General features: G+C 70.3%; 59 protein-coding genes (2 of these 59 cut by a window edge). 36 read left to right on the top strand and 23 right to left on the bottom strand.

Annotated features, from left to right (window positions below):
- The 4 genes in view from ACTMTF_RS40980 to ACTMTF_RS40965 are tightly spaced (at most 28 nt apart) and all read left to right on the top strand, a layout consistent with a single transcriptional unit that may run on beyond the window.
- A protein-coding gene (locus ACTMTF_RS40980) for a hypothetical protein (RefSeq protein WP_441115506.1) crosses the window boundary here: on the top strand, positions 1-193 show its 3' portion. The gene continues 1,898 nt to the left of window position 1, outside the view; 193 of the gene's 2,091 nt are visible here — the last part of the coding sequence; the start codon falls outside the window, past its left edge; it ends in the stop codon at positions 191-193.
- Between the two features lie 28 nt (positions 194-221).
- A complete protein-coding gene (locus tag ACTMTF_RS40975; protein WP_441115505.1) occupies positions 222-1,193 on the top strand; it encodes a hypothetical protein in 972 nt (323 codons plus the stop codon).
- Positions 1,186-2,544 (top strand): DUF4407 domain-containing protein, encoded by a 1,359-nt coding sequence (locus ACTMTF_RS40970; protein WP_441115504.1) that lies wholly within the window; start codon positions 1,186-1,188, stop codon positions 2,542-2,544. The genes ACTMTF_RS40975 and ACTMTF_RS40970 overlap by 8 nt, the downstream gene beginning before the upstream one ends.
- A gap of 22 nt (positions 2,545-2,566) precedes the next feature.
- On the top strand, positions 2,567-3,175 hold the full coding sequence (locus ACTMTF_RS40965) for a maleylpyruvate isomerase N-terminal domain-containing protein (RefSeq protein WP_441115503.1): 609 nt from the start codon (positions 2,567-2,569) through the stop codon (positions 3,173-3,175).
- Here the strand turns inward: ACTMTF_RS40965 and ACTMTF_RS40960 are convergent.
- Together ACTMTF_RS40960 and ACTMTF_RS40955 are read right to left on the bottom strand one after the other, a co-directional pair.
- Positions 3,153-3,728 (bottom strand): DinB family protein, encoded by a 576-nt coding sequence (locus ACTMTF_RS40960; RefSeq protein WP_397013679.1) that lies wholly within the window; start codon positions 3,726-3,728, stop codon positions 3,153-3,155. The two genes, ACTMTF_RS40965 and ACTMTF_RS40960, sit on opposite strands and share 23 nt — an antisense overlap.
- 69 nt (positions 3,729-3,797) lie before the next feature.
- Positions 3,798-4,154, bottom strand: a complete 357-nt coding sequence (locus ACTMTF_RS40955) for a winged helix-turn-helix transcriptional regulator (protein ID WP_441115502.1) — start codon at positions 4,152-4,154, stop codon at positions 3,798-3,800.
- Positions 4,155-4,281: 127 nt separating this feature from the next.
- On the opposite strand from ACTMTF_RS40955, the gene ACTMTF_RS40950 reads away from it, so the two are divergent.
- Both ACTMTF_RS40950 and ACTMTF_RS40945 read left to right on the top strand, forming a co-directional pair.
- The gene (locus ACTMTF_RS40950) at positions 4,282-4,932 is read left to right on the top strand and encodes an NAD(P)-dependent oxidoreductase (protein ID WP_441115501.1); all 651 of its coding nucleotides are present in this window, start codon (positions 4,282-4,284) and stop codon (positions 4,930-4,932) included.
- A gap of 71 nt (positions 4,933-5,003) precedes the next feature.
- Positions 5,004-5,426: a hypothetical protein gene (locus tag ACTMTF_RS40945; protein WP_441115500.1), complete on the top strand. Its 423-nt coding sequence runs from the start codon at positions 5,004-5,006 to the stop codon at positions 5,424-5,426.
- A gap of 67 nt (positions 5,427-5,493) precedes the next feature.
- Here the strand turns inward: ACTMTF_RS40945 and ACTMTF_RS40940 are convergent, their stop codons facing one another.
- Positions 5,494-6,222 carry a helix-turn-helix domain-containing protein gene (locus tag ACTMTF_RS40940; RefSeq protein ID WP_441115499.1) on the bottom strand — a complete coding sequence of 243 codons (729 nt, stop codon included), beginning with the start codon at positions 6,220-6,222 and terminating at the stop codon, positions 5,494-5,496.
- Positions 6,223-6,310: 88 nt separating this feature from the next.
- Here ACTMTF_RS40940 and ACTMTF_RS40935 point away from each other — a divergent pair, with 88 nt between their 5' ends.
- Positions 6,311-7,498 carry an MFS transporter gene (locus ACTMTF_RS40935; RefSeq protein WP_441115498.1) on the top strand — a complete coding sequence of 396 codons (1,188 nt, stop codon included), beginning with the start codon at positions 6,311-6,313 and terminating at the stop codon, positions 7,496-7,498.
- On the opposite strand, the gene ACTMTF_RS40930 is transcribed toward ACTMTF_RS40935, so the two are convergent.
- Together ACTMTF_RS40930 and ACTMTF_RS40925 are read right to left on the bottom strand one after the other, a co-directional pair.
- Positions 7,495-8,679, bottom strand: a complete 1,185-nt coding sequence (locus tag ACTMTF_RS40930; protein ID WP_441115497.1) for a TerC family protein — start codon at positions 8,677-8,679, stop codon at positions 7,495-7,497. The two genes, ACTMTF_RS40935 and ACTMTF_RS40930, sit on opposite strands and share 4 nt — an antisense overlap.
- A gap of 79 nt (positions 8,680-8,758) precedes the next feature.
- Positions 8,759-9,190 (bottom strand): VOC family protein, encoded by a 432-nt coding sequence (locus ACTMTF_RS40925; RefSeq protein WP_441115496.1) that lies wholly within the window; start codon positions 9,188-9,190, stop codon positions 8,759-8,761.
- A 28-nt stretch (positions 9,191-9,218) separates the two neighbouring features.
- On the opposite strand from ACTMTF_RS40925, the gene ACTMTF_RS40920 reads away from it, so the two are divergent.
- From ACTMTF_RS40920 to ACTMTF_RS40905, 4 genes are all read left to right on the top strand, one after another.
- The gene (locus ACTMTF_RS40920) at positions 9,219-10,040 is read left to right on the top strand and encodes an MBL fold metallo-hydrolase (protein ID WP_441115495.1); all 822 of its coding nucleotides are present in this window, start codon (positions 9,219-9,221) and stop codon (positions 10,038-10,040) included.
- Between the two features lie 73 nt (positions 10,041-10,113).
- Positions 10,114-10,713 carry a PadR family transcriptional regulator gene (locus ACTMTF_RS40915; RefSeq protein WP_441115494.1) on the top strand — a complete coding sequence of 200 codons (600 nt, stop codon included), beginning with the start codon at positions 10,114-10,116 and terminating at the stop codon, positions 10,711-10,713.
- A 127-nt stretch (positions 10,714-10,840) separates the two neighbouring features.
- The gene (locus ACTMTF_RS40910) at positions 10,841-11,215 is read left to right on the top strand and encodes an SgcJ/EcaC family oxidoreductase (RefSeq protein ID WP_441115493.1); all 375 of its coding nucleotides are present in this window, start codon (positions 10,841-10,843) and stop codon (positions 11,213-11,215) included.
- Positions 11,212-11,607, top strand: a complete 396-nt coding sequence (locus ACTMTF_RS40905) for a hypothetical protein (RefSeq protein WP_441115492.1) — start codon at positions 11,212-11,214, stop codon at positions 11,605-11,607. Before ACTMTF_RS40910 ends, ACTMTF_RS40905 begins: the two co-directional genes overlap by 4 nt.
- A gap of 64 nt (positions 11,608-11,671) precedes the next feature.
- On the opposite strand, the gene ACTMTF_RS40900 is transcribed toward ACTMTF_RS40905, so the two are convergent.
- Positions 11,672-12,955 carry a sensor histidine kinase gene (locus tag ACTMTF_RS40900; RefSeq protein ID WP_441115491.1) on the bottom strand — a complete coding sequence of 428 codons (1,284 nt, stop codon included), beginning with the start codon at positions 12,953-12,955 and terminating at the stop codon, positions 11,672-11,674.
- Positions 12,952-13,623: a response regulator transcription factor gene (locus ACTMTF_RS40895; protein ID WP_441115490.1), complete on the bottom strand. Its 672-nt coding sequence runs from the start codon at positions 13,621-13,623 to the stop codon at positions 12,952-12,954. The genes ACTMTF_RS40900 and ACTMTF_RS40895 overlap by 4 nt, the downstream gene beginning before the upstream one ends.
- A gap of 124 nt (positions 13,624-13,747) precedes the next feature.
- Between ACTMTF_RS40895 and ACTMTF_RS40890 the strand changes: the two genes are divergently transcribed.
- Entirely contained in the window at positions 13,748-14,260 is a 513-nt protein-coding gene (locus ACTMTF_RS40890) for a hypothetical protein (protein WP_441115489.1), read from the top strand.
- A gap of 622 nt (positions 14,261-14,882) precedes the next feature.
- On the opposite strand, the gene ACTMTF_RS40885 is transcribed toward ACTMTF_RS40890, so the two are convergent.
- The gene (locus ACTMTF_RS40885) at positions 14,883-15,506 is read right to left on the bottom strand and encodes a TetR/AcrR family transcriptional regulator C-terminal domain-containing protein (RefSeq protein WP_441115488.1); all 624 of its coding nucleotides are present in this window, start codon (positions 15,504-15,506) and stop codon (positions 14,883-14,885) included.
- A gap of 71 nt (positions 15,507-15,577) precedes the next feature.
- Between ACTMTF_RS40885 and ACTMTF_RS40880 the strand changes: the two genes are divergently transcribed.
- On the top strand, positions 15,578-16,537 hold the full coding sequence (locus ACTMTF_RS40880) for a hypothetical protein (RefSeq protein WP_441115487.1): 960 nt from the start codon (positions 15,578-15,580) through the stop codon (positions 16,535-16,537).
- Positions 16,538-16,661: 124 nt separating this feature from the next.
- On the top strand, positions 16,662-17,672 hold the full coding sequence (locus tag ACTMTF_RS40875; RefSeq protein WP_441115486.1) for a lipocalin family protein: 1,011 nt from the start codon (positions 16,662-16,664) through the stop codon (positions 17,670-17,672).
- Between the two features lie 387 nt (positions 17,673-18,059).
- Here the strand turns inward: ACTMTF_RS40875 and ACTMTF_RS40870 are convergent, their stop codons facing one another.
- The 5 genes from ACTMTF_RS40870 to wrbA all read right to left on the bottom strand — a co-directional run bounded on the left by ACTMTF_RS40870 (position 18,060) and on the right by wrbA (position 22,070).
- On the bottom strand, positions 18,060-19,463 hold the full coding sequence (locus tag ACTMTF_RS40870) for an LCP family protein (protein ID WP_441115485.1): 1,404 nt from the start codon (positions 19,461-19,463) through the stop codon (positions 18,060-18,062).
- Positions 19,464-19,591: 128 nt separating this feature from the next.
- Complete coding sequence (locus ACTMTF_RS40865; protein ID WP_397013715.1) at positions 19,592-19,858, bottom strand: DUF6510 family protein; 267 nt, start codon at positions 19,856-19,858, stop codon at positions 19,592-19,594.
- 2 nt (positions 19,859-19,860) lie between these two features.
- Positions 19,861-20,586 (bottom strand): ferredoxin reductase, encoded by a 726-nt coding sequence (locus tag ACTMTF_RS40860; protein ID WP_441115484.1) that lies wholly within the window; start codon positions 20,584-20,586, stop codon positions 19,861-19,863.
- A complete protein-coding gene (locus ACTMTF_RS40855) occupies positions 20,587-21,186 on the bottom strand; it encodes a sulfite oxidase-like oxidoreductase (protein ID WP_397013719.1) in 600 nt (199 codons plus the stop codon).
- Between the two features lie 275 nt (positions 21,187-21,461).
- Positions 21,462-22,070 (bottom strand): NAD(P)H:quinone oxidoreductase, encoded by a 609-nt coding sequence (gene wrbA / locus ACTMTF_RS40850; protein ID WP_441115483.1) that lies wholly within the window; start codon positions 22,068-22,070, stop codon positions 21,462-21,464.
- A 201-nt stretch (positions 22,071-22,271) separates the two neighbouring features.
- On the opposite strand from wrbA, the gene sigJ reads away from it, so the two are divergent.
- A complete protein-coding gene (gene sigJ, locus ACTMTF_RS40845) occupies positions 22,272-23,177 on the top strand; it encodes an RNA polymerase sigma factor SigJ (protein WP_441115482.1) in 906 nt (301 codons plus the stop codon).
- Between the two features lie 179 nt (positions 23,178-23,356).
- Here sigJ and ACTMTF_RS40840 read toward each other — a convergent pair whose 3' ends face one another.
- Together ACTMTF_RS40840 and ACTMTF_RS40835 are read right to left on the bottom strand one after the other, a co-directional pair.
- Positions 23,357-24,019 (bottom strand): response regulator, encoded by a 663-nt coding sequence (locus ACTMTF_RS40840; protein WP_441115481.1) that lies wholly within the window; start codon positions 24,017-24,019, stop codon positions 23,357-23,359.
- Positions 24,016-25,155, bottom strand: a complete 1,140-nt coding sequence (locus ACTMTF_RS40835) for a sensor histidine kinase (protein WP_441115480.1) — start codon at positions 25,153-25,155, stop codon at positions 24,016-24,018. Before ACTMTF_RS40835 ends, ACTMTF_RS40840 begins: the two co-directional genes overlap by 4 nt.
- A gap of 199 nt (positions 25,156-25,354) precedes the next feature.
- Here ACTMTF_RS40835 and ACTMTF_RS40830 point away from each other — a divergent pair, with 199 nt between their 5' ends.
- Together ACTMTF_RS40830 and ACTMTF_RS40825 are read left to right on the top strand one after the other, a co-directional pair.
- Positions 25,355-25,723 carry a hypothetical protein gene (locus tag ACTMTF_RS40830; protein WP_441115479.1) on the top strand — a complete coding sequence of 123 codons (369 nt, stop codon included), beginning with the start codon at positions 25,355-25,357 and terminating at the stop codon, positions 25,721-25,723.
- Positions 25,720-27,180 (top strand): multicopper oxidase family protein, encoded by a 1,461-nt coding sequence (locus ACTMTF_RS40825; protein ID WP_441115478.1) that lies wholly within the window; start codon positions 25,720-25,722, stop codon positions 27,178-27,180. The genes ACTMTF_RS40830 and ACTMTF_RS40825 overlap by 4 nt, the downstream gene beginning before the upstream one ends.
- A gap of 29 nt (positions 27,181-27,209) precedes the next feature.
- Here ACTMTF_RS40825 and ACTMTF_RS40820 read toward each other — a convergent pair whose 3' ends face one another.
- From ACTMTF_RS40820 to ACTMTF_RS40805, 4 genes are all read right to left on the bottom strand, one after another.
- Positions 27,210-27,698 (bottom strand): MSMEG_6728 family protein, encoded by a 489-nt coding sequence (locus tag ACTMTF_RS40820; protein WP_441115477.1) that lies wholly within the window; start codon positions 27,696-27,698, stop codon positions 27,210-27,212.
- Positions 27,699-27,727: 29 nt separating this feature from the next.
- The gene (locus ACTMTF_RS40815) at positions 27,728-28,600 is read right to left on the bottom strand and encodes an alpha/beta fold hydrolase (protein WP_441115476.1); all 873 of its coding nucleotides are present in this window, start codon (positions 28,598-28,600) and stop codon (positions 27,728-27,730) included.
- Positions 28,601-28,669: 69 nt separating this feature from the next.
- Positions 28,670-29,428 (bottom strand): phosphatase PAP2 family protein, encoded by a 759-nt coding sequence (locus ACTMTF_RS40810; RefSeq protein WP_441115475.1) that lies wholly within the window; start codon positions 29,426-29,428, stop codon positions 28,670-28,672.
- Positions 29,429-29,495: 67 nt separating this feature from the next.
- On the bottom strand, positions 29,496-29,732 hold the full coding sequence (locus ACTMTF_RS40805) for a hypothetical protein (protein ID WP_441115474.1): 237 nt from the start codon (positions 29,730-29,732) through the stop codon (positions 29,496-29,498).
- 110 nt (positions 29,733-29,842) lie between these two features.
- On the opposite strand from ACTMTF_RS40805, the gene ACTMTF_RS40800 reads away from it, so the two are divergent.
- Both ACTMTF_RS40800 and ACTMTF_RS40795 read left to right on the top strand, forming a co-directional pair.
- Positions 29,843-31,075, top strand: a complete 1,233-nt coding sequence (locus tag ACTMTF_RS40800; RefSeq protein WP_441115473.1) for a sensor histidine kinase — start codon at positions 29,843-29,845, stop codon at positions 31,073-31,075.
- Positions 31,063-31,704, top strand: a complete 642-nt coding sequence (locus tag ACTMTF_RS40795; RefSeq protein WP_397013743.1) for a response regulator — start codon at positions 31,063-31,065, stop codon at positions 31,702-31,704. The genes ACTMTF_RS40800 and ACTMTF_RS40795 overlap by 13 nt, the downstream gene beginning before the upstream one ends.
- Before the next feature lie 5 nt (positions 31,705-31,709).
- Here the strand turns inward: ACTMTF_RS40795 and ACTMTF_RS40790 are convergent, their stop codons facing one another.
- Positions 31,710-32,351 (bottom strand): hypothetical protein, encoded by a 642-nt coding sequence (locus tag ACTMTF_RS40790; protein ID WP_441115472.1) that lies wholly within the window; start codon positions 32,349-32,351, stop codon positions 31,710-31,712.
- A 102-nt stretch (positions 32,352-32,453) separates the two neighbouring features.
- On the opposite strand from ACTMTF_RS40790, the gene ACTMTF_RS40785 reads away from it, so the two are divergent.
- Genes ACTMTF_RS40785 through ACTMTF_RS40765 form a run of 5 tightly spaced genes read left to right on the top strand, consistent with a single transcriptional unit; the run spans position 32,454 to position 38,526 of the window.
- A complete protein-coding gene (locus tag ACTMTF_RS40785) occupies positions 32,454-34,619 on the top strand; it encodes a polysaccharide lyase 8 family protein (RefSeq protein ID WP_441115471.1) in 2,166 nt (721 codons plus the stop codon).
- A 39-nt stretch (positions 34,620-34,658) separates the two neighbouring features.
- Entirely contained in the window at positions 34,659-35,969 is a 1,311-nt protein-coding gene (locus ACTMTF_RS40780; RefSeq protein ID WP_441115470.1) for a glycosyltransferase 87 family protein, read from the top strand.
- Positions 35,966-37,111: a molybdopterin-dependent oxidoreductase gene (locus ACTMTF_RS40775; protein ID WP_441115469.1), complete on the top strand. Its 1,146-nt coding sequence runs from the start codon at positions 35,966-35,968 to the stop codon at positions 37,109-37,111. The genes ACTMTF_RS40780 and ACTMTF_RS40775 overlap by 4 nt, the downstream gene beginning before the upstream one ends.
- Positions 37,108-37,524, top strand: a complete 417-nt coding sequence (locus ACTMTF_RS40770; RefSeq protein WP_441115468.1) for a hypothetical protein — start codon at positions 37,108-37,110, stop codon at positions 37,522-37,524. Before ACTMTF_RS40775 ends, ACTMTF_RS40770 begins: the two co-directional genes overlap by 4 nt.
- A gap of 42 nt (positions 37,525-37,566) precedes the next feature.
- Positions 37,567-38,526: a GNAT family N-acetyltransferase gene (locus ACTMTF_RS40765; protein ID WP_441115467.1), complete on the top strand. Its 960-nt coding sequence runs from the start codon at positions 37,567-37,569 to the stop codon at positions 38,524-38,526.
- Here ACTMTF_RS40765 and ACTMTF_RS40760 read toward each other — a convergent pair.
- Entirely contained in the window at positions 38,512-39,762 is a 1,251-nt protein-coding gene (locus ACTMTF_RS40760; protein WP_441115466.1) for a cytochrome P450, read from the bottom strand. The genes ACTMTF_RS40765 and ACTMTF_RS40760 overlap by 15 nt on opposite strands.
- 126 nt (positions 39,763-39,888) lie before the next feature.
- Here ACTMTF_RS40760 and ACTMTF_RS40755 point away from each other — a divergent pair, with 126 nt between their 5' ends.
- The 4 genes from ACTMTF_RS40755 to ACTMTF_RS40740 all read left to right on the top strand — a co-directional run bounded on the left by ACTMTF_RS40755 (position 39,889) and on the right by ACTMTF_RS40740 (position 44,440).
- Positions 39,889-40,698, top strand: coding sequence for an SAM-dependent methyltransferase (locus ACTMTF_RS40755; RefSeq protein ID WP_441115465.1), 810 nt, complete (start codon positions 39,889-39,891; stop codon positions 40,696-40,698).
- Between the two features lie 72 nt (positions 40,699-40,770).
- Positions 40,771-41,214: a CBS domain-containing protein gene (locus ACTMTF_RS40750; protein WP_441115464.1), complete on the top strand. Its 444-nt coding sequence runs from the start codon at positions 40,771-40,773 to the stop codon at positions 41,212-41,214.
- Positions 41,211-42,503 carry an ArsB/NhaD family transporter gene (locus tag ACTMTF_RS40745; RefSeq protein ID WP_441115463.1) on the top strand — a complete coding sequence of 431 codons (1,293 nt, stop codon included), beginning with the start codon at positions 41,211-41,213 and terminating at the stop codon, positions 42,501-42,503. The genes ACTMTF_RS40750 and ACTMTF_RS40745 overlap by 4 nt, the downstream gene beginning before the upstream one ends.
- Before the next feature lie 113 nt (positions 42,504-42,616).
- Positions 42,617-44,440, top strand: coding sequence for a glycoside hydrolase family 15 protein (locus tag ACTMTF_RS40740; protein ID WP_441115462.1), 1,824 nt, complete (start codon positions 42,617-42,619; stop codon positions 44,438-44,440).
- A gap of 18 nt (positions 44,441-44,458) precedes the next feature.
- On the opposite strand, the gene ACTMTF_RS40735 is transcribed toward ACTMTF_RS40740, so the two are convergent.
- Positions 44,459-45,349, bottom strand: a complete 891-nt coding sequence (locus tag ACTMTF_RS40735; RefSeq protein ID WP_441115461.1) for a hypothetical protein — start codon at positions 45,347-45,349, stop codon at positions 44,459-44,461.
- A 244-nt stretch (positions 45,350-45,593) separates the two neighbouring features.
- Between ACTMTF_RS40735 and ACTMTF_RS40730 the strand changes: the two genes are divergently transcribed.
- From ACTMTF_RS40730 to ACTMTF_RS40700, 7 genes are all read left to right on the top strand, one after another.
- Positions 45,594-46,064 (top strand): nuclear transport factor 2 family protein, encoded by a 471-nt coding sequence (locus tag ACTMTF_RS40730; protein ID WP_441115460.1) that lies wholly within the window; start codon positions 45,594-45,596, stop codon positions 46,062-46,064.
- Between the two features lie 85 nt (positions 46,065-46,149).
- On the top strand, positions 46,150-46,695 hold the full coding sequence (locus ACTMTF_RS40725) for a TetR/AcrR family transcriptional regulator (RefSeq protein ID WP_441115459.1): 546 nt from the start codon (positions 46,150-46,152) through the stop codon (positions 46,693-46,695).
- Between the two features lie 434 nt (positions 46,696-47,129).
- A complete protein-coding gene (locus tag ACTMTF_RS40720; RefSeq protein WP_441115458.1) occupies positions 47,130-47,813 on the top strand; it encodes a class I SAM-dependent methyltransferase in 684 nt (227 codons plus the stop codon).
- A complete protein-coding gene (locus ACTMTF_RS40715; protein WP_441115457.1) occupies positions 47,810-50,062 on the top strand; it encodes an alpha/beta fold hydrolase in 2,253 nt (750 codons plus the stop codon). The genes ACTMTF_RS40720 and ACTMTF_RS40715 overlap by 4 nt, the downstream gene beginning before the upstream one ends.
- A gap of 7 nt (positions 50,063-50,069) precedes the next feature.
- Entirely contained in the window at positions 50,070-51,059 is a 990-nt protein-coding gene (locus tag ACTMTF_RS40710) for an ATP-grasp domain-containing protein (RefSeq protein WP_441115456.1), read from the top strand.
- Between the two features lie 26 nt (positions 51,060-51,085).
- Positions 51,086-52,201 carry an AMP-binding protein gene (locus tag ACTMTF_RS40705; protein ID WP_441115455.1) on the top strand — a complete coding sequence of 372 codons (1,116 nt, stop codon included), beginning with the start codon at positions 51,086-51,088 and terminating at the stop codon, positions 52,199-52,201.
- Positions 52,198-53,613, top strand: coding sequence for an MFS transporter (locus ACTMTF_RS40700; RefSeq protein ID WP_441115454.1), 1,416 nt, complete (start codon positions 52,198-52,200; stop codon positions 53,611-53,613). The genes ACTMTF_RS40705 and ACTMTF_RS40700 overlap by 4 nt, the downstream gene beginning before the upstream one ends.
- Here ACTMTF_RS40700 and ACTMTF_RS40695 read toward each other — a convergent pair.
- Entirely contained in the window at positions 53,556-54,029 is a 474-nt protein-coding gene (locus tag ACTMTF_RS40695) for a MarR family winged helix-turn-helix transcriptional regulator (protein WP_441115453.1), read from the bottom strand. The genes ACTMTF_RS40700 and ACTMTF_RS40695 overlap by 58 nt on opposite strands.
- Before the next feature lie 102 nt (positions 54,030-54,131).
- Here ACTMTF_RS40695 and ACTMTF_RS40690 point away from each other — a divergent pair, with 102 nt between their 5' ends.
- Positions 54,132-54,677, top strand: the 5' portion of a protein-coding gene (locus ACTMTF_RS40690; RefSeq protein ID WP_441115452.1) for a YceI family protein. 21 nt of this gene lie beyond the right edge of the window; the window shows 546 of its 567 coding nt (coding positions 1-546); it begins with the start codon at positions 54,132-54,134; the stop codon falls past the right edge of the window.

Here is a 54,677-nt window from a genome sequence, read left to right as displayed (position 1 = left end):
GCGGGCGGAGACGATCGCGGCCGTCGCCGCGCTCGGCGCGGCCGTGTGGCGGACGCTGCCGCCCGAATGGCACCCCATCGTGGAGCGCGACCTGAGACGCGCGCTCTCCGGACCTGATGACGGCACCGCGGCGCTGCCTGCCCGCGACCTCGTCAACGCCCTTCTCGCCGCCGGAGTCCGGCGATCCGCATAGGAGAACACCCCTCATGGGAGAACATCGCATGCAGACCGCGAGTCCATATCCCGTCATCGCCGAACGCAGCCTGCGTCCGGTCCCCAGGAAGCTGCTGAGAGGCGCTCGCCGTGACCCAGCTGAGCTGCCGGAACAGCCCCCTGGAACGGTCCTGGTCTTTCACACGAAAGGTGGTTATCAGGCGTTCGCCGAGCGCCGGCATCTGACGGGCTCGGAGGAGGCGGTGGTCCAGGCCGTCGCCGTGAGCGTGGTGGACGTGCGGGGCCGGTACGTCCTGGTCGGCGTCCCCATCCCGTCGTCGGACCTAGCGCACGACTTCCCCGTCCAGGTGACCTTCCGCTGCACCGTCAAGGACGCCGCCAGGGTGGTGGAGGAGGGACCGCGAGACCTGCACATGCTGCTCGGCGCCTACCTCAGGGAGGACCTCGAACTGCAGAAGATGGGCCTGGACTGGGGCATCGAGGGGATCCACCGGCTCCGCCCGCTGGTCGTCGCGCGGGTCAAGGCGTTCTTCGAGGTGGTGCCTCCCCAGGTCGAAGGCGTCGAGGTGGCGCTGTCCAGCGTGGACGTGCTGCTGCCCGCCGACGTCAAGGACCATGCCAGGGGCATGAAGGGGATGCGCTGGGAGGAGGAGGCGAACGACCTGCGCGCGGCGATCGAGTCCAAGGACGTGGCCCGCATCGAGGCGTTCCTGCACCGGGGGAACGTCGGCAGGCTCGCGCTGGGCATCAGCCGGAACGCCGTGCCGATCGCGGACGCGGTCACCATGCTCGGCGCGGTGGAGGAGCAGCAAGCCGCCCGGATCTTCGAGGTGATCAGGGCGCTGCCGGAGGGCGCGCTGGACTTCCTGCCCATCGACACCCGCGCGCTCTTCCAGGAGGCCATGCGGGTGGCGGGCGTGAACTCCTCCGCAACGTCCGAAGCGCCGCCCCTTGAGCAGCGTGGGGCCGGCAAGCACAGCGAGCCGCGCCCGCTGGGCCTGGAGGAGTCGGATGACTGAGTCCCCTCCCCCCGCGCACCGGCGGGGACGGGGGCCGGAACCGGCGACCTGGCGGCGGCTGGCCGTGGGGCGGCGGCTGCGCATTCTCACCGGGGTGAACGAGGGCATCCTCGACCGGGTGCCCCTGGAGCGCACCCACTACACCGGGCTCGGCGGCGTCGTCCTGGGGACCTCGCTGATCGCCGGGCTGGCCATGTGGTTCTTCCTCGCGCAGGTGCTCGACGGGCACCACCTGTGGGCGTTCCCGCTGGTGGTGGCCTGGGCGCTCATCGTGCTCAACATCGACCGCTGGCTGGTGTCCAAGTCCAGCGGGATGTGGACGCGCAGGCTGCTCATGCTGGTGCCCCGGCTGCTGCTCGCGGTCGTGCTGGGGATCATCGTGGCCGAGCCCATGGTGCTGCGCGTCTTCGAGACCGCCGTGGAGCAGCACATCGTGGACGAACGAGCCGAGGCGCGCAGCGCGCTGCGCGCCAAGCTGGTGTCCTGCAACCAGCCGCCTTCCGGTACGCCCGCGCCCGCGAGCTGCGGAGCCGACTCCCTGCTGCTGACCGACACCCCCGTGGAGTCCGTACGCGAGCTGAAGGGCGCGGAGAACGCCGTCAAGAAGGAGGAGCAGGCGCTCGCGGCGCTGAACACCAGGCACGCCCGCATGAACGAGAGCGCGAGGAACGAATGCGCGGGCGAGGAAGGGAACGGGCTCAGCGGCAGGATCGGCAAAGGCCCCCGCTGCTACCGACTCTATGCCGACGCGGACAGATTCGCCCGAGTGAACCGCATCGAGGAGCGGGTCGCGGCGCTCGACCGGGACAAGGCACGCGTCGAGCAGCTGAGCCGGCGGCTCGCCACGGAGGAGAACGGCTTCCAGGGGAAGATCGACACGGCCATCGCCCTTCGGGTGGCCGAACTGCCGCTGCCCACCGCCCCCATCGGCCTGCTGGAGCGGATGGGCGCCCTGCACGAGATCACCGACCGTAACGGCTTCCTGCTCACCGCGACCTGGCTCTTCCGGCTGTTCCTCATCCTGGTCGACTGCCTGCCCGTGCTGGTCAAGCTCATGGGCGGGGCCACGGTGTACGACAGGCTGGTCGAGGCGGAGAACGAGAGCCGCAAGCGGGTGTACGACGAGACGCTCCGCAACAGGGAGCACGCGGAGCTCGGTGACCTGCGGCTGGAACGTGAGCGCAAGGCGGAGGAGCTGCGCAGGCAGTCCCAGGATCTCCAGCTCGACCGTCAGCGGGACACGGCGCACGCCCGGTCCCGCATCGAGGACCTGATCAAGGAGCGGCAGGCCGACCTGCTCGGCAGGCCCAAGTCCATGAGCAACGGCTCCTTCCACTCCTTCGAAGCCTGAGACCGTGTGCGAGGATGCCTGGGTGAACGGCGACATGGTGCTCAGAGCCGTCGGCGAATGCGTCACCTTCCTGCGCTCGGCGCCGGAGCGGGACTGGGCCACGACGCCGATTCCGGCGATGGACTGGACCGTCGCCCAGGTCGTGGCCCATCTCGGCGAGACCCTGCTGTGGTATGCCACCGACTTCACGGCAGGTGATCGTGAGCTGAGCACCGTGGACCTGCGGGTGCGGCCGGAGTCGGGGGCGGCTGATCTCACCGCCACCGTGGGGTCCTTCGCCACGGTCCTCGCGCGGGTCGTCGACGGTGCGCCGGCCGGTGCTCGCGGCTGGCATCCGTTCGGCCTCGGGGACGCCTCCGGCTTCGCGGCCATGGGCTGCGACGAGCTGCTCGTGCACACCGCTGACGTGGGGCGGGGCGTCGGCCGGGACTTCGTGCCCTCGGCGGAGCTCAGCGGGGCCACCCTGAGACGGCTGTTCCCGTGGGCGCCCAAGGACACGGACCCATGGGCGACGCTGCTCTGGGCCAACGGCCGGGCCGATCTGCCCGGCCAGGAGCGGCAGGTCGGGTGGAGATGGCATTGCGCTCCGCTGACCGAGTGGGACGGGGTCAGTGGCCGGCTGAGTCCCTGATGCGTGCGACGTACTCCCGCCACCAGGAGGCGTCCGCGTCGGACGGGAACGACGCGTCGCCGGGAAACTGGCCACCCGAGCCGTCGAGCAGCTCGCGGACGATGTCGGCGTGCCCGGCGTGCCGCGCGGTCTCCCCGATCATGCGCAGCACGATCTGGCGCAGCGTGGCCTCCCGCCTGCCCTCCTTCCACCAGGACACCGTGCCGACGTGGTCGAGCTCCAGCGTCTCGATCGTCTCGTCGGCGTGGGCACGGGCGCGCTGGTAGAGGCCGACGATGTAGTCGGTGGACTCGCCGGGCGCGACCCACATGTCGGCGCCGTCCCAGACGCTGCCGTCGTCCATCCACGACATCCGCTCCGGCGCGGGCCTGCCGAACGAATCGCCCAGATAGCCGTACTCCAGGCCGGCCAGGTGCTTGACCAGGCCGAGCAGGTTGGTGCCGGTGGGGGTCATCGGCGTGCGCAGCTCGGCGTCGCTCAGGCCGTCGAGCTTGTAGACCATGGCGTCGCGGAACTCCCGCAGGCTCGCGAGCAGCAACTCTTTCTCCGTCATGCGCGACTCCAGAGGCTCGGATCGTCAGGCGCGATCGTAGTGACGGGAACCGACACTTCTGGACCTGCTCTAGAGGGCCGACTCGCGGGCGTCGAGCAGCTCGTGCAGGTGAGCCCGGGACCAGGCGCACATGGCGGCCATCGGCTCCAGGAGCGTGCGGCCGAGCGGGCTCAGTTCGTACTCCACCCGTGGCGGGATCTCCGGGTAGGCGGTGCGCGTGACCAGCCCGTCGCGCTCCATCGCCCGCAGCGTCGCGGTGAGCACCTTCGGCGTGATGCCGCGCAGGGGAACCTGCAGCTCGGAGAAGCGTCGAGGCCCCGATCTCAGGCACACGATGATCTTCGCCGTCCATTTGTCGCCGATGCGGATCGGCGGGTTCTCGGCCGAGCACGCGCTGAACATCTCAGGATCAAGTGGCTGCTTCACCCCGCCGAGCGTACGTAACTATCGTTGCGGGAACCTAGGGGTCAGCGACTAGCGTCCGCGGCAGTGGCCGGCGACCAGGCCGGCGACCAGACGGCGACCAGGCCGGCACTGCCGAACGGAGCATTCCATGAGCGAGATCGTCATTTTCGGCGCGGGTGGCCGCGCGGGCCGGCACGCGGTCGCGGAGGCCGTCGCGCGCGGCCACCGGGTCACCGCGGTCGTCCGCGATCCGGCCGCGTACCAGGACCTGGCCGGTGACGGCGTGGCTCTGGTCGGGGGCGACGCCACCGACGCTGACAGCGTCGCGGCCGTCGCGGCCGGGCACGACGCGGCGATCAGCGCCGTCGCGCGGCTCGACATGCCGTCGGAGGAATTCTTCGTGGGTACGGCGAACGCCCTGCTCGACGGGCTGGCCCGAGCCGGGGTCGGCCGGCTCGTGCTGATCGGCATCGGCACCACCCTGCAGGTCGCGCCCGGGGTGATGCTCCTGGACACCCCTGGCTTCCCCGCCGACGCGCGGACGTTCTCACTCGGTCACGCGGCCGCGCTGGAGGCGCTGCGTGCCGCGCGGACCGGTGTGGACTGGGTGGTGCTCGCGCCGCCGCCCACCTTCCTGGACGCCGAGGCGGCACGCACCGGCCGCTACCGGGTCGGCGGTGACCAGGTGGTGCCGGCCGAGGACGATGTCCTCTTCCCCTACGCCGACCTCGCGGCGGCCCTCGTCGACGAGATCGAGGCCCCGAAGCACCACCGGGCCCTGGTCGCCGTGGCACGGTGATTCCCTGCGGGGAATTGTCCGGCTTCGCGTCTTCCCGGAGCATCGGTCGAGCACCGATCGAAGGAGAAGGCATGACCGACATCGACCCCCAGGACCTGGCCGACCGCTACATCGCCGTCTGGGTCGAGCCCGACGCGGAGCTCCGCCGTAAGGCCATCCAGGAGTTGTGGGCCGAAGGCGGGGCGCACATCCTGCAGCCGCCCCAGGAGATCCGGGAGGTCGCCGCCAAGCTCGGCTTCGACCGCCCGACGCTGGAGGCGCACGGCCACGAGGAGATCGAGCTGCGGGTGACCCGTAGTTACGCCGACTTCGTCGCGCCGGGCGAGTTCACCTTCCGACCGGCCGGGGACGCCGTCCGGCTCAGGAACGTGGTCAAACTCGGCTGGCGGATGGTCCCCGTGGGTGGTGGCGACCCGGTCGGGGGCGGGCTGGACGTGCTGGTCCTCGACCGGGACGGCCGAATCGCCGAGGACTACATGTTCCCAGGCGCATGACCCGGCAGGGTCATCGACCTCGCAGGGCGGCGAAAGCCTCGCTCGGCGCGCAAGGGTGAGCGAGGCGTCATGACCCGGCCAGCAGCGCCGCCGTGGCCGGGTCGGCGGGCAGGAAGGCCTCCAGTCTCAGCTCCGCCACCGTGACGTCGAGCGCGGTCGCGAACGTGGTGATCGTGGTCGTCAGCCGCAGCTCGCCCCGCGCCGTGCGCAGCACCATGGGGGCGGCGAACCCCACGTGATCCGGCCCGGGTGAAGGCTCCGGCACATACCCCGACAGCTCGTCGTACAGCTCGTCCCGGGGGAGCCGGTCGAGGATGTGCCGCGCCCACCCGGCCAGGTTCGCGATCCGCGGCGCCAGCCCTTCGGGGTGCAGCGAGAGGCGCAGCACGTTGACGGGCGGACGCAGCAGGTGTGCCGCGACGCCCTCGGTGAGCAGCTCGAAGGCGTTGTTGGCGAGCACCAGGTCGTGACCGGCGTCCACCACGATCGCCGGATAGGGCAGATGGCCGGTCAGGATGTGCCCGAGCGCGGCGCGTACGTGCGCCAGGCTCACGTCGTCGAGCGGTGTGCGCGGGTAGACGGGGGCGTAGCCGGCGGCGAGCAGCAGCTCGTTGCGCTCACTGAGCGACAGCTCCATCGACTCGCCCAGCCGCACCACGAGGGTCCGGCCGGGCCGGGACCGGCCGGTCTCGATGAAGCTGAGGTGGCGCTGGGTCGTGCCCGAGCGGAGGGCGAGGTCGAGCTGGCTGAGGTGGCGGCGCCGCCGGGTCGCGCGCAGAGCCTCGGGGAAATCCACGAATCCAGTTTGCCCCGGAGAAAGGACTTGTCCGCCTTCGGCAAGAACGTTTTAATCCGATCTAAGGGGGCCGCGTCAAGGGAGTCATGTGTCGATCTTGCGCGGTACGGCGTGGCCGGTCTCTCTGGCCTACGCGGTCTTCGTCCTCGTCGGGTTGAGCGCCGGGGTGGCCGGCGTGCTGCTGCCCGCCCAGATGGCCGACTACGGCGTGGACAAGCCCACGATCGGGATCACCTTCTTCACCTTCTCGGCCGGATTCATGCTCGCCGGGTCCACCGCCGGGCCCCTCGTGCACCGGTTCGGCACCCGCCTGGTCCTGATCGCCGGTGGCGGTGCGTACGTGCTGGCCGCCCTCTACACGGGCGTCCGGCCGCCGTTCGCCGCCTTCCTGGCCGTGCAGGTCCTGGCCGGCTACGGCACCGGCCTGCTGGAGTCGGTGCTCAACGTCTTCCTCGCCAGGCTGCCCTCGGCCACCACGCTGCTCAACCGGCTGCACGCCTTCTTCGGCGTCGGCGCGCTGCTCGGGCCGCTGCTGGCCGTGTGGATGCTGCGGTTCATGCCCTGGCAGGCCGTGTGGGTGGTCCTGGCCCTGGTGTGCGTGCCGCTCGTGGCCGGGTTCGTGCTGGTCTACCCCAAGCGGGACGACGACGGCGTGATCCACGAGCCGTCCCCCGCCACGCCGGTCAGGAGCGGGCTGCTGGCCACCGTGATGCGTTCCCCGGCGGTGCTGCTCGCCTGCGCGTTCCTGGCCGTGTACGTCGGGCTGGAAGGCGGCGTGGGCAGCTGGGGGTTCACCTACCTCGTCGGCGAGCACGCCCAGTCGGAGCTGACCGCCGGCTACACCGTCAGCGGCTACTGGCTCGGGCTGACCGCCGGCCGCTTCCTGATCAGCCCGATCGCCACCCGGATCGGCTCGACCACCACCGGCATGACCTACGCCTGCCTGGGCGGCGTCGCGGCCGCGATCGGGCTGGTCTGGCTGGCGCCGGTCGCGGCCGTGGCCGCCGCCGGGTTCGTGCTGCTCGGGTTCTTCCTCGGGCCGCTCTTCCCGACGGCCATGGCGGTGGTGCCCTATCTCACCGAGCCCCGGCTGGTGCCCACCGCCATCGGCGTCATGAACGGCCTGTCCGTCGCGGGCTCCGCCGGGCTGCCGTGGCTGGCGGGCGCCGTCGCGCAGGGCGCCGGGGTGTGGACCCTGATGCCCTTCGTGATGATCCTCGCCCTGCTCCAGCTGCTCATCTGGTGGCGCCTGGTCGCGCGGATGTCGGCCCGCTAGGTGCGGGTGTAGTTGGGGTCCATGGTCTCGTGGGCCCGGTGGAGCAAGTCCATCAGCTTCTCGTCCTCGCGGATCTTCTTGCGGTACTTCTCCGGCAGGGTCCGCAGGTGCTTCTCCTCCGCCAGGAGCCTGCGGTAGGTGTCGGCGCTCTCCTCCGGGTCGCACTGCGGGTCCAGCAGCCGGGTGGCGTAGCGGCGGGCGGCCGAGGACAGGTTCTGGGCGCGGCCCTTACGGCTGACCAGCGAGGCGATCACGGTGATGACGAGGACGCCGATGATCACTGTCAGCGACAGGCCGGTGGAGATCTCGACGACCGGCACGGGCTCGCCCTCGTTGATGAACGGGACGTTGTTCTCGTGCAGGGCGTGCAGGACGAGCTTCACGCCGATGAAGGCCAGGATCGCCGCCAGCCCGTACGTGAGATAGATGAGCCGGTCCAGCAGCCCGTCGATGAGGAAGTAGAGCTGGCGCAGCCCCAGCAGGGAGAAGGCGGTGGCGGTGACCACGATGAAGACGTTCTGCGTCAGCCCGAAGATCGCCGGGATGGAGTCCAGCGCGAACAGCAGGTCGGTCCCGGAGATGGCCACCATGACCAGCAGCATCGGCGTCAGGACGCGCTTGCCGTTCACCATGGTCGTCAGCTTGTCGCCGTCGTAGTGATCGGACGTGCGCAAGAACCTGCGGGCCAGGCGGACCATGATGTTCTCGCCGGAGTGGCTCTCCTCGCCCTCGGGCTTGATCAGGTTGCCGGCGGTGATGAGCAGGATCAGGCCGAACAGGTAGAACACCCAGGCGAAGCTGTTGATCAACGCCGCGCCCAGGAAGATGAACCCGGTCCTGGCGACCAGCGCGAACGTCACCCCGAACAGCAGCACCTTCTGTTGGTCCGCCCTCGGCACCCGGAAGCTCGCCATGATGATGAGGAAGACGAACAGGTTGTCGACCGACAGGGCCTTCTCGGTGACGTAACCGGCGAAGTATTCGGCGCCCATGTCGGAGCCGCCGAAGAGCCACACGCCGATGCCGAACAGGATGGCGATGCCCACGTAGGCGGCCGACCACACCGCCGACTCCCGTAGCGAGGGAATGTGTGCCTTGCGCACGTGGAAGAAGTAGTCGAACAGCAGGAGGCCGCCGATTCCGATGATCGTCAGCCACCACACCAAAGCAGGCACGTGCACGCGTGACTCCAAGTCTCGATAGCGGGATCGCTGGCTGAGGGTCGCCGCCCAGTCAACCAGATGCCCCTGCATGCAAGGCTCAAGCCAGGCAGAGTTCGTTGCCCTCGGGGTCGGCGATCGTGACCCACCAGGTGGGGCCCTGCCGGCCCTTGTGCAGCATCGTGGCACCCTTGCCGACCAGCCGGTCCACCTCGGCGTCGATCCTGTCGGCGCCCACCCGGATGTCGAGATGGACGCGGTTCTTGACCGTCTTGGCCTCCGGCACGTGCTGGAAAAGCACCCGGGGGGCGCGTTCGAGGCCGCCCGGGTGGCGGATGGCCGCGCCCTCCTTCCACACCAGGTTGCCGTGGTGGAAGGTCGTGTCGTCGTCGGCCGCGTGCCCCTTCTCGATCAGGCTGCGGATGAACGCCTCATCCTGCCGCTCCACCTGCCAGCCCAGGGCATCCGCCCACCAGTCGGCTAGGTTGTGCGGATCTTGGGTATCGATGACTACCTGAAGGTCATATGCCATGAGCTAATGCTAAGTAAGGTCTTTGCCCATGACGTTGGTACGTGAGCTGAAATCGTGGCAGGAGGTCGGTGATCGGGTCTACGTCCGGCGCCACGAGTCGTACGACATGAACGTGGGGCTCGTCGTCGGCGACGGGCACTGCCTGGTGTTCGACACCCGCATGTCGCACCGCGAGGCGGCCGACCTGATCGGGGCGATCAGGGGGATCACCGCCAGCCCGTGGACGGTCGTCAACAGCCACGCGCACTTCGACCACTACTTCGGCAACGCGCTCTTCCGCCCGGCTGAGATCTGGGGACACGCGAGGTGCGCCGAGGAGATCGAGCTGTACGGCGCGGAGCAGCGGAGCAAGGTGGCCGGGTTCGTCCCGGTGGACCGGCGCCAGGAGGTGGAGGAGGTGGAGATCGACCCTCCCGACCACACCTTCACCACGGCCGCCACCCTGGACATCGGCGGGCGGATCGTCCACCTGCGCCACTTCGGCCTGGGCCACAGCTCCAACGACATCGTCGCGCACATCCCCGACGCGGGCGTGGTCTTCGCCGGTGACCTGGTCGAGCAGGGGGCGCCGCCGGCGTTCGGCGACTCCTACCCGCTCGACTGGCCGGACACCACCGCCCGGATGCTGAACGAGATGCGCGAGCCGGTGTACGTGCCCGGCCACGGCGCGGTGGTGGACCGTGACTTCGTGGTCGGCCAGCACGGCGACCTGGTCACGGTGGCCGACCTGGCCAGGCGGGCGCACGTGGAGGGGCTGCGCGACCTCATCCACGCCTTCCCCTACAGCGAGGAAGTGACGCGCCAGGCCATCGAGCGGGCCTTCCTGCAACTCGACGCCCTGCAGGCCTGACAGCCGCCGCGCGGCCCTCGACAGCGGGCCCTGCTCTGTCTATAGTGCATATTGCAATATAGAGGGAGGCATCATGGCGCGACGCCACGATCTGGTGGGGCTCACCGTGCTCGCCATGCTCTCGGTGCGCGCCAGCCACCCCTATGAGCTCCACCGCTTCATCATCGACACGCACAAGGACTACGTGACCGGCCTGCCGAGAAGCCTCTACCACGCGGTGGACAGGCTGGCCGGGGACGAGCTGATCGCCCCCGCCAAGACCGACCGCGAGGGCCGCAGGCCGGAGCGGACGGTCTACGAGATCACCGACGAGGGCAGGCGAGAGCTGGCCACCCGGCTCCGCAGGCTGCTGCAGGAGCCCGAGCCGGACCGCCGCACGCTGGTGGCGGCGATCTCGCTGATCGGGGCGCTGCCGCCGGAGGCCGCGATCAAGGCGCTGCGCCTCCGCGTGGCCGCGCTCACCGGCGCGATCGGCGGGCTCGACGCGCAGATGGCCACGATGGCGGAGAACGGGCTGCCGCGGCTGCTCATGCTCGAACTCGAATGCGACCGGGCGCTCTTCGCCGCCGAGCAGGACTGGGTGCGCGGGGTGCTCGACCGGATCGAGAGCGGCGAGCTCGACTGGGCGGGCACGGTCAAGCAGTCGCTGATGGAGCGGGCCCTGGAGGAATGAACACTGGAGGAATGAGTGGGCCGCCAGGGTGCGCCAACACCCTGACGGCCGGAAATCCGAACAAGGCGCCTGCCCTGTCCAGGACTCGCAGTCTCAGGATAGGCGCCGCTGAGACAGGAGCCGTGCCATGTCCCAAGAGATCCACAACCTGATCGACGGCGTTTACGAGACGTGGAACGCCGGTGACGCCGCCGCCTACGCCGCGCTGTTCACCGAGGACGCCGACTACATCACCTACTTCGGCCTGCACCTCAAGGGCAGGCAGGCCATCGACGAGGTGCACCGCGACCTCTTCAAGATGCCGATCAAGCTCGACGTCGGGGGCGAGCCGTCCGTCAGGATGCTGAGCGACACCGTCGCGCTGGTGATCGCGACCGGCGGCTCGGTGGTGGACGGGCGGCGCGAGCCGGGCCGCGACTCGATCCTCACCTACACCGCCGTCCACACGCCCGAAGGCTGGCGCTTCGCCTCCTTCCAGAACACCCGGGTGGGGCGACCATGAAGAAGCTGGTGACGGAGGTGTCCGGTGTGGTGGCGGCGCCTGCCGCCACGGTGCGGGCCGCGCTGGGGCGGGTGCTGCTGCCCGGCGGACGGGACGTCGTGGGGCGGTTCACCGTGGCGGACCTGCCGGGGCACACCTCGACCGTCGAGGTCACCGAGGACCTCATCGCGTTCCAGGGCGGCTGGTGGTATCGCGGTGAGTGGACGCTGGCTCCGCACCCGGAGGGGACGCTGGTGGTCCACCGTGTCTACAACGTCGCCGAGCGGGCGCGGTGGGGGGTGGGGCTCGCCAACCGGTTCTTCGTCGGCTTCGCGGCCACCACCCGCCAGAGCTTCGCCGAAGGTCTCGCCCGCCTGGGCGCCGACCTGAACTGCCGCACCCGCCTCACCTGACCGCACCGGCCGGCCGCACCCGCCAGGCCGTACCCGCCCGCCCACCTGACCGCGCCCGTCTTTCCTAGTGGGTCGCCGGGAAGATCGCGACGAAGCCGCCGTCCTCGGCGGTGAGGGTGCCGCCGTGCAGCAGCGCGATGTCGCGGGCGATGGACAGCCCGAGCCCGGCGCCTCCGGCGTCCCGGGCTCGGGCCTCGTCCAGCCGGGTGAACCGGTCGAACACGGTCTCGCGCTGCTCGGGCGGGATCCCCGGCCCGTCGTCGTGCACCTGCAGCACCGCCCGATCCCCGTCCGTGCGGACTCGTACGAGAACGCGGGTCGAGGCGTGGCGCAGGGCGTTGTCGACGAGGTTGGTCACCAGGCGGTCGAGGTGCCCGCGCGCGCCGCGCACCACCACGTCGGGCTCGATGTCGAGGTCCAGGTCGAGTTCCGGCGGCCGGCCGATCCGCAGGGACTCCTCCATGGCGACCTGGCCGAGGTCGACGTCGGTGGTGCGGGCCGGCTCGCCCGCGTCGAGCCGGGCGAGCAGCAGCAGGTCGGCGGCGAGAGACTGCAGGCGGGCCACGTCGGTGAGCGCCTCGGCGGTCAGTTCGCTGGGCTCGGCGAGCTCCAGCCGGGCGCGCAGGGTGGCGATCGGGCTGCGGAGCTCGTGCGCCGCGTCGGCGACGAACGTCTTGTGCGTCTCGACGGAGGCTTCCAGCCGGTCGAGGGTGTCGTTCACGGTGGTGGCGAGGGCGGCGATCTCGTCCCGCGATCGGGGTATGGGCACCCGCTCGTGCAGGTCGCGGGCGGTGATGTGGGCCAGCTTGGCCCTGATGGCCGCCACCGGGGCGAGCGCGCGGCCGAGGGAGAACCAGGTCATGGCCGCGACCAGGACCAGCAGCGCCGGCACACCCGGCAGCAGCACGCCGTTGAGCGTCTGCAACGCCTGCTCGGTGCCGGTGAGCGGGACCCTGGCGTACAGCATGGTGGCGCCGCCCTCGGCGGTCGTCAGCCTCTCCCCGGCCACCGCGTAGCTGTCCACGGGCGCCCAGTCGGCCAGGGGCGGGTCGGCGGTCTGCGCGATGAAGACGTCAGGGTCGGTGATGAACAGCGTCTCCGTGCGCGTGACCAGCTCCCTCGTGGCGACGAGGGGCTGGGCGGGCATCGCCTCGGCGGTGATCCCGCCCTTCACGGCCTGGACGGCGATGCCGGCTCTCCTGGAGGCCTCGGCGTCGGCGGAGCCTGTCAGGCTGCCGCGCAGCACCACCACCAGCACGACCGTGATGGCACCGAGGGCGACCGCCACGACCAGGGTCGCCGCGACCGTGGCGCGAAGCCGTACGGACGAGGGGTCGATCGTCTTCACGCGGCCTCCAGCCGGTAGCCGGCGCCGCGCACCGTGACGAGGGTGGTCCGGCCGAACGGCTGGTCGATCTTGCGGCGCAGCGCGCTGATGTAGACCTCGACGATGTTCGGGTCGCCGTTGTAGGAGAAGTCCCACGCCTGGGCCAGCAGCTCGCTCTTGGAGACCACCTCGCCGGCCCGTCTGGCGAGCCCGTGCAGCACCGCGAACTCCTTCGGCGTCAGCGCGATCTCCACCGCGCCCCGGCGGCAACGCAGCCCTGCCGGGTCGATGACCAGGTCGCCCACGGTGATCGAAACGGGCCGTTCGGTGCCGCCGCGCCGCATCAGGGCGCGCAGCCGGGCCAGCAGCACCACGTACGAGAACGGCTTGGACAGGTAGTCGTCGGCGCCGTTGTCCAGGGCCTCGGCCTCGTCGTAGATGCCGTCCTTGGCGGTGAGCATCATGATCGGCGTCCAGTCGCCGGCCTCGCGCAGCCGGGAGCAGAGCGCGTAGCCGTTCATCCTGGGCAGCATCACGTCCAGGACGATCACGTCGTAGTCGTTCTCCGTGGCCAGCCAGAGCCCGTCGCGCCCGTCGTGGGCCACGTCGACCGCGAACCCCTCGCCGGTCAGCCCGCCCTTGACCAGGTCGGCCAGCCGCCGCTCGTCCTCCACCAGTAAGACCCGCACGAGCACCAAGAGTGCCGTACGCCACCTAAAGCCAACCTGAAGATCATTTATGCCTTCTTCAGCGTCACTTCAGGTACGGCCGGACAGTCTCTGAGCGTCAGATCCGATCAACGAAGGAGAATCCATGTTCAAGCGGCGTTTGGCTGTTCTCGGCGCGGTGGCGGTGCTGGCGCTGTCCGGGCTGGGCGGGTCCGCTCTGGCCGCCGGTGAGCCTCCGGTGTCGGTGCCTGGTGCCAAGGTGACCTGCACCACGGCCGATGGCAAGCCCGTCGCCATCAAGGTCGCCAAGGCCATGCCGGCGGACGGTGACGTGCGCGTGCACCCGGCGACCCCGGCCGACGGCAAGGTGCGCGCGTCCGAGAAGAACGATCTGCACGTGACGAAGCACCTGGACGGCGAACTGCTCACCATCGAGGCGGTTCCGGCCACCGAGGCGGTGCCGCCGAGCGACGAACCGGTTCGCGTCACGGAGCCGATGCGGGCCACGGACGCGAACGGCGACGTCACGGAGCCGATGCGGGCCGCGGACGCGAACGGCGAGCGGCCCGCCGAGTGGGGCAGGACCGAAGCCGGCGAGCCCGCGGAGGCGAAGAAGCTGAAGCGCGACGGCATCTTCTGCGTGGCCGAGAAGGAGTGATCTGACGCGGCCGCCGGGCGATCCGGGGGCGCACGGCGACCGCGTGCACGGGGGCATTCGGGGAACGACGGGTGCGGGGGTGCCGCCCGGTGCTCGAACAGGCCATGGCCGGGTCGGCGTCAACTCCGTCTGTGCGGCAACGGCGGACACTGCGCGAAAGGCGTGGTCAGCCGGATTCCGAAGACGGAGTTGACACCTCGGCGGGGACGCACGATCTGGCAGCTATCGGGGGCGTGGGAGATGTGGCCGTTGGACGGCAGGATCCTCCTGTGGGATCACCACTCCGCTTTCGAGAGCAACGATGTCGTCACGGTGGACAGGCCAGTCCTAGCAGGGGCTTGACCCATGTCCAAAACCAGGAGACAAGGACCACCCAGAGGCTGCACAGCGTGATCAACGATCACCGGGAAAAGTTCACTGTCAGCCTCGCACGCCTGTACGCCCAGATCATGCTCCAACACGGCAGCCGCCGCGCTGCCTGCTTGGCGTAGACCACCTGGTGATCAGCCAGGAAGCCGTCATGACGTACATTTCGCGGATCCTCACCGAACCCGGCCTTCCGGGACCGCGTCCGAGCCGTCGTCTACGCCTACTGCCACGGCCTGGCGATCCGGCCGGGCAGTCAGCGCAACCGGGCCGCGAACCCGTCGAGAACGACGCCGAGCTGCCGTTCGAACCTCTGGTCACCGTCGTCGCGGAGGTGCCCGGCAGCCTTGACCAGATCGGCGCCTTCACCCAGCCACGCATCGCGCCCGGTGGGGGAGTACCGGTCGGCAGACTGGCTGCGCTCCTGCTCCTCGATGACGAAGCCGACCACGAACGCGGTGACCAGGTCAATGGCGTCGTCCGCCTCGGCCAGTGAGAATCCGGCCGCGGTCAAGCGCTCGAGCCAGGACTCCTTCGCCTTCACCACTTCGGGGCCGGAGTAGCGCGTGCCGCTGAATATGCGCGCTCCGTCCCGGTGGAGGAGGTACTCCGAGCGCAGGATACGGGCGTAGGCGGCCAAGGCGTCACGCCAGCCGGCGTCGGGAGCGACCGCCGAGAGGGCGTTGACGACGCGGCGCATGACGAACGTGCTCATTTCGTCGAGCAGCTCCTGTTTGTTGCGGACGTGCCAGTACAGCGCGGGTGCTCCCACGCTGAGCCGGGAAGCGAGCGCACGGACGGTGATGGCGTCCATGCCCTTCTCATCGAGCAATTCGAGTGCCACTGCCACGATCCGCTCTCGCGTGATGCCCTTCGCCACGCTTGACAGCTTAACAAAGTTCAGGCACAGTCGGGGACATCCAAAAACGAACTTAGTTCAGGAGGCGTGTCATGCGTGCTGCGGTCGTCAACACCCCAGAATCGACACCCGTCTGCGCGGACTTCCCCGACCCGGAACAACGGCCGGGCCAGGCGCCGTTGAGCCTCGTGGGCGCGGGTCTGCACTACGTCGTCCGCGGGATGGCCTCCGGCCGCCATTACGACAGCGACCAGGCCTACCCCCTCGTGCCGGGTATCGACGCCGTGGCCCGGACCGACGACGGGCGGCTGGTCTACACGGGCCTTGCCCGGTCGCCGTGGGGAACGATGGCCGAATGGATGGTCACCCCATTCGAGGTGGATCTGCCCGCCGGGGCCGATCCGCTCGCGGTCGCCGCCGGCATGAACCCCGCCATGGCGGGGTGGATGCCGCTGACCGCCCACCGCAAGGAGGTGGGCGCGCTCGGCACCGTGCTGGTGCTCGGGGCGACTGGCATGTCGGGCAGCCAGGCCGTGCGGGCGGCGCTGGCCCTCGGCGCGAAACAGGTCATCGCGGCCGGGCGCGATCATGAGGCGCTGGAGCGGCTGCGCGGCCTCGGCGCCATCACCGTTCCGCTCGCGCCCACGGCATCCGACGGCAGGGCGACCGCCCTGGCCGTAGCCGTCGCCGAGGCGCAGCCCACGCTTGTGCTCGACTTCGTGTGGGGCCCCGTCGCCGAGGCCACCTTCGCCGTACTGGGAAAGACTGGCACGGACGATGACAGCGCGGTGATCGACTACGTGCAGATCGGCTCGCTCGCCGGAACCGAGGCGGCGCTGCCCGCGGCGCTGCTCCGCAGCCGGCGGATCCGGATCAGCGGCAGCGGCACCGGCTCGGTCTCGAAGGCCGAGATGATCTCCGAACTTCCCCGGATCCTCGCCCGGTTCGCCGACGGCACCTTCGACGCGCCGTACACCGCCTACCCGCTCAGCCGCGTCGGCGAGGCCTGGGCGCATCAAGGGCGCACCCGCGCCGTCGTCGTCCCGGACTGACCCGACCATCGCGCACTTAGTTGATCGTCCACACCATCTCTACGCACTCGGAAGGTCCCCCATGCGAAGAAATATCGGTATCAAGCTGGCCGCTGCCGTGGCCATGACGGCCATGCTGGGTTCGATGACCAGCTTGTCCCCGGCACAAGCCGTCGCCGGTAACCCCGGTGCCGCGAAGACGGTCGCCGCCGGCAGCGGCATCCCAGCACTGGTCGATCCGGCCGTGGATCTCGCCGCCAAGACGCCGGGTCCGGAGCACGACTGGGCCGACTCGATCTACTTCACCAGCCGAGTGAAGGCGGGCAGCCACGACATAGGCCTGCTGGTGCACACCGTGAGCATCCCGAAGGGCCCAGGCAATCTGCTGCTGTTCTCCGTCCACGACGAGACCACCGGCTGGTACAAGAGCTACGCCACCGTGGTTCCCGAGGATGACTTCGCCTGGAGCACAAAGGAGCTCGACATCACGGCGCCCGGTCTCAAGTGGACGGGCAACGCGCAGCGGATGTCCGTCTCCCTCGACGTGCCGTGGGGCTCCCTCGACGTCGTGCTCCAAGCACGCGGACCGGCCCTGAATTACGGCAGCACCGGAGCGTTCACTCTGTTCGGTCAGACCAACTACGAGTTCGCCCTTCCCGAGATGCGGATCACCGGCACCGTCACCTTCGACGGGCGCCGCCGGCAGATCACCGGCCGGTCCTGGCTGGACCGTCAGTGGGGACCGGTCGATAATGCGCCGAAGCGTCACTGGAGCTGGATGAATTTCAACATGCCGAACGGTGATTCGGTGGCCATCTGGGACGCCGTCAGCGATACCGGCCAGACGAACACCTGGGCCACGGTTCTGCGCAAGGACGGCTCGTATGAGGTGGCATCCGTCACGCCATTCGCCGACAGCGCCGGCAAGTTCTGGACCAGCCCTACGACCGGGCAGAAGTACCCGACCCAGGTGACCGTCAACATCCCGGCGCTGAAGACCCGTCTGAAGGTGCACGTCACCGGCAAACGCGGTCAGGAAATCATCCTCGGAGGCAACGGGCGCCTGGAGGCCACCGCCGCCTTCGAAGGCACCTACCAGGGAGCCAAGGTCACCGGTAAGAACTTCTTCGAGATGTTCGGCGACTGGCAGTCCTGAGTCCCTCGCGGCGCCGGGTGCTCTCTGCTGTAGTCGACATACGGCAGGGGCGCCCGGCGCCCACCTTTCGAGCCGTCCCGCCGAAGCCCTTCGCTCGGTGGCCCTGCGCCTGGCCTGTACAGCACGGGACCGCAGATTGGCGAAGGCCCGTGCCGCGAAAGGATGTCCATATGCGAACGCCGGTGGTCTGCCTGATCCATGATCAGGAGGTTCGTGCCGACGGGGGCCGTGGGTGTCACCCTTCCCGAGATCCGGCTATCACCCTGCCTTGCGGCGTAGGCGGTAGCGGGCGAGAGAGTGACTACCCAGAGCGAACATGTCGTCACTTCGTAGTGCTGCCTGGATCGGTGACTCGCGTCGCCGCTCACGTGCGATGCGACGAATGGCTCAGCCGGCGCAGGTGTCGTGGGTGGCGTCGAAGCCCTTCAGCGCGTCGCTGTCGGCGGGGTGCAGCGCCTTCAGCCCTCGCCAGTCGTCGCCGATCACCAGCACCAGCCGCGAGGTCCGCGCCTCGCCGGCCAGCTTGGGCGAGGCCGCCAGCAGATCCTTGGCGAGCGTCGGCACGCGCGTCTCGCCGTTCGGACCGTACATGATCATTGATTTCCTGTACGGTTTCCGCGCCGTGTCGCCGATCTTGGTGATGTGGTAGCCGCGCTGCTCCAGCGAGGCGGCGACCTGCCTGCCGAGGCCGCTGCGGTAGGTGCCGTTGCGCAGCTCCACCTGCACCTTCGACCTCGGCACCTTGGTCTGCCCGCCCTTGACGCCGGCCGGCTCGGCGTCCGTGGCGACGATGTCGAAGAGCCGGTTCGCCTGAGGTTGCACCCACTCCACCCGGCCCGGCTGGCTGACCGAATAGTGCCACGGTGTGGTGATGAAGTGGATCCGCCCGGCGCTCAGCCCCTGGAGGCTCAGGGCCAGGTCCTTCATGACCCCCGTGGTCAGCTCGGGGTCGGTGGTGACGGCCTTGGTGCCCGCGTCGAGGATGCTCAGCAGGCGGGCCGGGTCGGTGAGCGTCTGGCCGCTCATCACCTTCTTCACCATCGAGGCGACGAACATCTGCTGACGCTGGATCCGGCCGATGTCGGAGCCGTCGCCGAAGCTGTAGCGGGCCCGCACGTAACCGAGCGACTGCTCGCCGTTGAGCGTCTGCCGTCCGGCGCGCAGGTGGAGCATCGCCTTGTCGTCGTCGACGCGCTGCGGCAGGCAGACCTCGACGCCGCCGACGGCGTCCACGATGCCTTTGAAGCCGGTGAAGTCCACCTTGACGAAGTGGTCGATGTGGATCCCGGTGAGCGTCTCGACGGTCTTCCAGGTGCAGGCGATGCCCCCGGTGTTGAACGACTCGTTGATCATGCCGAGGTGGGGCTGCTGACCGGGCAGGCCGTGCTTCGCGCGGCAGGCCGGCAGCTGGACCATCGAGTCACGCGGGAAGCTGATCACCATCGCGTTGTCGCGCTTGGACGACAGGTGCGCGAGCATGATCGTGTCGGTGCGCTCGCCGTCGATGCGGTGGCCGTACCTCGCGTTCTTGCCGTCACGCTGGTCGGAGCCGACGATCAGCACGTTCATGGCGGTGCTCGCCACCTTGGCCGGGCGGGCGGCGCCGAGATCGCCGGCCACGTCCTCGTGCTTCAGGTTGCCGGTCAGCTTCAGGAACAGGCCGACCCCGGCGCCGGCGATCAGCAGCACGACCGTCACCACGCTCACGATCAGCCAGCGGAGCCAGCGGCGCGCGCGCTTCGGCGGCGTGCTCGACGGAGATGGCGGCGCATCGACGAGCCCGCTGCTCACGTAACTCCCAAATGGTGACGAGACCATCGGGCAGCCGCCCTCGGCCTCTGCGGAATCCGGCCGGTCGAGTGTACTTAAGCCAGGCCACCGGGCATGTGAGGTCCGTTAGATCGGCGCGCTCCCCGTGCTCAATCCGGAAGCGGAACCCGTAGGGAGACCGTGCCGCGCATGTCGAGCCAGGCCGCGCCGGGCCCGCGTACCAGCCGCATCACCACCTCCTCGCAGCCGGGGCAGCGAGCCACCAGCCCGGGGCTGGGGCCGTACACGCGCAGTGCGGCGAGCGGCCCGGTCAGCCCGCAGTTCGCGCACTTGCCGACGGCCGTGGTCGCGTCGAAGGCGAAGATCTCGCCGAGCGGGCCCGCCAGGGCGTTGCCGTCGAGGTGTTCGATGGTCATGGTCAGCCTCCGCTGGGGCCGAAGCGTTCGGTACGGACATGGTCGGGCGCGTGCCCGAGATCGATCAGCATGTCGGCCGCGACCTCGACGAAGCCGGTCGGGCCGCAGACGTAACAGTCGGGCTCGAAGCTGGCGGGCCAGCCGTTCTCCGCCAGGTCGTCGCGCATGACCCGGCCGGCCTTGCGCGGCCAGTCCTCCGGCGCGGTCCTGGTGTAGAGGTAGGTGATGTCCAGCCCCGGTTCGGGGCGGCGCAGCTCGTCCGCGTAGTAGCGGCGGCCGGGGTCGCGCAGCGAGTAGAGCAGCCTGAACGGCGTCCGGCTGCCCGCCAGCCGGCGAGCCCGGACCATCGCCATCAGCGGGACGATCCCCGACCCGCCGCCGACCAGCAGCACCGGCGCGCGGCTCTCCGGCCGCCACACGAACCAGCCGCCGACCGGCCCGCGGACCTCCACCTGGTCGCCCACCTGAAGGACCTCGGTGAGGTACGGCGAGACCTCGCCGTCGTCCACCAGCTCCACGGTGAGCTCGATCCGCTCGCCTTCCGCGGGCGCGGCCAGGGAGTAACTGCGCTGGGTGCTGTAGCCGTCGTCGGCGGTCAGCCGGACGTCCAGGTGCTGCCCCGGCAGGTGGCCGGGCCAGCCCGGGGCGTCGAAGACCAGCGTGCGTGCCGTCGCCGTCTCCTCGCGGACCTTCACCAGCGTCGCCGCCAGCCAGATCAGCCGGCGCATTCAGTCGCCCTCGTAGCGCTGCTCGCGCCACGGGTCGCCGTAGTTGTGGTAGCCGGCGGTCTCCCAGAAGCCCGGCCAGTCCTCGTTCGTCAGCCGGATGCCGCGCACCCACTTGGCCGACTTCCAGAAGTAGAGGTGCGGCACCAGCAGCCGGGCCGGGCCGCCGTGGCTGGGCTGCAGCTCCTCGCCGTCATAGCGGTAGGCGATCCACGCCTTGCCGTCGAGCAGGTCCTCCAGCGGCAGGTTGGTGGTGTAGCCGCCGTAGGAGTAGACCTGCGCGTACTCGACGCTCGTCTCCACGTTCTCGAAGAGCACGTCCAGCGAGACGCCCTCCCAGTTCGTGTCGAACTTGCTCCACTTGGTGACGCAGTGGATGTCCACCGTCGGCGTCTCGACCGGCAGCGCCGTCAGCTCCTGCCAGGTCCAGCGGTGGGTCTGCTCCGTCTCGGTGTCGATGGTGAACTCCCACCGGTCCAGCGGAACACGAGGAGTCGGCCCTGCGGACAGCACGGGGAAGCCGTGCTCCAGATACTGGCCGGGTGGCAGCCGGTCCCCACCCTCTGTCCGGCGGCCACGGAAGCCGCGCGAGATGATGCCCATGGGCTCACAATCGCATCTCACGGTATGCCGCGCATCACCTGAAGCTGCTCATTTCCGATCATTTGACCTGGTGCCACCATCTGGATGTGCGGCACGTGTTCCGGGCGAGGTCAGGTGGTGTGGCCGGGGTGGGGCGATGGGGTCAGGTGGCACGGCCGGGTTGGTCTGGTGGCGGCCGGGTTGTCTGATGGCACCGCCAGGCTGGTCAGGCGGTGCGCGGCCAGGTTGGTCAGGCGGTGAGTTGAGTGGGGTGAGGCGGCGCGGCCCAGGTCAGGTCAGGCCGCGCGGCCGGCTTTGAGTGAGGCCGTGGTGTCGACGACGCGGCGGGCCTGGTGGCGGGCCGCCTGCAAGGCCACCTCGCTGGGCGGGCCGTCGCCCGCCACGTGGGAGGTGCCGTACGGATTGCCCGACTGGAACTGGACGGGATCGGTGTAGCCGGGAGGCACGATGATGCCGCCCCAGTGGTAGAACGTGTTCCCCAGTGCCAGAAGGGTGGATTCCTGCCCGCCGTGGGCGGTGTTGGAGGCGGTGAAAGCCGAGTACACCTTGTCCGCGAGCTTGCCCTGGAACCACAGGGGACCGGTCGTGTCGATGAACGCCCGGAGCTGGCTGGCCGGATTGCCGAACCGGGTGGGGGTGCCGAACAGCACCGCGTCGGCCCAGCTCAGGTCGTCATGGCCGGCCTCGGCGACATCCGCCGTTTCCTGCAAATGCTGGGCCCAGGCCGGATTGGCGCTGATCGCCTCAGGCGGGGCCAGCTCGGCGACCCGGCGCAGTCGCACGCGCGCCCCGGCCTTCTCCGCGCCTTCGGCGACGGCCTGCGCCAGGGTGTGCACGGTGCCTGTGGCACTGTAGTAAATGATCGCGACGTTCACAGGTTCCATGATCGTTTCCTTCCCTCAGGGTTCGTGTCAGCAGCTTTCTCAGCGTTCGTGTCAGCAGTACGACGACACAGCCCCTCGAAAGGTGAGGCGACCACAACGCCCGCCACTCGCCGACAGGTCGCGACCAGCGAACCTCACACTTTCGTACGCTGTTTCGTCGGACTGGTGAGGGCAGATGCGACCGAGGGAGTCGGCGACACCATGACCATCCGATCCAAGTCGGCGGGACTGAGCGAGCGGCGTCAGCTGATCAACCTCGCCTACCGGCTCCTGGGCTCCCTGGCCGATGCCGAGGACGTCGTCCAGGAGACCTACGCCCGGTGGTACGCCATGTCCCCGCAGCAGCGGGAGGCCATCGAGTCCCCCGGCGGCTGGCTGACGAAGGTCGCCGGGCGCATCTGCCTCGACCTGCTCGGCTCGGCACGGGCCCGGCGGGAGCGCTACGTGGGCGAATGGATCCCGGAGCCGCTGCCCGACCGTACGGAGTGGATCAGCGGTCGGCCGGGTGGTGGCACGGCCGACCCGGCGGACCGGGTCACCCTCGACGAGTCGGTCAACATGGCCTTCCTCGTCGTGCTCGAATCGATGACCCCGGCCGAGCGCGTCGCCTTCATCCTGCACGACGTCTTCCGCTACTCCTTCGCCGAAGTAGCGGAGATCGTCGGCCGAACCCCGGCGGCCTGCCGCAAACTGGCCTCCTCGGCCCGCCGCCGCATCCGCGACTCACAGACTCCGGCGACTCCGGCGGCCCAGCGCGCCGACCTGGTCAGAGCCTTCAAGCAGGCATGGCAGGCCGGGGACATCCACGCCCTCATCGGCCTCCTCGACCCCGACGCCACGGCGACCGGCGACGGCGGCGGCCACGCCACAGCCGTGCTCCACCCGGTCCAAGGCGCCGAGCAGATCGCCCGCTTCTTCGCCGACCGAGCCGGCGAGACACCCAACGTGGAGATCGTGGAGCGCACGGTCAACGGCCAGCCCGGCCTGGTGGCCCAACTCGACGGCGTCACCGTGTCAGTCCTGGCCTTCGACATCGCCGACAACCGAATCAAGCACATCTGGGCAATCCTCAACCCCAACAAACTCCGCCCCTGGACGACAAGCTGACCAACTCCGGCCTAGGACGGCGTGCTGGCAAAGCCCACCCTCGGACAGCGTGCTGACAAAGCCCGGCTTGGGACGGCGTGCTGACAAGGCCCGGCCTTTGGACGGCGTGCTGGCATGCTTCCGGTGGGATACCCGACCTACATCACGCCGGCTCCCCCGCCACCTCCTGGTGACCTCGCTCAGATGGTGCGGTGAGGGGTGACGAGGCCTGACTCGTAGGCGAAGACGACCAGTTGGGCGCGGTCTCTGGCGTGCAGTTTGGTCATGGCTCGGCTTACGTGTGTCTTGGCCGTCATCGGGCTGATCACCATCTGGGCGGCGATCTCGTCGTTGGACAGCCCCCTGGCCACCAGCGCCGTCACCTCACGCTCGCGGTTGGTCAGCACGTCGAGGCCTTCGGGGGTGGGCTCCGGCCGGTGGGCGACGTATGCGCCGATCAGGCGGCGGGTGATGGAGGGGGAGAGCAGCGCGTCGCCCCTGGCCGCGACCCGGACGCCCTGCAGCAGGTCGGAGGGCTCGGTGTCCTTGACCATGAAGCCGCACGCCCCGGCCCGCAGCGCGTTGAAGACGTATTCGTCCAGCCCGTAGTTGGTGAGGATCACGACGTGGACGCCGCTCAGCCGCTCGTCGGCCGCGATCCGCCGGGTGGTCTCGATGCCGTCCAGCACCGGCATCTGTACGTCGACCAGCGCGACGTCGGGCCGGTGGGCCCGGGCGAGGGCGAGGGCCTGCTCGCCGTCGGCCGCCTCGGCGACGACCTCGATGTCGTCCTCGGCCTCCAGCAGGGCGCGGAAGCCGCCACGGATGAGCGCCTGGTCGTCCACGATGAGGACGCTGATCACGATGGGCCTTTCACGGGAAGTTCGGCGCGTATGGTGAAGCCGCCTTCGGGGCGGGGCTCGGCGCGTAACCTGCCGCCGAGCGCGGTGACGCGCTCGCGCATGCCGAGCAGTCCGACTCCGGGAACCGGGGGCCGGTCCGGGTGGGCGTGGCCGTCGTCGTCGACCTGCACGACCAGCTCGTCCGGGCGGTAGTCGATGCGCACCAGCGCGGACGCCTGGCCGGCGTGCCTGCCGACGTTGGTGAGCGCCTCCTGGACGATCCGGTAGGCGGCGCGGTCGACATCTGTGGGCAGGCTCTGCTGCTCCCCGGTGATCGTGACGGTGGCGGGCAGGCCGGTCGAGCGTGCCCGGTCCACCAGGTCGTCGAGCCGGTCCAGGCCGCTGCCCGGCGGCTCGCCGTCGGAGTCGCGCAGCACCTCCAGGGTCGCGCGCAGCTCCCGGATGGCGTCGCCGCTGGCCTCCTGGATGGCGAGCAGGGCGGCGGGCACCTCCTCGCCGCGCTTGCGGGCGAGGTGCACGGCCACCCCGGCCTGCACCTTGATGATGGAGATGCTGTGGGTGAGCGAGTCGTGCAGCTCCCTGGCGATGCGCAGCCGCTCCTCGCCCGCCCGGCGGCGCGCGACCTCCTCACGGGTGCGCTCGGCCTCGGCGGCCCGCGCCTCCGCCTGCCGCAGGTAGGCCTGCCGGTGCTTGGTCACGGTCGCCGTCACCCCTGCGGCGATGAACCAGCCGAGCAGCAGCGTCGTGCCCTGGATGATCTCCTGAGGGGACTTGGCGGCCGGCGCGGCCAGCTGGGCGGCCAGGGTGCCGCCCAGGAAGACGACGGCGGCGGCCGCGGCGAGCACCCGATGCCCCGCCCTGACCGAGGCGAACACACTGATCAGCACCGGGAAGGCCGCCGGCGGGCCGGGAGTCGCACTTCCCGCGTAGAAAAGCATGCAGACCGTGCTGACGGCCAGCGCCAGCAGCGGCGACCAGCGCCAGGCCACCAGCGCCAGCGAGCCGACCAGAACGGCCGCATGGTCCAGGGGCCGCATGACCGGCGTGGCGAGCGCACCGGCCAGCAGCACGGCCGCGACGGTCGCCGCGAGCACCACGTCGGTGGCGTTCGGGAGCCGCCCCTGTTCGAAGCCCATGCCCGCACAGTACGGCCGACCCTGGTCCGCCCGCATCGGCCCGTGGTCGGATCAACCGCCTACTCCCAGCGCGGTAGTCAGCCGGAACCTGCTCCCCCCGCCGTAGCCACAGGAGTCACCCCAGGCACGACGACCGCGACCACCCCCGCCGACGACGATGTGACGAAATATGCGGGCACGTCGTTCGAAAGGCACCGTGATGAACCTCCTCCCAGCGCTGCGCGCCGTGATGGCCCTGCACGTCGCCGCCGCCCTGTTCCAGTCGGTCACGGCCGGCATGCTGCTGTCCTCCGCCGACGGTCGTACCCTGCACGTCGCCTCCGGCCTCGTCCTGGCGGGCATCGGGGCGGCGCACGTCCTGCTGTCGATCCTCGTGTGGCGGCCGGGCCGCGGCTCGGCCGCCTTCGTCCCCGGCGCGGTCCTCCTGCTGGCGGTCACCGCGATCACCGCGATCCTCGGGGAGACCGGCATGAAGGTGCTGCACCTGCCGCTCGGCGTGGCGATCTTCGGGGGCACCGTGGCGCAGCTCATCCGGGCCATGCCGAGCCGTGGCCCCGCGGTCGCATGACGCTGACGAGAAGGCGGGCGCTGGGCCTGCTCGGCCTCGGCGCGGTCGCCGCCGCCGGGCTGCCCGGCTGCTCGCTGCTCGAAGGCACCCCGCAGCCGCAGCTCCTGCCCAGCACCGCGCCGCTGCCGAAGCCGTACAGGGTGTCACTGCCACTGCCCGAGGTCGCCGAGCCGGCGCGCACCCTGAGCGGCGTCGACTACTACGACCTCGCCCCGCGCCCCGCCGACGTGGAGATCCTGCCCGGCCTGCGTACCCGGATCTGGGGGTACGGCGGGCGGTTCCCCGGCCCGACCATCGAGGCGCGCAGCGGTCGCAGGACAGTGGTGCGCTTGGCCAACGAGCTGGAGGTGCCGACGGTCCTGCACCTGCACGGCGGGCGCACCCCGCCGGAGTCCGACGGCTACCCGACCGACCTGGTGCGGCCAGGGGAGCGGCGGGACTACGACTTCCCGCTCGACCAGCGCGCGGCCACGCTCTGGTACCACGACCACCGCATGGACCACACCGGGCCGCAGGTGTGGCGCGGGCTGGCGGGCTTCTTCCTGGTACGGGACGCCGAGGAGGAGGCGTTGCCGCTGCCTGCGGGCGACCGGGACCTCCCGCTGATGATCTGTGACCGATCCTTCGCCGAGGACGGCACCATGCCCTACCCCAGTTACCCGGACAGACCGGGCGCCCGCGAGCCCTACATGGGCGGGGTGCTCGGCGACGTCATCCTGGTCAACGGCGCGCCCTGGCCGGAGCTGCGGGTGGCGCGCGCCCGCTACCGGCTGCGGCTGCTCAACGCCTCCAACGCTCGTGCGTACGAGCTGTCCACGGGCGGGCCGCTCATCCGGATCGGCAGCGACGGCGGGTTGCTGCCGGTGCCCGTCACGGTCCGTCAGGTACGGCTCGCCCCCGGGGAGCGGGTGGACGTGGTCGCCGACTTCTCGGCCTACCCGATCGGCCACGGGGTGGAGCTGCGCAACCTGGCGGGTGAGGGGCCGCAGGCCAGGGTGATGAGGTTCGTCGTCGACCGTGACGCCCGCGACGACTCGGCCGTTCCCGCCCGGCTGTCCACGGTCGAGCGGCTGGACCCTGCTGAGGCCGCCGCCACCCGGGACTTCGAGTTCACCGGCGGCAGCATGCACGGCGGCACCGGCTGGCTGATCAACGGCAAGCCGTTCGACCCGGCGCGGACGGACGCCAGGCCCAAGCTGGGCGACACCGAGGTCTGGCGGCTGACCAGCGACGTCGCCCACCCCGTGCACCTGCACCTGGCGCACTTCCAGGTGTTGTCGGTGAACGGGAAGCGCCCGCCGGGGCCGCCCGAGTGGAAGGACACCGTCGAACTGCGCGACGCCCAGACCGTGGAGATCGTCACCCGGTTCACCGGCTATCGCGGCCGCTACGTCTTCCACTGCCACAACCTCGAACACGAGGACATGGCGATGATGGCCAACTTCGAAGTCGTATAGGAGACGGCAGAAAGAACGGCCGCGGCAGCCTAGCCGTCAGGCATGCAGGCCGGTCGGCGGTCGGAGGCGGGCCAGACGTAGTCGAGGTCGTCCGGCTCCTCCTGGCCGAACAGGGGGCGGTAGTGGTCGGGGGCCTTGCGGAGCAGGGCCGAGCGGTGGCTGAGGTGCAGGGCGGGTTCGCCGAGCCAGGCGGGCAGCTCGCCCGCACCCGCCAGCTCCGGCTGGGAGCGTACGGTCACGTGACCGCAGTGCTCGGCCAGCTCGCGCGACATCGAGTCGGCGCAGGTGTCGGCGCGGCCGGTCGAGCACCAGTGACGGCACACCTCCAGGCCGTACCGCACCAGCGCCTCCTCATATCCGGCCCACATCTTCACCACGGGATGGTGCCGCCAGCCGTATCCGGGAACGGTCAGCGCGCGCAGCACCTGCAGCGCCTCGACCCGCTGCTTGCCCAGGCGCAACGGGTCGAGCACCTCCGCCGAACGGGCGAAGTCCGGAAATGGCAGGAAGGTCTGCATGGTTGTCCGTTCTTCCCCACGACAGGTGTTCACACGTGCGCGGCGAGCCACGGGCGCAGGATCGGCAGGACGTGCTCGGCCTGCATGGCCCGCATGTGGTCGAGTCCGTCCAGCACCGCCACGTCCCAGCCGAGCCGTTCGAGCTCCGCCCGCCGGCGCACGAGCGGCCCGCCGATGTCCACCCGCACGCCGCCCCACCGCTCCTCGTAGTCGATCTGGTCCGCCGAGCCCGCGACGCACAGGCGCGGGCAGGTGACCCGGGGCTGGGCCGCGACGTCGTCGAAGTCGCGCAGCGCCTCGTACAGGGTGAGGAACTGCTGGGTCTGCGCCGGCGACATCGTCATCTCCACCGACGACCAGTCGATCTCACCACTGTCCCCCCACCCGGCATCGGCTTTCGCGCCGCCGTCGCCGCCGCCGGTGGCGGTCGCGGTAGGCGCGGTGGCCATCGCGTGCGTCGCCGCAGTCACGCGGAGCATTTCCTCGTACGGCCCGTCGATCGGTGGGAAGCCGCCCATGACCAGGGCGGACAGGCGGTCGGTGCGGATCGCGAGCTGGAGCCCGCCGAGCCCGAGCCAGGAGTAGCCGTAGTACGCGAACCGCTCGGCTCCCACGGCGTCGGCCACGGCCAGGAGGTCGGCGGCGAGGTTGGCGGGGGTCAGGGTGCCGGGCTTCGGTTCGGCCAGCACATGTCCCTCGTAGTCGAAGGCGGCCACCCGCAGCTGGCCGCTGAGCCCGTCGATGAGCGAGCGGCCGAGCGCCGGATCCGCTCCCACCTTGCGCATCTCGTCCGCCTGCGGTCCCTCGACGGGCCGGGGGTTGACGGGCAGCAGCAGGGTCGGGCCGGTGCCGTGCACCTCGATGTCGATGGTGCTTCCGTCATGCAGTGTCGCCGTGGGCATCGCAACTCCATACGCCGTAAACTATCGTCCGTCGACAGAATAGCTTATGCCGTAAAGAGATATTCCGGGTCATCCCGCGTAGTGGCGTGGATCAGGTTCCTTACGGGTCGTTCGCATCACTCCCTCGATGGGCGGTGTCAGGGGTTTGCGGCCCTGCTCGCGCCGCCAGGTCTCGAACGCCGCCACGGTGCCGGCGAGCACCGCCACGCCGAGCATGACCCCGGCGACGACGTCGCTGACCCAGTGCACGCCGAGCGCGACCCTGGTGTAGGCGACCGACACCACCAGGAACCAGGCGATGACCCAGGTCAGCAGCCGGCCCCAGGCCGGCAGCCGGGGCAGGATGAGCAGGACCAGCACACCGGTGCCGAGGGTGACGGTCAGCGCGTGGCCGGAGGGGAAGGCCTCGCCAGGCGCCAGTGCCACGGGGTCGGGCAGGCTGGGCCTGGCCCGCGAGACGATCATCTTGAGCGCGAGGCCGAGCAGCCCGCCCACGGCGATCGTGGTGGTCGCCCAGATCGCGACCCGGCGGGCGCCCCGGACCCACAGCCAGACCGCCGCCGCGACGACCACGACCCGCCAGGTGAGCGGTCCGAACACGTCGGTCCAGACGATGAGCAGCCGGGTCACGTCGGGATTGGCCAGCGCGTACCGGTGCAGGTCCCTGGCCACGCTCGCGTCCAGCGGGTTCAGCGGCAGCTTGGCCAGGACGAGCAGCAGCATGAACGGGATCATGACGAGCGCGATCGTGAGGGAAGCGACCGTGAGCCGCGCCCCCAGCCCGCCGTCACCGTAGGAACGCCTCGCCGTCCAGTTCCGGAGCCGCATCAACGGCGGCTACCCGGACGGGCCGCGACCATTCCGGAGCGTGCGAAGGGCGAGGGCCGAGAAGAGCTCACCGGCGGCGCTGCTTGACGTGGTGGGCCACGAGGGCCGCGGCGCAGCCGACGACGACGATTGCTGACGGCAGACCGGCCAGCATGCTCCAGCCCTCGACGGTGTTGGCGGTCAGGTTGATCGCTGAGAAGACGACGAGGAGGACCCACAGGAGTATGCGCACGGCCGGTCCACCGGATGCGCGGGACTCGGCGGCGCTGTCCTGGTCTGCTTCGCTGCTCATGAGGTCGTTCATCCCAAAAACGGTATAGAGCAGCGATTGACGGATAAATCCTGCCATCTACCCACTCGGTGGTAGGGCTGGCTGGAATGACGCCCCCGCACGTGCTCCGTACAGTGTCGGTGATGATTCGTGACGCCTTCGAGGCCCTCGACCGTCTCGTGGGCGGCCTCGGCACCGCCGTGCTCGCGCTGTTCGCCGCGCTCTGCTGGGGTCTCGTCGGAGCCGCCTGCCTCATTGGGATCGGGCTGCCGCTGCTGCCCTCGATGCTGACGCTGACCAGGCTGGTCGCCGACAAGGAGCGGGCCAGGCTGAGCCGCTGGGGCGAACCCGTGGTGAGCCCCTACCCGGCCGCCCTCCCCGACGCGGGCTGGCGGACCACGCTCCGCGCCGCCCGCCGCGACCCCGCGACCCGGCGGGACCTGCTCTGGCTGTTCATTCACGTGCCGTCCGGCCTGGTGCTCGGCGTGCTCGGCCTGTCCCTGCCGATCATGGCGGTGCGCGACGCCACCTTCCCCCTGTACTGGAAGCTGCTCCCGACGAACGACATGACCACCGGGTTCGGCATCCCGGTGAGCACCTGGTCCGGCGCGATCGCCACCTCCCTGGTGAGCCTGGTCTGGCTGGCGATCGTCATCCTGCTCGGCCCTCGGATGGCCCGCCTGCAGGCCCTCCCCGGGCGGCGCCTGCTCACCCCGCACCCCTCGGTCGACCTGTCGGAGCGCCTCGCGCGGATCACCGCCACCCGGGCGGGCGCCCTGCGCGCGCACGCGGCCGAGCTGCGCCGGATCGAGCGCTCGCTGCACGACGGCGCGCAGAACAGGCTCGTCGCGGTGGTCGTCCTGGTCGCCGCGGCCAGGCGCGCCCTCGCCCGCGACCCGGCGCAGGCGGGCCCCGCGCTGGAGCGCGCCCAGAGCGCCGCCGAGCAGGGCCTGCAGGAGCTGCGCGGCGTCGTACGCGGAATCCTGCCGCCCATCCTGGAGGATCGGGGCCTGTCGGGCGCGCTCAGCGCCCTCGCCTCGGGCTGCGCCGTGCCCTGCGCGCTGACGGTCGGCGAGCTGGGCGCCGCCACGCTGCCGCTGTCGGTGGAGGCGACCGCCTACTTCACCGTCGCCGAGGCCCTGACGAACGTCTCCAAGCACAGCGGCGCCCAGCACGTACGGGTCAAAGTCGCCATGTATGGCGATACGCTCCGCATCGCGGTGGAGGACGACGGCAGGGGCGGCGCGCACGAGGGCGACGGCTCCGGTCTCGCCGGGATCCGCCGTCGCGTGGAAGCACATGACGGATCGCTCAAACTGACCAGCCCGCCGAACGGGCCGACGATGATCGAAGTGGAGCTGCCTTGCGTGTCGTGATCGCCGAGGACGACGCACTGCTACGCGAGGGACTCGCGCTGCTGCTGACCGGTGAGGGATACGAGGTCGCCGCCGCGGTGCCGGACGCGACGACCTTCATGTCGGCGGTGACCGCCTACCGCCCCGACGTGGCGGTGGTGGACGTGCGCATGCCGCCGACGCACACCGACGAGGGGATCAGGGCCGCGGTCGAGGCCAGACGCCTGCACCCGAGCCTGGCCGTGCTCGTGCTGTCGGCGTACGTGGAGGAGGCCTTCGCCACCGAGCTGCTCGCCGGCGGGGCCGGCGGCCTCGGGTACATGCTGAAGGAGCGCGTCGGCAGGGTCGAGGAGTTCGTCGAGGCGCTGGAGCGGGTGGCGGCGGGCGGCACCGCCATCGACCCCGAGGTGGTGGCGCAGCTCTTCACCCGCCGCCGCGACGGGCCGATCGACCGGCTGACCGCCCGCGAGCGCGAGGTGCTCGCCCTCATGGCCGAGGGGCTCGGCAACACCGCCATCGCCGAGCGGCTGGTGGTGACGGAGGGCGCGGTGCACAAGCACATCCGCAGCATCTTCGCCAAGCTCGACCTGTCGCCGACCGACCGCGTGGACCGCAGGGTCACCGCCGTCCTGCACTATCTGGAGGCCTGACCGCCCTACAGCTGCTCGCGCGCCTCCGCCACCCAGCGCATGACCCCCTTGGCGCCGGCCGCCTCGGCGATGGACCCGGCCTCGGCGAGCAGCTCCAGCGCCTCCTGACGATGTCCCTCGGCGGCGGCGATGTGCGCCAGCCCGATCAGGTTCGCGGCGACGCCGGGCAGGAACCCGATCTCCCGGCGGAGCCGCACCGACTCCTCCAGCCGCTCCCGCGCCGGACCCAACCGGCCGGCCAGGTGCTCGGCGATGCCCAGGTGCCGCAGCGCGTAGGACATCGTCAGCTTGTCACCGGCCACCGCCGCCAGCTCGTAGGAGCGTTCGAGCACCGGCACGGCGGCGGCATGCTCGCTCCGCACCACCTGGTGCACCAGGCCCGCCCAGAACAGGGCCTCGCCCTCGCCCCGCATGTCGTTGAGCGCCCGGTAGAGCCCGGCCGCCCGCTCGAACAGCGCCAGCTCGTGCGGATCCGTCTCCGTCCCGGCGAGGAACCGCGCGTGCGCCAGCCGGCCCCGGGCCAGCGCGAGATCGGCCTCGACCGCGTCCAGGTCGCGCTCGGCCGCCGTGAGCGCGTCGACGTCACCGCCGAAGACGGCCTGTTCGTAGAGCACCCTGGCCCGTTCGATGCGTTCTTCCGTGGTCATCCTGCCCCCGTCCACAGCCTTGGGCGCCGCGCCAGAGGCCCGGCGAACGTGTCCGCCAGACTACTTCCGCCACGTACGCCCCGCCCGCGTGATAATGCCGGTGTGCCGCGATACTCCAGGCGATCCATGCTGCTGCTCGGCGGCCTGGCCACGGCCGGAGTGGTGTTCCCGGTGCGGAAGGACCCGCCGTCCCCGGATCCCACGCCCCTGCTGGGGCCGCTGCGCCAGCGGTGGCGCGAGGTGACGGTCGACGAGAGCCGAGCCGGGCTGCGGGCCGCGGCCCGGCACCGTGACGGCATGGCTCCCGCCGCCGGGTCACTCTGGCCCGATCTGCCGTTCCCGTCCTTCACCGAGACCCCGGCCAGGCTGCTGACCATGGCTCGGGCGTACGCCATGACCGGGGACGCGCGGCTGGCCACGGCCGTCGCCACCGGCGTCGACCACTACCGGCGGCAGGTCTACACCGCCGGCGCGGACGCCGACGGCAACTGGTGGCACTGGGAGATCGGCGTCCCGACGAGGCTGCTCGACGCGGCCGTGCTGATAGGCCCGCACCTGACGGACCGGCAGCGGGCGGCGCTCGCGGAGGCGGTGGACCACTTCGTGCCGGAGCGCCGCCTGATCGGCTACGACGGCACCAGCACCGGCGCCAACCGGGTGGACCTGTGCACGGTGATGCTGCTGCGCGCCCTGATCGGGCCCGATCAGGACAAGGCCGCGTTGGCCGCCGCCGCGCTGTCCCCCGTCTTCCGGTACGTCTCCGAAGGCGACGGCCTCTACCGGGACGGCTCGTTCATCCAGCACAGCACCGTCCCCTACCAGGGCGGTTACGGGGCGGTGATGCTGCACGGCCTGGCCGTCCTGTTCGCGGTGCTGCGCGGCTCGCCCTGGCAGATCACCGACCCGGACCGGCAGCACGTCTACGACAGCGTCGAGCGGTCGTTCGCGCCGTTCGTGCACGACGGCCTCTGCATGGACCTGGTCAGCGGCCGTGGCGTCAGCAGGCAGGCGGACGGCGACCGGGTCAGGGGACGGCGGCTCGCCGCCGCGATCCTGTTGCTCTCGGAGACCGCCTCGGCGGCCGAGCGGGCTCGCTGGCTGCCCATGGTCAAGGGCTGGGCCGTGCGGGGCGCGTACCAGCGGACGGGCCGGTTCGCGGCGATCCTCGGCGACGGCGCGATCCCCGTGGCGGGCGAGCCCGTGGGGCACCGGCTGCTGCCGATGAGCGCCCGCGCCGTGCACCGCAGGCCGGGCTGGTGCGCGGCCCTCAGCATGGCCTCGCACCGGATCGCTCACTACGAGCACGGCAACGGCGAGAACCTGCGCGGCTGGCACACCGGCGCGGGGATGCTCTACTGGTGGGGCGAGGGCCACGGCGACCACTACTCCGACGGGTTCTGGCACACCGCCGACCCCTACCGCCTGCCGGGCACGACCGTCTCCACCAAGCGGCTGCCCGACGGCGCCGGCGAGGCCTGGGGCGGCGTGTGCCCGCCCGCCCGCTGGGTCGGCGGCGCGACCGACGGCACGTACGCGACGGTCGGCCAGCATCTGTACGGCCTGGAAAGCACGCTGGAGGCCGTCAAGTCCTGGTTCTTCCTCGATGACGCCGTCGTCTGCCTGGGCGCGGGCATCACCGGCGCGGACGGCGTCCCGGTCGAGACCGTCGTGGACGTCCGGCGGACGGACGCGCCCCTCACCACCGGGCCCGGCTGGGCGCACCTCGAAGGTCACGGCGGCTACCTCGTCCATGGGCTGCGCACGCTGCGCGGCCGCGACCGGGTGACGCTCTGGCTCGACCACGGCACCGACCCGGTCTCGGCCGGGTACGCCTACACGCTGCTGCCGAACGCCGGCCCGGCGCTGACCCGCGCCCGCGCCGCCGACCCCGGCTGGTCGCGGGTGCTCGCCAACACCGCCCGGCAGCAGGGCGTGCACATCCCGTCACTCGGCATCACGGCGGTCAACTTCTGGCAGGCCGGGTCGGCCGGCGATGTCACCGCGTCCGCGCCGTGCGCCGTCCTCGTCCACGAGCGGCGCGACGGCACGGCCACCGTCACCGTGTCGGACCCCCGGCGCGAGCTGAACGAGCTGACCGTCACCTGGCGGCGGCCGGTCGGCGAGGTCCTCCGCGCCGATCCGCTCCTGACCGGCGTCGTCACCGGCCCGGCGCTCACGCTGGTGTTCGGCAGGCTGGCGGATCGCGGGGGCGGCTCCAGGACGGTCCGGGTGCGCACTTCTTACGGAGTGCGGACGATGCCCGCCTGACCGGTCACCCGGCGGGCGAAAGATGCCAGGCTCCAGCGCGTGAGCAGGCATACGGCACTTCTCGGCGCGACCCTCCTGGGCCTCGTCGCCGTCCTCGTGCGGATGGCGTTCGGGCGCCCCGATCTGCTGCGCTGGTATCTGGCCGGGTGGGCGCTGTTCGCCGTCGCGCTGTGGCTGGCCAGGAAGCTGCCCGCGCGCCGGCTCACCGTCCTGGTCGTGGCGGGCGGCATCGCCGTGACGGCCACCGGCCTGGTCGCCCCGCCGAGCACCAGCACCGACTCCTACCGGTACGCGTGGGACGGCCGGGTGCAGGCGGCCGGCGTCTCGCCGTACGACCATCCGCCCGCCGACCCGGCGCTCGGCGCGCTGCGCGACGGCTGGCTCTTCCCCGGCGACTGCGACGCGCCCGACCGGGCCAAGGTCGCCGAAGGGGTGTGCACCCGGATCAACCGGCCCGCCGTGCACACGATCTACCCGCCGCTCGCCGAGGCGTACTTCCTGGTGGTGCACTGGCTGTCGCCCGACGGCTCCCGGCACAAGGTCCTGCAGCTCGGCGGCGCGCTGATGGCGATCGCGGTGCTGCTGGCCCTGTGCCGGTGGGCGGGCGCGCGCACCGCCGCCTACTGGGCGTGGTGCCCGGCCGTGCCCGCCGAGGCGGTGAACAACGCGCACGTCGACATGCTGGGCGTGCTGCTGGTGGTGCTCGCCTTCTGCGTGGTGCGCGGCCCGGGGGCGCTGCTCGGCGCGGCCGTCGCGGCCAAGCTGCTGCCCGGCGTCACGCTGCCCGGCGCGCTGTCGGGGGTGCTGCGGGACGGGGTCCACTGGCGGCGGATCCTGGCGGTCCTGCTGCCCGCCGGGGCGGTCGTCACGCTGGCCTACCTGCCCTACGTGCTCACCTCGAACGCTTCGGTCCTCGGCTACCTGTTCGGCTACTTCCAGGAGGAAGGGTACGAGGCGCCGTCGGCCCGGGAGCGGTACGCCGTGCTGCGGCTGGTGCTGCCGGACGCCTGGGCGCCGTACGCGGCGATCCTGCTGCTCGGCCTGATCATCCTGTACGTGCTCCGCCGGGGAGATCCGGATCGGCCCTGGGCCGGCGCACTGGTGGTGACCGGCTCGCTCCTGCTGCTGCTGACGCCCGAATACTCCTGGTACGCGCTGCTGGTGGTGGCGCTGGTCGCGCTGGACGGCCGGTGGGAGTGGCTGGGCGTGGCGCTGGCCGGGGCCGTCAGCTACCTGTTCGGCCCGGCGACACTGGCCTACACCGTGGCCGCGCTGGTCGTCGTGGCCGGTTGGGCCGTGCGCCGTTTCCACGACTCTCCCACCGTCACACCAGCAGGAGCGCGACCATGATCCTTCAGTCTCCTTCCGCCCGGTTCGCCAGCCGCCTGCTCAAGACCCTCCCCACCCGGTTCACCAGCCGCCTGAGATCGGAGGGGGTCGCGGCGAAGCTCGGCATCTGGCTGGGCGTCAGCTTCACCGTCGCCTTCGCGACCGGCTTGTTCAGCCACTTCACCCAGCATCCGCCGGCCTGGCTGCTGTGGCCGTCCCGGCCGGTCAACCTCTACAGGGTCACCCAGGGCCTGCACGTCATCGGCGGCATCGCCACGGTCCCGCTGCTGCTGGCCAAGCTCTGGACGGTCTACCCCAAGCTGTGGCAGTGGCCGCCGCTGCGTTCCGCCGGCCACGCCGCCGAGCGGTTGTTCGTGCTCCTCCTGGTGGCGGGGGCGCTGTTCCAGCTGGTCTCGGGGCTGTTCAACATCGCCTACTACTATCCCTACCCGTTCGGCTTCCTCCAGGCGCACTACTGGACGGCCTACATCGTGTACGGCGCGCTCATCGTGCACGTCGTCAACGAGTGGGCCAAGGTCCGGCGGCACCTGTGGACGCGTGTGGAGGATCCGGGCCGGCGGCGCTTCCTGCACACCGTGGCGGCGGCCTCCGGCCTGACCGTCGTGCTCACCGTGGGGGAGGCGGTCACGCCGCTGGAACGGCTGGCCCTGCTGGCCCCGCGCAACCCGGGCGTCGGCCCGCAGGGCGTGCCGGTCAACAGGTCGGCGGTCGCGGCCGGGGTGACCGAGCTGATCGACGACCCGGCGTACCGGCTGGTCGTGACGGGCGCCGTACGACGAGAGCTGTCCTTCACCTACGCCGAGCTGGTGCGGCTGCCGCAGCACACCGTGCGGCTGCCGATCGCGTGTGTGGAGGGCTGGAGCGTGGAGTGCGAGTGGACGGGGGTGCGGCTGCGGGACCTCATCGAGAGTGCGGGCGGCTCGTCCGAGGCGTTCGTGAGCGTGGAGTCCCTCGAACGGGGCGGCTCCTACCGCGTCAGCGAGGTCCGGCCACCGCACTGGCAGGATCCGCTGACCCTGCTCGCCCTGAGGATCAACGGGCAGGTGCTCGATCCCGACCACGGCCATCCGGTGCGGCTGATCGCCCCGAACCGGCCGGGGGTCATGCAGACCAAGTGGGTCACGACGGTGAGGGTGTCATGAGGTGGCTGGGTTACGCGATCGGCGGCGCTTTCGTCGCGCTCGGCCTCACCGGGCTGGTCCAGGACATCGACCCGGTCGGCTGGGCGCTGTGGGCCGGCGGCGTCCTGGTGGCGCATGACGCCGTCCTGGTGCCGGTCGTCCTGCTGGCCGGAGTGGTCGTGCGCAGGGCGGGCGGCCCGGTGCGGGCGGGTCTGGTCGTGGCCGGGCTGGTGACGCTCGCGACGCTGCCGACGGTGCTCGCGCTGGGCAGGCGGGCGGACAACTCGTCGATCCTCCCCCTGGACTACGGCCGCAACCTGCTGATCGTCCTGGTGCTGGTCGCGCTCGCCTCCGGGATATACGAGACATGGACGCGGGCCGCCCGGGGCAGGGCCGCCCGAGGCCAGGGAAAACAGGGCGACCGGCCGGGCTGACCCCGGCTACACTCCGCAGGCTTGTTCGCCTGAAGGAGAGCTTTGACGAAGAATGACCTGATCGTGCGGCCCATCGCCGGACGCGAAGAGCTTGAGCTGTTCTGCCGCCTGCCGTACGTGCTCAACGACGAGCTGGCCGACGATCTCGACGCCGGCCGACGGCGGCCCGAGTGGATGTGGGTGGCGCTGCGTGGCGAGCGCCTCGTCGCCAGGCTGGCCTGGTGGGCGCCGCGCCCGGACGCCCCGCCGGCCGTCCTGGACACGCTGGACCTGGACGACGCCGCCCGGTCACCGGAGCTGCTCGACGTCGCCTCCCTGCTGCTCAGCACCGCGACGGCGGCGGTGCTGCCGGCCGGTGCCCAGCCGCCCGAGTACGCCCGGTTCATCCCTCCGGGGTGGCGCGAGGACGAGGCGGACAGGCAGGTCGTCGAGGACCGCATGACCGTCCTCGAACGCGCCGGCGCCGAGCTCCTCGTCGACCGGCTGCGCTTCGAGTGGCGGCCCGGGACGCCGGTGCCCGAGCCGAGCGGACGCCTGAGCTTCCGGCCGGTCGGCGACCGCGGCGAACTCGTCGAGCTGATGACCCTCGTCCTGGAGGGCACCCTCGACGCCCACAGCCGGGCCGACCTGACCCGAATGCCCGCCGCCCGGGCGGCGGCCGAGCAGTACGACGACGAGCTGGCGCACTACCGCAGCCCGCGCGACTGGTGGCGGATCGCGACCACCCGCGACGGTGATCCCGTGGGGTTCGTCATCCCGGCACGCAACAACTACAACCCGATCATCGCCTACATCGGCGTCCTGCCGGCCCACCGTGGCCAGGGCCACATCGGCGACCTGCTCGCCGAGGGCACGCGGATCCTCGCCGCCCAGGACGTGCCGCGCATCCGGGCGGCCACGGACGCCGGGAACGTCCCGATGGCCCGCGCCTTCCACCGCGCCGGGTACGCGCACTTCCAGAGTGAGATCAACATGGCCTGGGGCCGCTCACCCGGGGAGTGACGAGGCGCGGCTCTCCAGCACGGCGGGGCGGGCGGCGGCCAGCACGAACCCGCTCGCCAGGCGGGCCGGGATGCGCCGCAGGGAGATGGTCAGGTCCTGGTCGGGGACGTCGTGGTCGAGCCGGGCCAGCCGCACCGCCAGGGCCCGCAGCAGCGCGACGGTGATGTCCTCGCCGGGGCAGCGATGGCCGGTGTCCGGGTCGCCGCCGCCCTGCGGGATCAGGTCGAAGGCGCCGATCCGGCGGTCGACGAAGCGCTGCGGCTCGAAGGCGTAGGGCTGCTCCCACAGGCCGGGATCGTGGTTCTGGCCGTAGACGTCGAGCAGCACCAGGCTGCCCGCCGCGATGCGCTCCCCCTGCCAGGACAGATCCTTGACCGCCCGGCCGCCCACGAACGGCGCGAAGGGGTAGAACCGGCGCACCTCCTGCGCGAACGCCTCGGCGTAGTCCGCGTCGCCCGCGCGCAGCACGGCGCGCAGGTGCGGCCACCGGTGCATGGCGTGCGCCGCGAAGGTCACGTACCAGCACACCGCCACGGTCGGGCGGAGGATGTTGAGCAGCTCCACCGCTGCCACGCGCGGGTCCAGCGGCTCGCCGTCGAGGTAGTGGTGGCGGACGACCACGTCGAGCGCCGATCCGGCCGTCGCGATCACCTCGCCGGCACGTACCCGCCGCACCAGGTCGGCCAGCCATATCTCGCGGCGCTCGCGGGCGAGCCGGGCCCGCCAGTTCCGGGGCCCGCCGCTGCCGAACCCGTCGACCATGGCGACCAGGTCGAAGGCCAGATCCGGCACCTCGGCCGGGTCCAGCGGGATGCCGGTCCACCGGCACACGCCGCGGGTCAGGACCTTGGCCGCCTCGTCGAAGAGCACGACGCGCCCCCACGAGCCGGCCGCCTCGTCCCATGCCTCGGTGGTGTGCGCCACCAGGCCGGGCACGCCCTCGCCGGTCAGCAGTGACATGAACATCGCCTTGCGCGCGCGGTGGGCGGCGCCGTCGAGGGTGTGCACCGCTCCCTGCCCGACGAGGGTGCTCTTGACCAGGCCGGGCAGGGCGGTGTGCCGCTCGATGTGCGTCTCGTCGTAGAAGAAGCGCGCCGCCTCGGGGCCGCACAATCCCGCCGTGCGCCGGCCCATCAGGCGGGTGTGCACGACCGGCCGGGAGGTGCGCCGCCGGAGGCCGGGCAGCCAGCCGTAGCCTTCGAGCATGAGGAAGATCGTCTCGTCCAGCTGAAGCATGCGCTCCGGTCTGCCCGTGTCATTCCCCCTAAAACCGGATGACCGGTACGTACGATAGAGGAGGTACTTATGTTGTTATAGCGTCAAAAAATCGTCCGCATCCTAGGGACTGGACCGATCCTGAACATGAGCGACAATCCCGCCGAGCCGGCCTGGGCTCGGGTCGACACGACCGTGCCGCACTCCGCCCGGGTATGGGACTTCCTGCTGGGCGGGAAGGACCATTTCGCCGTCGATCGCGAGGTCGGCGAGACCTTGCTCCGCGTGTTCCCCGACTTCGTGATGGTCGCCCGCCTGCAGCGCGAGTTCCTCGCCCGCGCGGTTAACTACCTGGTGAGCGAGGCGGGCATCCGGCAGTTCCTCGACATCGGCACCGGCCTGCCCACGGCCGACAACACGCACGAGCTGGCGCAGCGCCTCGCGCCGGAGTCCCGGGTCGTCTACGTGGACAACGACCCCATCGTGCTGGTGCACGCCCGCGCGCTGCTCACCAGCACCCCCGACGGCGCCACCGACTACCTCGACGCGGACGTCCGCAACCCGGAAGCGATCCTCGACGGGGCCGCCAGGACGCTCGACTTCTCCCAGCCCGTCGCGGTCATGATGCTCAGCATCGCGGGCCAGGTCACCGATGACGACGACCCCAAGGGGATCATCGACCGGCTGATGAGCCCGCTGGCCTCCGGCAGTTTCCTGGCCCTGAGCGACGGCGTGAACACCAACCCCGCGCTGGTGCAGGCCGTCTCCACCTACAACAAGAGCGCCGCCAACACCTACCAGTTGCGCAGCCCCGAGCAGGTGGGTGGCTTCCTGGCCGGTCTCGACCTGGTGGCGCCCGGCGTGGTGCCGACGCCGGAGTGGCATCCGCCCCTGGACCGCTGGGACGAGCCGCCGACCGTGGTGAGCGCGGTCTGCGGGGTGGCCAGGAAACCCTGAGTTGATAGCCTGACCGCAGGTGAGCCGGGAAGTCTGGTCGGCAGCTCTGTCGTCGACCCCTGAAGGACCGCCATGCGCGCTCGCGATCTACTCGTACCCTTTCCGACCGTCACCCTCGACACCCCGGTGGCGGAGGCGGCCCGCCTGCTGGCCGACCAGGACCTGCCCGGCCTGATCGTCGTGGACGGCGACGGCATGCCCTCCTCCATCCTGCCGGGCACGCAAGTGCTGCGGCTGGCCGTCCCCGGCTACTGCCAGGACGACCCGGCGCTGGCCCGGGTCATCGACGAGGCACACGCCGACACCTTCCTGCGGGTGCTGGCCGACCGCACCGTACGCGAGGCACTGCCACGGGAGAAGCGCGAGCTGCCGGTCACCGACCCGGACGCCACCGTGCTGGAGATCGCGGCGCTGATGGCCCGCACCCACAGCCCGCTGGTCGCCGTGGTGGGCGAGCGAGGGCTGGAGGGAGCGGTCACCCTGCAGGCGCTCATGGACCGGGCGCTGTCCGCGTGACGGCTCTCGCCTGGCTGTCGGTGGCGGTGTTCCTCGGCGCGTACGCGCTGATCGCCACCGAGAAGATCCACCGCGTCGCCGCCGCGCTCGGTGGCGCGGGCATCATGCTGCTGATCCACGCCACCGACGCCGGCGCCGCGTTCTTCTCCGAAGAGACCGGCATCGACTGGAACGTCATCTTCCTGCTGCTCGGCATGATGGTGATCGTCGGTGTGCTCAAGCAGACCGGCATCTTCGAATATCTCGCCATCTGGGCCGCCAAACGGGCCCGCGGCAAGCCGTACCGGCTGATGGTGCTGCTGGTCGTCATCACCGCGCTCGCCTCCGCGCTGCTCGACAACGTCACCACCGTGCTGCTGATCGTCCCCGTGACCTTCCTGGTCTGCGAGCGGCTGACGCTGCCCGTGGTGCCGTTCCTCATCGCCGAGGCCATGGCCTCCAACATCGGCGGCGCCGCCACCCTGGTCGGCGACCCGCCCAACATCATCATCGCCAGCAGGGGCGGGCTGTCGTTCAACGACTTCCTCGTGCACATGGCGCCGATGGTGGTGATCCTGATGATCGTCTTCATCGGGCTCTGCCGGATCATGTTCCGCAAGGCCTTCCGCTACGACCCCGAACGCGCCGCCGGCATCATGGAGCTCAACGAGCGCGAGGCGATCGCCGACTGGCGGCTGCTCTGGCAGAGCCTGGCCGTGCTCGCCCTGGTGATGGTCGCCTTCGTGCTGCACCCGGTGCTGCACTACGAGCCCTCCATCGTGGCGATCCTCGGCGCCGGCATCCTGGTGGCCGCCACCAAGGTCACCACGCAGGAGGCCATCGCCGAGGTCGAATGGCCCACGCTGGTGTTCTTCGCCGGGCTGTTCGTCATGGTCGGCGCCCTGGTGGAGACCGGCGTCATCGGCCAGATCTCGCGCCTGGCCGTGGACGCCACCGAGGGACAGCTCGGGCTGACGACGATGGTGCTGCTCGGGGCATCGGCCGGCTTGTCGGCCATCGTGGACAACATCCCCTATGTCGCCACGATGAGCCCCATCGTGGCCGAGCTCGTCGAAGCCAACGGGGGCAACGCCGACGCGCAGGTGCTGTGGTGGGCGCTGGCCTTCGGCGCCGACCTGGGCGGCAACGCCACCGCCGTCGGCGCGGCGGCCAACGTGGTCGTCATCGGCATCGCCGCCCGCAACCGCACGCCGATCAGCTTCTGGGAGTTCACGAAGTACGGGCTCGTCGTCACGGTCGTCACCGTCTCGCTCTGCGCGCCGTACCTGTGGCTGCGCTACCTGATGTGAACACCGGCGTCATCGGAACCGTACGGGAGCCGTGAAGATCTGTGCTCCCTTGACGGGGTGCAGAGCCTGACGAATGCTGCGTCTGCGTACCTTGAGGCATGGAGGGGGCAGGAATGATGGCTGGTGACAGGCATGACGAGTCCCGATACCTCCCGATCGGGGAGCACGGGCTGATCGGCGACCTGAGGACCGTCGCGCTCGTCGGGACCAACGGCACGATCGACTGGTACTGCTGTCCGCGCTTCGACTCGCCGAGCGTGTTCGCCTCGCTGCTGGACGCCGACAAGGGCGGCTCGTTCGAGCTGACCGCCGACACGCCGGCCAGGACCAAGCAGTTCTACTTCCCCGACACCAACGTGCTCATCACCCGGTTCTTCGCCGAGGACGGCGTGGGGGAGATCCAGGACTACATGCCCATCCCGGAGAACTCGCGCGAGGCCGACCGGCACCGGATGATCCGCCGGGTGTCCTGCGTACGCGGTGCGCTGCCCTTCCGCGCCCAGATGGCGCCCCGCTTCGACTACGCCAGGCAGGCGCACACCGTACACCTGGCGGGAGAACGCGCGACGTTCGCGTCGCCGTCGCTCACCCTGGCGCTGACCGCGAGCGTTCCGCTGGAGACCGACGGCCAGGACGTGCGCGCGTGGTTCAAACTGCACGAGGGAGAGTTCGCGGTCTTCGCCCTCGATCACGTCGGCCCCGGCGTGGAGCCGCGCGGCTGCCCGATCTCCGAGGCCGAGAGCGAGTTCGCCGCCACGGTCAGTTACTGGCGGCACTGGCTGTCCGCCTCCCGGTACCGCGGGCGCTGGCGGGAGGTGGTCCACCGCTCCGCGCTCACGCTGAAGCTCCTCACGTACGCGCCGACCGGCGGGATCGTCGCCGCCCCTACGACCAGCCTGCCCGAGCAGATGCACGGCGAGCGCAACTGGGACTACCGGTACGTGTGGATCCGCGACGCCGCGTTCTGCGTGTACGCCCTGCTGAGGCTCGGGTTCACCGAGGAGGCGGAGGCGTTCATGGGCTTCCTGTCCGAACGCGTCCCGCTCGACGACGGCGGCCGCACCGGGCCCCTGCAGATCATGTACGGCATCGACGGCCGCCGGGACCTGCCCGAACAGGAGCTGAGCCACCTGGCGGGCTACCGTGGATCTTCGCCGGTCCGGATCGGGAACGGCGCCGCCGAGCAACTCCAGCTCGACATCTACGGCGCGCTCATCGACTCCATCTACCTCTACAACAAATGGGGCGAGCCCATCGCCAGCGACCGCTGGGACCAGCTGTGCAGGCTGGTGGACTGGGTCTGCGAGAACTGGGACCGGCCGGACGAGGGCATCTGGGAGACCCGTGGCGGGCGCAAGGACTTCGTGTACTCGCGGCTGATGTGCTGGGTCGCCATCGAACGCGCCATGCGGGTGGCCACCCAGCGTGGCCTGCCCGCCGACATGCGCCGCTGGCGCGAGTGCCGCGACGCGATCTACCGCCAGATCATGCGGCGTGGCTGGTCGGCCGACCTTCAGGCGTTCGTCCAGCACTTCGACGACGACGTCCTGGACGCCTCCGTGCTGATGATGCCGCTGGCCAAGTTCGTCTCACCGACCGACCCCAAGTGGCTGTCCACCCTCGACGCGCTCGGCGACCAACTCGTCTCCGACTCGCTGGTGTACCGCTACGACCCCGAACGCAGCCCCGACGGGCTGCAGGGCATGGAGGGCACGTTCTCGATCTGCTCGTTCTGGTACGTCGAAGCACTCGCCCGCGCCGGCCGCCTCGACGACGCCCGCCTGGCCTTCGAGAAGATGCTGACGTACGCCAACCACCTGGGCCTGTACGCCGAGGAGATCGGCCACACCGGCGAGCAACTCGGTAACTTCCCCCAGGCGATCACCCACCTGGCCCTCATCAGCGCCGCTTTCAACCTCGACCACGCCCTCGGCTGACCGGCTCACCGCGACGCATCACGTGGCCGACTCGCCCGTCCTGATGTCCTCGCCGCTGCGCCAGAACTGCGTGCACGCCCACAGGCCGAACGCCATCGCCGGCACGCCGACCGACAGCAGCACGGTCATGACGGCGGTCGCCTCCTGGACGTCCTCGGCATCGCCGAAGTCGCCGGCCGGGAGGTACGCCATCATTCCCCAGATGAGCGCGCCGGCCACGATCATGAGCATCGCGGCCCCGCAGATCCACAGGTCGAGCCGCCACCCGTAGGAGAACGAGCGCCAGAACGGCTGCGCCCTGCGGATGACACGCCCGCCCGGGCTCTTGGCCGCCTGCCGCCGGTACCAGCGGGCGTAGAAGGTCTTCTTGACCAGTGAGCCGAGGACGGCGCCGTTCACCGGCGTGATGATCGCGCCCCACAGGAACCAGGAGAAGAAGATGTCGGAGTCCCAGTCCAGGGTCCAGGGCAGGCCGAGCAGCGCCCCGGCCAGCACCGCGAGCCCGACGAACCACGCCAGGTGCATCGGCGTGGACAGCAGCCGGATCTCCGACTGAAAGCTCCCTTCAGGCCCCTTCTTGCCCCGCTGCTGTTTCGACACCCCGATCGACCCGCGCCGGGTGTACTCCAGGATCCACATCGCGCACATCAGGAGCATGCCGATCCAGCTGAACACATACGGGTTGTTGATCACGCCGAGCAGCCCGCCCGAGACGTCGGCCCGCCCTTCCCCGGTGTGCCAGGACACCAGGGTGAGCACCCCGGGGAGCAGCGTGGCCAGGAAGAAGAGCACGCACAGCGTGAAGACGATCCACCAGAGGACGCTGGGTCGCCCCTTGCCGCCCCCGAGTCTGCCGTCCTTGCCGAGGATCGCGTACCCGATCATGTTCGTGGGGTTGGGCCTGTCCATGGCAGTCCATTTCGCTCGGCTGGCGTTCCCGACGGCGTGGGTGGCGCCTGTGCGGCTATGACGTACGGGGGATCTTATGGGGCGGTAGCGCATCCACGTGCGGCCGGTCTTGGGCGCTTGACGCTCAGATGGAAGTGGTCTATTACTTACATCTAGTTCAGCTGTACGACTGGCTTGATCGGCGTGCATGCTGCCCATTTAATAAAGTGGTCAACCGCTTGTATACATCAGGGAAGGTTCAGACATGAGCGACACCGTCTCCACACCGCAGAGCACCGACAGCGTCCGGGCTGCCGCGCAGCAGACGTTCAGGAACCACCTGGACCACCTGGCCGCCGGGCGGATCGCCGAGTGGGGGGAGCTGTTCACCGAGGACGGGGTGCTGGAGTTCCCCTACGCACCGAAGGGCTACCCGGCCCGGATCGTGGGCAGGCAGGAGCTGCGCGGGCACCTGAGGAGCTTCTCCGAGAACTTCCGCGTCGAGTTCACCGACCTGCGCTTCCACGAGACCGTGGACCCCTCGCTGGTCATCGCCGAGCTCAAGAGCGAGGGCGTCGCCCTGGCGACCGGCCGGCCCTACAACCAGACCTACATCTCCGTGGTGGAGACGAAGGACGGCAGGTTCAGCCGCTACGTCGACTTCTGGAACCCGCAGGTGGCCATCGAGGCCCTCGGCGGCGGCACTGACGACATGGTGTCGGCGTTCAGCGACTGAAGGCGTAGGTCACCGCCGGCCCCCGTCGGGGGCCGGAACGGACCAGGCGGTTTGACGCCCCTGCGGGATGTGGTTGATTACTTCCATGGAAACCAGGACACGGCAGCGTTCCACCGCCGAGGAGCGCCGGGCCACGGTCATGCGCACGGCGATCAAGTCGTTCGCCGCGCGCGGCTACTACGGGACCTCGACGATGGACGTGGCCAAGGCCGCGGGCATCTCGCAGGGATACCTGTACCGGCTGTTCAAGGACAAGGAGACGCTGTTCGCGGCCCTGGTCGACTACTGCTCGAACCGCCTGCGGGAGTCCGTGGCCGCCGCGGCGGCGTCGGTGCGGAGCACCGACCCGGAGGTGGTCCTGCGAGCCCTGACCGCCTCGTACGACCAGGTCATCGCCGACCGTGACGTGCTGATGATCCTCATGCACGCCCAGGGCTGCGCGGGTGAGCCGGTCATCGGCGAGGCGGTGCGCCAGTGCTACGCCAAGCAGATCGAGTACATCCGCGCCGTCTCCGGCGCCTCCGACGAGCAGATCCGCCGCTACTTCGCGGACGCCCTGCTCAGCAATGTCGTGGTGGCGATCGACGCCGCCGCCGTCGACGCCCCGTGGGCACGCACGCTACGCGCGTAGCGACACCTTTCCCCGCGCACCGGCGGCCGGCAGAGCCCGCCTGGCTCGGTCATCCGCTGGTGCGCGCCCACGTGAGAATGCTCGATCCATTCCCGCGGCGCGCCGCGCTCCTGCAGCCGGTGGAGGCGTACCTCGTCCGGGCAGTCGAGCAGCGCCCAGCGCACCGGCGCGGCCCAGCGGCCGCCCGGGGCGAGCTCCTCCGGATCGGGCACCGGGCACAGCAGGACGCCATGTCAGGTTCGTCAAGCCCTGGTGGAGAAGCTGCCGTCGTGCGGAAGGAAGCGGCAGGTTGGCGGCGGATCGGGCGGAACGTGAGGGTCTCGCATGCGGATGGCCCTCACCATCGGCTCATGGGTGAGCCGTGGGTCGCGACCGTGGCCGGGCGGAGCCCCTGGCCATGGAGCAGCAGTAAACCTCACCCGTGAGGAGATCACATGATCAAGGCCACGACACGCACGGACCTCTGGAACCCGAAGACCTACGACGCGTTACGCAGGCAGCTCATTCCCTCGTTCGATCTGCTCTACGCCGGCGCGGCCGAAGCGGTCGCCGCCAGTGTGGCGTCCGATGCCGGCATCCTGGATCTCGGCGCCGGTACCGGACTGCTCAGTGCCACCCTCCGGCGGCGGTTGCCGCAGGCGCGGCTGACCCTGGTCGACCATTCCGACGACATGCTCGACCAGGCCCGAGCCCGCTTCGCCGGCGACGACCTCGTCACGACGCGCATCGCCGATCTGACCGGGACGCTGGAGGGCGGCCCCTTCGGCGCCGTCGTGTCAGCGCTGGCGATTCACCACCTTCCGCACGAGGAGAAGCGGCGCCTGTTCGGGCGCATCAGGGACGTGCTCCAGCCCGGGGGCGTCTTCGTCAATGTCGAGCAGATTCTCGCCCCATTCCCGTCGCTGGAGTCGCTGTACGACACTCAGCACGAAAGGCATGTCCTCGACTCCGAGACCCCGCCGGACGAGTGGGCCGCCGGACGCGAACGCATGAAGCACGACATCTGCGCCGACCTGGAAACCCAGCTTCGCTGGCTACGGCAGGCCGGATTCGACCAGGTCGACTGCCTGGTCAAGAACTGGCGCTTCGCCACGTACGCCGGCTGGACCCGGGCGTGACCGTGCTCTACGACGCCTTCCACTCAGCCGCGTCGGCTCGGCTGGACAAGTGCGCGGTCCGGACGGCCGACGGCGCCGTCATCAGCTACGCGAAACTGCTAGCCCTCGTCGGCGGAATCGCGGGCGGCCTCCGGCGGGCAGGCGTACGAGAAGGGCACACCATCGCCACTTCGCTGGGCAACAGCCCCGGCTACGTGGCACTCATCCTGGCGACGGCCCGGATCGGCGCTTCCTACGTGCCGATGATCCGCGAGTTCGGCCAGGGCGATGTCGAAACCGCCCTCGCTCTCACCCGAGCCACCCTCATGGTGGTGGACGGGAGCAGGTTGGAGCTCCGCGCCGCCATCCCCCACGTGGGCCTGGACGAGCTTTCGGCCGCCGATCCGCTGCCGTACGGGGAACCGCACCGCCCATCCCCGGGAGTGTTCCGATACCTGTGGACCTCGGGCTCGACGGGATTCCCCAAGCTCATGTCCTGGCGGCAGGACAAGTTCCTCGCCGAGCGGCAGCGATGGATCGCGCACACGGGACCGCGCGACACCGACGTGTTCTTCTGCCGGCACACGCTGGACGTCGCCCACGCCACCGACCTGCACCTGTTCGCCGCCCTGCTCGCAGGCGCGGAGCTGGTGCTGGCCGACGTCGAGTCGACCCCGTACGAACTCCTCACGCACCTGTCCGCCTGCGGAGCCACCGTGATGAGCGCCCTGCCCCGTCACTATGAGCAGCTCGTCCAGGCGGCCCGTGCCGGGGCGTGCCCCGATCTGACGAGTCTGCGGCTGCCGTTCTGCGGCGGTACCTATCTCAGCCCGGCGGTCGTCCGCGACTGCGCCGACATACTCGGTGTGCGCATCCGTCAGCTCTTCGGCTCCACCGAATTCGGCCTGGCGGCCGTCAATCTGGACGACGTCGTCCAGGACGAGGGGGCCATGCCCCTGGTGCCGGGGGTCGGCGCCCGGCTGGTGCCTCTCTCCCCGGGCACAGCCGACATCGGGGAGCTGGTGCTGCGTTCGCCCTGGACGAGCGAGGGATACCTGAACGATCTCGATGCCCACGCGCGTACTTTTCGCAACGGAGAGTACTGGACCGGCGACATCGCCCGCCGCGATGGCGACGGACGGTACCGGATCCTCGGCCGGGCATCGGAGACACTGCGCTCCTCGCACGGTCCCATCTGCACTCCCATGCTCGATGCGGACCTGGTCGCGAACTGTCCGGTGGCCGAATCCGTCAGCCTCGCCACCCGGCCGGGAGCGTACGACGAGAACGTCCTGGTGGTCGCTCGACCCCTAGATGTGCCGGACGCGGACGCCGTCGCCTCCATCGGGAGCCGGCTGGACCACCACGGGCTCGTGGGGGACATCCACATCGTGGACGCCGTTCCGTACACCGCTGTGGGGAAGCCCGACAAGGCGCTGCTGCGCGAACGAGTGGCGTCAGGCCCCCTCGTACGCCGCTCGCGGCGCGAAGCCACCGGAACCATGGTGATCGTGCCCGGGTGGGGGATGACCGCCCGCTACTTCGACCGGGCCGTGGCCGACCTGCGCACCGACCACGACGTCATCACCATGGACCTGCGCGGCCACGGGGCGAGCCCGCCGGCTCCTCCGGACTGGACGATCGGCGAGGCGGCAGAGGAGGTGCACGACCTCATCGAGCGTCGAGACCTGCACGGGATCACGCTGATCGGATGGTCGCTGGGCGCCGGCGTCGCCTACTCCTATCTCCACCGGTTCGGAGCCGACCGGGTGTCGAGGCTGGTGTCGATAGAGATGTCGCCCCGCCTCCTGTCCGAGGACGGCTGGGAACACGCCGCCTTCGGCGGCCTCGACCGCGCGGGCGCCCGCGACGTGGGACGGAGCGTCGTGGCGGAGCGCGATTCCTTTCTGGAGGGCTTGGTCCGCAACTGCTTCGCGGTCGGCACGGAACCCGACCAGGACCTGCTGAACGGGCTCATCGCCGAGTCGAAACGCTGCACGGCGACCGCGTTGCAGGCGCTCTGGACAGACGCCCTGGCCCAGGACTGGCGGACGCAGATCACCGGGATCACCGTTCCGACCTTGCTGATGCATGGGGCGAAGAGCCAGATCTTCCCCACGGACATCGGCAAGTGGATGGCGGACGCGATGGCCGACGCCACGCTCGTCACCTTCGCCGACAGCGGCCATCTCCCCTTCGTCGAGGAAACCGAGAAATTCGTCTCCGAACTCCGGAAATTCAGCGCGGGAAGGCCTGGCGAACATGGATGACATCAGCGTGAACTCGGCGCGTCGGCTGTGCTGGATCTATCCCGATCGGGGTACGGCCACGCAGCGTCGTCTGGAGCACGACAACGTCTGGGGCCACTACCAAGAGGTCGCGAAGGGCCTCGGGCTGGAGATGTCCCTGCACCAACCGGAGGAGATCGCCGTCGACGCCACCCGGATCGACGACGTGCGGTTCTTCCTCAACGGGGAACGGGTGACGCCCGAGGACACGATCTTCGTCACGCATTTCTACATACTTCCGCACCAGACCCAGGACGCCTGCGGCCAGGTGACGTTGTACAGCGTTCTTGAGCAGGCGGGCTTCTACCTGCCGATCCCACCGAGGATCGCGTACATCGGGCGCGACAAGCTGGCCACGATGGTGTTCCTGAGCGGCAGCCCGGTGGCCCCGCTGCCGACGGTCAGGCTGGGCACCGGACGCTCCGGGGCGACCTGCCACTACGACGCGGCGCTGAGCAACCTCGCGTACCCGCTGATCGTCAAGCCTGCTTACTGGGGGATGGGGCTGGGCGTGAGCGTCGTGCAGAACATCCACGACCTGCGCGGCGTCATCGGCTTGGCAGGTGGCTCCGACACCGCCCTGGTGGTGCAGCCGTACTTCGAGAATGTCGGGGAATGCAGGATCTTCGTCATCGACGGAAAGCCGCACACCATTCTCCGGGGCTCGAAGGACGGCTATTGCCTCATGGCCACCAAGGCCAGCGGCGCCCGTCACGAGAGGGAATATCTGCAGTCGCTGCCGGAACTGGACGAAACCGTCTCCTATGTGGCCGACAAGCTCCGGCTGCCGTACTTCACGCTCGACTTCATCATCGACGGCGACCGGTTCTGGCTGTCGGAGATCGAACCTGACGGCGCGGTGGGATTCAGCCAGAACACCGAGCAGGCGGCGATAGCCCGCGGCATCGTCGAAGCCCGGTTCCGGACGTACGCACGGGAGCACGCCGCCTGGATCGGGAAGGCGGAACGGCTCTCGTGATAGGCCGGATCGCGACAGACGAGGTGATGAGCCACGCCCGCGGCGCAGGAGCGCCGGAGTCGGCGACCGGCCTGGCGGATCTCGACGTGACCGGGCCGGCCGACGTGCTGGACATGACCCGGGCGATGGCAGGTGACAGCGGCGCGATGCTCATGTCCAGCGGTGGCACGACCGGCGCGCCCAAACTCACCTTCGTCCCCTACCACCAGGCCATCGATCGGCTGCTGGAAGAGTGGCGACCCCTGGCCCGAGGGGATGTCCTGCTGAACCTCTTCAACGCGGGCCGACTGTGGGCCTCGCACTACTACATGCACCGGCTCGCCGAGCGCAGCCACTGCACCGTCATCCCCCACGGGCCGCTGCCCCCACAGGAAGCGGGACGATGGCCGCAGACCTTCGCGCAGGTCGGCGTCAACGCGGTCGCCGGTACGCCGACCGGCCTGGCGGATCTCGCCCGGGCCGTGCTCGACACGGCGACGAGTCTCCCGATCGAAACCATCATCTGGATGGCCGAACCATGGAACCAGAGCAACGTGGACATGGTCCGGGAGGCGTTCCCCCAAGCCCGATTCTGGGGCAACTACGGCTCGGTGGAGACCTATGTGATCGCGACGAACACGCCCGACTGCGATCTGACCACCCTGCACCTGATGCCGGATCAGCTCATCGAGCCGGACGACCGGGGCGCGCTGCTGACGCGGATCGGATCCGGCTGGACGGCCCCGGTCGTGCGCTACCGGCTGGGCGATCGCATCGCCCCCGCTGAGTGCCGCTGCGGCCGTCCGGACGGGTTGAGGGTGCTCGGGCGGGCCGACGACGCGGTCAAGTTCTACGGGGCGACCTTCGGCATCGGAGAGGTCCTGGACGTCGTCCACCAGGTGCGAGGAGTACGGGAAGCCCAGCTGGAGCTGGCCGGGCTGAGCGATGCCCGGATGGCGGTGAGCGCCGTCACCGTGAAGTACGTCGGCACGGCGAGCGTCACGCTCCTGCGGGCGGCGCTGATGAAGGAGTTCACGCGCTTTCGGACGGTGCTGCGGCAGCATCCTCAGGCGATCGCGATAGAGAGGGTGTCACAGCTCCATCGGGTGGACAGAACCAACAAGGTGCCCCCAGCCGTCTGGGTGAAAGCCACGGCCGGATGAGCCCGACTGCCCCGGGCGCCGGGAAAGGCGTGCGGAGCCGGGCGATCCTCCCCTTGCTCGTGGGTGGCTACTTCATGGCGCAGTTGGACATGACGGTCCTCGTGGTGGCACTCCCGAGCATCATCCGAGACCTCGGCGCCACCGTGCCGGAAGGGCTGTGGGCGGTGAACGCCTACGTGCTGATGGTGGCCGTCAGCCTCATCACCACGGGCCGCCTGGGCGACGTGCTGGGCCAGAAACGCGTGTTCGTCTGCGGGCTCGCGGTGTTCACCGTCTTCAGTCTGATGTGCGGCCTGGCACAGAGTCCTTGGCAGCTCATCGGGGCGCGAGCGTTCCAGGGGCTGGGCGCGGCGCTTCTGCTGCCGCAGGTCCTGGCGCTGATCATGGTGGTCTTTCCCCCTGAGCGACGCGGCACCGCCCTGGGCGTCAGAGGGGCCGCCGGGGCAGGTGCCGCGGTCGCGGGGCCGGTGATAGGCGGGCTGCTGGTCCACGTCTACGACTGGAGGGCGGTCTTCTTCATCAATGTCCCCATCGGCCTGTCGCTCCTGCTCCTCGCCCTGGTGCTCATCCCCGATCTCCGCTCCGGGAAGGTCCGCCGGCTGGATCCGATAGGGGTGCTGCTCCTGTCGCCCGCCCTGCTCTGCGCGGTGCTGGTCATGACGCAGGGAAGCGCCAATCGCTGGAACGGCTGGATCGTGGCGACCGCCTGCTGCGCGATCGTCCTGATGTGCTGCTTCGTGCGTCAGCAGAGCAGGAAGCAGCACGCTGAGCCGCTGATACCGTTCGCGCTCTTCCGTGACCGCAACTATGCGCTCATGACCCTGGCGGGCGCGTCCGTCTCCATGAGCGTCTTGAGCTTCACCCTCATCCTGTCCTTCGTCCTTCAGGACGAGCTCAGGCTCGCCCCGTTGGCAACAGGGGCGCTCATCGCACCTGCCTCACTCACCTCGATGCTCCTGGCGCCCTTCGTCGGCCGGCTGTCGGACCGCGTCGACCCGAAAAGGCTGCTGCTGGCCGGGCTCGCCTTATCAGCCGTCGGCATGGCGTCGCTGGCGCTGTCCCTGGGAGACGGGGTGACGTGGGGCGGCATCATCGCGTCGATGGTGGTCGTCGGTGCGGGCAACTCGATGCTCTTCACTCCGCTGACCGGCATCGCGCTGCGCCAGGTCACGCCGAACGTGGCAGGCACCGCTTCCGGGGTGCTCGGCACCGTGCTCCAGTTCGGCTCGTTGGCGGGCAGCGCCGCAGTCGGTCTCCTCCTGCACGGCAGGGCGACGGCGGATGGCTCGACGGGAACCGTGCTCACGTTGCTCCTCCTCCCGCTGCTGGCGCTCCTCGTCGCCGCCCTGGCGGTTCATTCGGTTGACAGGCCGGCGCGGGACCGCAGGCGGTGGAAGATCTCGTCGAGCTGAGACACCTCTTCCGTGGTGAGCGCGTCGAAAACCAGATGTCGTACGGCGCGTACGTGACCGGGCGCGGCATGCTCGATGGCCGCCCGCCCCGCCTCGGTGATGCGGACGAAGGCGCCACGACCGTCCTCCGGGCAGCCGAGCCGGGACACCAGGTCGCGTTTCTCCATCCGCGCGACGTGGTGTGACACCCGGCTGCGCTCCCACTGCAGCGATTTCGCCAGATCGGTGATCCGGATGCGTCCTTCGGCGGATTCGGTGAGCACGACTAGCACCTGGAAGTCCGGGTTCGACAGCCCGGCGTCGGCCTGCATCTCGCGGTTGAGCGTCGCCAGAAGCTCCGCGTTGAGGGCCATCCATTGGCGCCACATGTGCTGCTCGTCATCGTTCAGCCACGGTATGTCGTTCGTCACAGCCACACGGGCAGTGTAGCAGGGTGCGTGACACGTCATGTATGTTCCATGTCATGTAGGTGATGCGTCACCAAAAGGGTGGCGCTCACGGATCTCAGGAGCAGCGACGTGACCAGCACCACGGCAACGACCAACCTGTCCGACCTCTCCGGCGACTACGTTCTCGACACCGCCCACACCCGGCTCGGGTTCGTCGCCCGGCACGCGATGGTGACCAAGGTCCGCGGCCAGTTCAACGAGTTCGAGGGCGGCGTGCGCATCGACGCGGGGGATCGCGACAGGACCACCGCGCGCGTCACCATCAAGGTCGCCAGCATCGACACCCACAACGGGCAGCGTGACGAGCACCTGCGCGGCAGCGACTTCCTGGCGATGGACCAGTTCCCGGAGATCACCTTCGTCTCCACCGGAGTCCGGGTCACCGGCGAGCAGACGGTGGAGCTGACCGGCGACCTGACCATCAAGGGCATCACGAACTCCATCACCGTGCCGTTCGAATTCCAGGGCGGGGTTCTGGACCCGTTCGGCAACCACCGCATCGGCTTCGAAGGCTCTGCGGTCATCAACCGCAAGGACTACGGCATCACCTGGAACGCCGCCCTGGAGACCGGCGGCGTCCTGATCGGCGAAAAGGTCACGCTGGAGTTCGAGATC

The organism is Nonomuraea sp. ZG12 (assembly GCF_052068115.1).
Taxonomy (GTDB): domain Bacteria; phylum Actinomycetota; class Actinomycetes; order Streptosporangiales; family Streptosporangiaceae; genus Nonomuraea.
The sequence above is the reverse complement of the archived record's forward strand: the minus strand, read 5'-3'. Positions and strand labels throughout refer to the sequence as shown.

Excerpts from the sequence above, each read along its gene's own strand:
- ACTMTF_RS40975 (WP_441115505.1), top strand. The coding sequence starts at position 222 with ATGCAGACCGCGAGTCCATATCCCGTCATCGCCGAACGCAGCCTGCGT.
- ACTMTF_RS40970 (WP_441115504.1), top strand. The coding sequence starts at position 1,186 with ATGACTGAGTCCCCTCCCCCCGCGCACCGGCGGGGACGGGGGCCGGAA.
- ACTMTF_RS40960 (WP_397013679.1), bottom strand. The coding sequence starts at position 3,728 with ATGACGGAGAAAGAGTTGCTGCTCGCGAGCCTGCGGGAGTTCCGCGAC.
- ACTMTF_RS40950 (WP_441115501.1), top strand. The coding sequence starts at position 4,282 with ATGAGCGAGATCGTCATTTTCGGCGCGGGTGGCCGCGCGGGCCGGCAC.
- ACTMTF_RS40945 (WP_441115500.1), top strand. The coding sequence starts at position 5,004 with ATGACCGACATCGACCCCCAGGACCTGGCCGACCGCTACATCGCCGTC.
- ACTMTF_RS40925 (WP_441115496.1), bottom strand. The coding sequence starts at position 9,190 with ATGGCATATGACCTTCAGGTAGTCATCGATACCCAAGATCCGCACAAC.
- ACTMTF_RS40920 (WP_441115495.1), top strand. The coding sequence starts at position 9,219 with ATGACGTTGGTACGTGAGCTGAAATCGTGGCAGGAGGTCGGTGATCGG.
- ACTMTF_RS40915 (WP_441115494.1), top strand. The coding sequence starts at position 10,114 with ATGGCGCGACGCCACGATCTGGTGGGGCTCACCGTGCTCGCCATGCTC.
- ACTMTF_RS40910 (WP_441115493.1), top strand. The coding sequence starts at position 10,841 with ATGTCCCAAGAGATCCACAACCTGATCGACGGCGTTTACGAGACGTGG.
- ACTMTF_RS40905 (WP_441115492.1), top strand. The coding sequence starts at position 11,212 with ATGAAGAAGCTGGTGACGGAGGTGTCCGGTGTGGTGGCGGCGCCTGCC.
- ACTMTF_RS40890 (WP_441115489.1), top strand. The coding sequence starts at position 13,748 with ATGTTCAAGCGGCGTTTGGCTGTTCTCGGCGCGGTGGCGGTGCTGGCG.
- ACTMTF_RS40880 (WP_441115487.1), top strand. The coding sequence starts at position 15,578 with ATGCGTGCTGCGGTCGTCAACACCCCAGAATCGACACCCGTCTGCGCG.
- ACTMTF_RS40875 (WP_441115486.1), top strand. The coding sequence starts at position 16,662 with ATGACCAGCTTGTCCCCGGCACAAGCCGTCGCCGGTAACCCCGGTGCC.
- ACTMTF_RS40865 (WP_397013715.1), bottom strand. The coding sequence starts at position 19,858 with ATGACCATCGAACACCTCGACGGCAACGCCCTGGCGGGCCCGCTCGGC.
- ACTMTF_RS40860 (WP_441115484.1), bottom strand. The coding sequence starts at position 20,586 with ATGCGCCGGCTGATCTGGCTGGCGGCGACGCTGGTGAAGGTCCGCGAG.
- ACTMTF_RS40855 (WP_397013719.1), bottom strand. The coding sequence starts at position 21,186 with ATGGGCATCATCTCGCGCGGCTTCCGTGGCCGCCGGACAGAGGGTGGG.
- wrbA (WP_441115483.1), bottom strand. The coding sequence starts at position 22,070 with ATGGAACCTGTGAACGTCGCGATCATTTACTACAGTGCCACAGGCACC.
- sigJ (WP_441115482.1), top strand. The coding sequence starts at position 22,272 with ATGACCATCCGATCCAAGTCGGCGGGACTGAGCGAGCGGCGTCAGCTG.
- ACTMTF_RS40835 (WP_441115480.1), bottom strand. The coding sequence starts at position 25,155 with ATGGGCTTCGAACAGGGGCGGCTCCCGAACGCCACCGACGTGGTGCTC.
- ACTMTF_RS40830 (WP_441115479.1), top strand. The coding sequence starts at position 25,355 with ATGAACCTCCTCCCAGCGCTGCGCGCCGTGATGGCCCTGCACGTCGCC.
- ACTMTF_RS40825 (WP_441115478.1), top strand. The coding sequence starts at position 25,720 with ATGACGCTGACGAGAAGGCGGGCGCTGGGCCTGCTCGGCCTCGGCGCG.
- ACTMTF_RS40820 (WP_441115477.1), bottom strand. The coding sequence starts at position 27,698 with ATGCAGACCTTCCTGCCATTTCCGGACTTCGCCCGTTCGGCGGAGGTG.
- ACTMTF_RS40815 (WP_441115476.1), bottom strand. The coding sequence starts at position 28,600 with ATGCCCACGGCGACACTGCATGACGGAAGCACCATCGACATCGAGGTG.
- ACTMTF_RS40810 (WP_441115475.1), bottom strand. The coding sequence starts at position 29,428 with ATGCGGCTCCGGAACTGGACGGCGAGGCGTTCCTACGGTGACGGCGGG.
- ACTMTF_RS40805 (WP_441115474.1), bottom strand. The coding sequence starts at position 29,732 with ATGAACGACCTCATGAGCAGCGAAGCAGACCAGGACAGCGCCGCCGAG.
- ACTMTF_RS40800 (WP_441115473.1), top strand. The coding sequence starts at position 29,843 with ATGATTCGTGACGCCTTCGAGGCCCTCGACCGTCTCGTGGGCGGCCTC.
- ACTMTF_RS40790 (WP_441115472.1), bottom strand. The coding sequence starts at position 32,351 with ATGACCACGGAAGAACGCATCGAACGGGCCAGGGTGCTCTACGAACAG.
- ACTMTF_RS40775 (WP_441115469.1), top strand. The coding sequence starts at position 35,966 with ATGATCCTTCAGTCTCCTTCCGCCCGGTTCGCCAGCCGCCTGCTCAAG.
- ACTMTF_RS40770 (WP_441115468.1), top strand. The coding sequence starts at position 37,108 with ATGAGGTGGCTGGGTTACGCGATCGGCGGCGCTTTCGTCGCGCTCGGC.
- ACTMTF_RS40760 (WP_441115466.1), bottom strand. The coding sequence starts at position 39,762 with ATGCTTCAGCTGGACGAGACGATCTTCCTCATGCTCGAAGGCTACGGC.
- ACTMTF_RS40755 (WP_441115465.1), top strand. The coding sequence starts at position 39,889 with ATGAGCGACAATCCCGCCGAGCCGGCCTGGGCTCGGGTCGACACGACC.
- ACTMTF_RS40750 (WP_441115464.1), top strand. The coding sequence starts at position 40,771 with ATGCGCGCTCGCGATCTACTCGTACCCTTTCCGACCGTCACCCTCGAC.
- ACTMTF_RS40740 (WP_441115462.1), top strand. The coding sequence starts at position 42,617 with ATGATGGCTGGTGACAGGCATGACGAGTCCCGATACCTCCCGATCGGG.
- ACTMTF_RS40735 (WP_441115461.1), bottom strand. The coding sequence starts at position 45,349 with ATGGACAGGCCCAACCCCACGAACATGATCGGGTACGCGATCCTCGGC.
- ACTMTF_RS40730 (WP_441115460.1), top strand. The coding sequence starts at position 45,594 with ATGAGCGACACCGTCTCCACACCGCAGAGCACCGACAGCGTCCGGGCT.
- ACTMTF_RS40725 (WP_441115459.1), top strand. The coding sequence starts at position 46,150 with ATGGAAACCAGGACACGGCAGCGTTCCACCGCCGAGGAGCGCCGGGCC.
- ACTMTF_RS40720 (WP_441115458.1), top strand. The coding sequence starts at position 47,130 with ATGATCAAGGCCACGACACGCACGGACCTCTGGAACCCGAAGACCTAC.
- ACTMTF_RS40705 (WP_441115455.1), top strand. The coding sequence starts at position 51,086 with ATGAGCCACGCCCGCGGCGCAGGAGCGCCGGAGTCGGCGACCGGCCTG.
- ACTMTF_RS40700 (WP_441115454.1), top strand. The coding sequence starts at position 52,198 with ATGAGCCCGACTGCCCCGGGCGCCGGGAAAGGCGTGCGGAGCCGGGCG.